The organism is Sphingomonas sp. CV7422, from assembly GCF_027945725.1.
Lineage (GTDB): Bacteria > Pseudomonadota > Alphaproteobacteria > Sphingomonadales > Sphingomonadaceae > Sphingomonas > Sphingomonas kyungheensis.
Genome location: NZ_CP115901.1, coordinates 1 through 56,869 on the forward strand (window position 1 = coordinate 1; position 56,869 = coordinate 56,869).

52 protein-coding genes (1 of these 52 cut by a window edge) are annotated in these 56,869 nt (G+C 69.3%); 19 read left to right on the forward strand and 33 right to left on the reverse strand.

The window, feature by feature from the left end:
* Positions 1-575: 575 nt before the first annotated feature.
* Positions 576-1,535 carry an NAD-dependent epimerase/dehydratase family protein gene (locus PBN85_RS17210; RefSeq protein ID WP_271300996.1) on the reverse strand — a complete coding sequence of 320 codons (960 nt, stop codon included), beginning with the start codon at positions 1,533-1,535 and terminating at the stop codon, positions 576-578.
* Between PBN85_RS17210 and PBN85_RS17215 the strand changes: the two genes are divergently transcribed.
* A complete protein-coding gene (locus tag PBN85_RS17215) occupies positions 1,486-2,529 on the forward strand; it encodes a LysR family transcriptional regulator (RefSeq protein WP_271300997.1) in 1,044 nt (347 codons plus the stop codon). The genes PBN85_RS17210 and PBN85_RS17215 overlap by 50 nt on opposite strands.
* A 314-nt stretch (positions 2,530-2,843) precedes the next feature.
* On the opposite strand, the gene PBN85_RS17220 is transcribed toward PBN85_RS17215, so the two are convergent.
* The gene (locus tag PBN85_RS17220; protein ID WP_271300998.1) at positions 2,844-3,578 is read right to left on the reverse strand and encodes a Fic family protein; all 735 of its coding nucleotides are present in this window, start codon (positions 3,576-3,578) and stop codon (positions 2,844-2,846) included.
* Here PBN85_RS17220 and PBN85_RS17225 point away from each other — a divergent pair.
* On the forward strand, positions 3,537-3,845 hold the full coding sequence (locus tag PBN85_RS17225; protein WP_271300999.1) for a hypothetical protein: 309 nt from the start codon (positions 3,537-3,539) through the stop codon (positions 3,843-3,845). The two genes, PBN85_RS17220 and PBN85_RS17225, sit on opposite strands and share 42 nt — an antisense overlap.
* Positions 3,846-3,882: 37 nt before the next feature.
* Here the strand turns inward: PBN85_RS17225 and PBN85_RS17230 are convergent, their stop codons facing one another.
* The gene (locus tag PBN85_RS17230) at positions 3,883-4,107 is read right to left on the reverse strand and encodes an antitoxin VbhA family protein (RefSeq protein ID WP_271301000.1); all 225 of its coding nucleotides are present in this window, start codon (positions 4,105-4,107) and stop codon (positions 3,883-3,885) included.
* A 147-nt stretch (positions 4,108-4,254) separates the two neighbouring features.
* Positions 4,255-4,434 (reverse strand): hypothetical protein, encoded by a 180-nt coding sequence (locus tag PBN85_RS17235; RefSeq protein WP_271301001.1) that lies wholly within the window; start codon positions 4,432-4,434, stop codon positions 4,255-4,257.
* A gap of 108 nt (positions 4,435-4,542) precedes the next feature.
* Here PBN85_RS17235 and PBN85_RS17240 point away from each other — a divergent pair, with 108 nt between their 5' ends.
* Complete coding sequence (locus PBN85_RS17240) at positions 4,543-4,761, forward strand: hypothetical protein (protein WP_271301002.1); 219 nt, start codon at positions 4,543-4,545, stop codon at positions 4,759-4,761.
* A 183-nt stretch (positions 4,762-4,944) separates the two neighbouring features.
* Here the strand turns inward: PBN85_RS17240 and PBN85_RS17245 are convergent, their stop codons facing one another.
* The 3 genes from PBN85_RS17245 to PBN85_RS17255 are packed head-to-tail and all read right to left on the reverse strand — an operon-like array spanning position 4,945 to position 8,110.
* A complete protein-coding gene (locus PBN85_RS17245; RefSeq protein WP_271301003.1) occupies positions 4,945-5,853 on the reverse strand; it encodes a hypothetical protein in 909 nt (302 codons plus the stop codon).
* Positions 5,850-7,505 (reverse strand): relaxase/mobilization nuclease domain-containing protein, encoded by a 1,656-nt coding sequence (locus PBN85_RS17250; RefSeq protein ID WP_271301004.1) that lies wholly within the window; start codon positions 7,503-7,505, stop codon positions 5,850-5,852. The genes PBN85_RS17245 and PBN85_RS17250 overlap by 4 nt, the downstream gene beginning before the upstream one ends.
* Complete coding sequence (locus PBN85_RS17255; RefSeq protein ID WP_271301005.1) at positions 7,502-8,110, reverse strand: ribbon-helix-helix protein, CopG family; 609 nt, start codon at positions 8,108-8,110, stop codon at positions 7,502-7,504. Before PBN85_RS17255 ends, PBN85_RS17250 begins: the two co-directional genes overlap by 4 nt.
* 311 nt (positions 8,111-8,421) lie before the next feature.
* Between PBN85_RS17255 and PBN85_RS17260 the strand changes: the two genes are divergently transcribed.
* From PBN85_RS17260 to PBN85_RS17270, 3 genes are all read left to right on the forward strand, one after another.
* Positions 8,422-8,673: a hypothetical protein gene (locus tag PBN85_RS17260; protein ID WP_271301006.1), complete on the forward strand. Its 252-nt coding sequence runs from the start codon at positions 8,422-8,424 to the stop codon at positions 8,671-8,673.
* A gap of 66 nt (positions 8,674-8,739) precedes the next feature.
* Entirely contained in the window at positions 8,740-8,940 is a 201-nt protein-coding gene (locus PBN85_RS17265; protein ID WP_271301007.1) for a hypothetical protein, read from the forward strand.
* Between the two features lie 321 nt (positions 8,941-9,261).
* Positions 9,262-9,510, forward strand: a complete 249-nt coding sequence (locus tag PBN85_RS17270; protein WP_271301082.1) for a TonB family protein — start codon at positions 9,262-9,264, stop codon at positions 9,508-9,510.
* Between the two features lie 106 nt (positions 9,511-9,616).
* Here the strand turns inward: PBN85_RS17270 and PBN85_RS17275 are convergent, their stop codons facing one another.
* On the reverse strand, positions 9,617-10,996 hold the full coding sequence (locus PBN85_RS17275; protein WP_271301008.1) for a carbohydrate porin: 1,380 nt from the start codon (positions 10,994-10,996) through the stop codon (positions 9,617-9,619).
* A 116-nt stretch (positions 10,997-11,112) separates the two neighbouring features.
* Positions 11,113-12,189: an L-glyceraldehyde 3-phosphate reductase gene (gene mgrA / locus PBN85_RS17280; protein ID WP_271301009.1), complete on the reverse strand. Its 1,077-nt coding sequence runs from the start codon at positions 12,187-12,189 to the stop codon at positions 11,113-11,115.
* A gap of 304 nt (positions 12,190-12,493) precedes the next feature.
* Between mgrA and PBN85_RS17285 the strand changes: the two genes are divergently transcribed.
* The 3 genes from PBN85_RS17285 to PBN85_RS17295 all read left to right on the forward strand — a co-directional run bounded on the left by PBN85_RS17285 (position 12,494) and on the right by PBN85_RS17295 (position 17,361).
* Positions 12,494-15,298, forward strand: a complete 2,805-nt coding sequence (locus tag PBN85_RS17285) for a TonB-dependent receptor (protein ID WP_271301010.1) — start codon at positions 12,494-12,496, stop codon at positions 15,296-15,298.
* Positions 15,298-16,539, forward strand: a complete 1,242-nt coding sequence (locus PBN85_RS17290) for a histidine-type phosphatase (RefSeq protein ID WP_271301011.1) — start codon at positions 15,298-15,300, stop codon at positions 16,537-16,539. The genes PBN85_RS17285 and PBN85_RS17290 overlap by 1 nt, the downstream gene beginning before the upstream one ends.
* A 255-nt stretch (positions 16,540-16,794) precedes the next feature.
* Positions 16,795-17,361, forward strand: a complete 567-nt coding sequence (locus PBN85_RS17295; RefSeq protein ID WP_271301012.1) for a TonB-dependent receptor — start codon at positions 16,795-16,797, stop codon at positions 17,359-17,361.
* A gap of 535 nt (positions 17,362-17,896) precedes the next feature.
* Here the strand turns inward: PBN85_RS17295 and PBN85_RS17300 are convergent.
* The 7 genes from PBN85_RS17300 to PBN85_RS17330 all read right to left on the reverse strand — a co-directional run bounded on the left by PBN85_RS17300 (position 17,897) and on the right by PBN85_RS17330 (position 29,308).
* Entirely contained in the window at positions 17,897-19,087 is a 1,191-nt protein-coding gene (locus tag PBN85_RS17300) for a replication initiator protein A (RefSeq protein ID WP_271301013.1), read from the reverse strand.
* Between the two features lie 1,582 nt (positions 19,088-20,669).
* Positions 20,670-21,710, reverse strand: a complete 1,041-nt coding sequence (locus tag PBN85_RS17305) for a ParB/RepB/Spo0J family partition protein (protein WP_271301014.1) — start codon at positions 21,708-21,710, stop codon at positions 20,670-20,672.
* Positions 21,711-21,763: 53 nt separating this feature from the next.
* Positions 21,764-22,957: an AAA family ATPase gene (locus tag PBN85_RS17310; protein ID WP_037533784.1), complete on the reverse strand. Its 1,194-nt coding sequence runs from the start codon at positions 22,955-22,957 to the stop codon at positions 21,764-21,766.
* A gap of 583 nt (positions 22,958-23,540) precedes the next feature.
* Positions 23,541-25,589, reverse strand: a complete 2,049-nt coding sequence (locus PBN85_RS17315; RefSeq protein ID WP_271301015.1) for a putative bifunctional diguanylate cyclase/phosphodiesterase — start codon at positions 25,587-25,589, stop codon at positions 23,541-23,543.
* The gene (locus PBN85_RS17320) at positions 25,586-26,098 is read right to left on the reverse strand and encodes a GAF domain-containing protein (protein ID WP_271301016.1); all 513 of its coding nucleotides are present in this window, start codon (positions 26,096-26,098) and stop codon (positions 25,586-25,588) included. Before PBN85_RS17320 ends, PBN85_RS17315 begins: the two co-directional genes overlap by 4 nt.
* An 84-nt stretch (positions 26,099-26,182) precedes the next feature.
* Positions 26,183-28,033, reverse strand: a complete 1,851-nt coding sequence (locus PBN85_RS17325) for a cation:proton antiporter (protein WP_271301017.1) — start codon at positions 28,031-28,033, stop codon at positions 26,183-26,185.
* A gap of 66 nt (positions 28,034-28,099) precedes the next feature.
* Positions 28,100-29,308, reverse strand: coding sequence for a hypothetical protein (locus tag PBN85_RS17330; RefSeq protein WP_271301018.1), 1,209 nt, complete (start codon positions 29,306-29,308; stop codon positions 28,100-28,102).
* A gap of 181 nt (positions 29,309-29,489) precedes the next feature.
* Between PBN85_RS17330 and PBN85_RS17335 the strand changes: the two genes are divergently transcribed.
* Complete coding sequence (locus tag PBN85_RS17335) at positions 29,490-29,771, forward strand: hypothetical protein (protein WP_271301019.1); 282 nt, start codon at positions 29,490-29,492, stop codon at positions 29,769-29,771.
* 98 nt (positions 29,772-29,869) lie between these two features.
* Positions 29,870-30,403: a hypothetical protein gene (locus PBN85_RS17340; RefSeq protein ID WP_271301020.1), complete on the forward strand. Its 534-nt coding sequence runs from the start codon at positions 29,870-29,872 to the stop codon at positions 30,401-30,403.
* Between the two features lie 10 nt (positions 30,404-30,413).
* On the opposite strand, the gene PBN85_RS17345 is transcribed toward PBN85_RS17340, so the two are convergent.
* The gene (locus PBN85_RS17345; protein ID WP_271301021.1) at positions 30,414-30,548 is read right to left on the reverse strand and encodes a hypothetical protein; all 135 of its coding nucleotides are present in this window, start codon (positions 30,546-30,548) and stop codon (positions 30,414-30,416) included.
* Between the two features lie 275 nt (positions 30,549-30,823).
* Between PBN85_RS17345 and PBN85_RS17350 the strand changes: the two genes are divergently transcribed.
* A complete protein-coding gene (locus PBN85_RS17350; RefSeq protein WP_271301022.1) occupies positions 30,824-31,648 on the forward strand; it encodes a 23S rRNA (adenine(2030)-N(6))-methyltransferase RlmJ in 825 nt (274 codons plus the stop codon).
* On the opposite strand, the gene PBN85_RS17355 is transcribed toward PBN85_RS17350, so the two are convergent.
* The 3 genes from PBN85_RS17355 to PBN85_RS17365 form a co-directional block, all read right to left on the reverse strand.
* Entirely contained in the window at positions 31,546-33,468 is a 1,923-nt protein-coding gene (locus PBN85_RS17355) for a TonB-dependent receptor domain-containing protein (protein WP_271301023.1), read from the reverse strand. The genes PBN85_RS17350 and PBN85_RS17355 overlap by 103 nt on opposite strands.
* 465 nt (positions 33,469-33,933) lie before the next feature.
* Positions 33,934-34,533, reverse strand: coding sequence for a TonB-dependent receptor plug domain-containing protein (locus tag PBN85_RS17360; protein ID WP_271301024.1), 600 nt, complete (start codon positions 34,531-34,533; stop codon positions 33,934-33,936).
* A 49-nt stretch (positions 34,534-34,582) separates the two neighbouring features.
* Positions 34,583-35,128, reverse strand: a complete 546-nt coding sequence (locus PBN85_RS17365) for a hypothetical protein (protein ID WP_271301025.1) — start codon at positions 35,126-35,128, stop codon at positions 34,583-34,585.
* Between the two features lie 473 nt (positions 35,129-35,601).
* On the opposite strand from PBN85_RS17365, the gene PBN85_RS17370 reads away from it, so the two are divergent.
* The 3 genes from PBN85_RS17370 to PBN85_RS17380 all read left to right on the forward strand — a co-directional run bounded on the left by PBN85_RS17370 (position 35,602) and on the right by PBN85_RS17380 (position 38,607).
* The gene (locus PBN85_RS17370) at positions 35,602-37,467 is read left to right on the forward strand and encodes a methyl-accepting chemotaxis protein (RefSeq protein ID WP_271301026.1); all 1,866 of its coding nucleotides are present in this window, start codon (positions 35,602-35,604) and stop codon (positions 37,465-37,467) included.
* Positions 37,468-37,855: 388 nt separating this feature from the next.
* Complete coding sequence (locus tag PBN85_RS17375) at positions 37,856-38,095, forward strand: helix-turn-helix transcriptional regulator (RefSeq protein WP_037533809.1); 240 nt, start codon at positions 37,856-37,858, stop codon at positions 38,093-38,095.
* The gene (locus PBN85_RS17380) at positions 38,092-38,607 is read left to right on the forward strand and encodes a hypothetical protein (RefSeq protein ID WP_271301027.1); all 516 of its coding nucleotides are present in this window, start codon (positions 38,092-38,094) and stop codon (positions 38,605-38,607) included. Before PBN85_RS17375 ends, PBN85_RS17380 begins: the two co-directional genes overlap by 4 nt.
* Before the next feature lie 54 nt (positions 38,608-38,661).
* Here the strand turns inward: PBN85_RS17380 and PBN85_RS17385 are convergent, their stop codons facing one another.
* On the reverse strand, positions 38,662-39,156 hold the full coding sequence (locus PBN85_RS17385) for a nucleoside deaminase (RefSeq protein WP_271301028.1): 495 nt from the start codon (positions 39,154-39,156) through the stop codon (positions 38,662-38,664).
* 270 nt (positions 39,157-39,426) lie between these two features.
* On the opposite strand from PBN85_RS17385, the gene PBN85_RS17390 reads away from it, so the two are divergent.
* Complete coding sequence (locus tag PBN85_RS17390; protein WP_271301029.1) at positions 39,427-40,893, forward strand: aminotransferase class I/II-fold pyridoxal phosphate-dependent enzyme; 1,467 nt, start codon at positions 39,427-39,429, stop codon at positions 40,891-40,893.
* A 9-nt stretch (positions 40,894-40,902) separates the two neighbouring features.
* Here the strand turns inward: PBN85_RS17390 and PBN85_RS17395 are convergent, their stop codons facing one another.
* The 10 genes from PBN85_RS17395 to PBN85_RS17440 form a co-directional block, all read right to left on the reverse strand.
* Positions 40,903-42,387 carry a tryptophan halogenase family protein gene (locus PBN85_RS17395; RefSeq protein ID WP_271301030.1) on the reverse strand — a complete coding sequence of 495 codons (1,485 nt, stop codon included), beginning with the start codon at positions 42,385-42,387 and terminating at the stop codon, positions 40,903-40,905.
* A gap of 38 nt (positions 42,388-42,425) precedes the next feature.
* On the reverse strand, positions 42,426-44,480 hold the full coding sequence (locus PBN85_RS17400; RefSeq protein WP_443026792.1) for a hypothetical protein: 2,055 nt from the start codon (positions 44,478-44,480) through the stop codon (positions 42,426-42,428).
* Entirely contained in the window at positions 44,477-47,335 is a 2,859-nt protein-coding gene (locus tag PBN85_RS17405; protein WP_271301031.1) for a TonB-dependent receptor domain-containing protein, read from the reverse strand. Before PBN85_RS17405 ends, PBN85_RS17400 begins: the two co-directional genes overlap by 4 nt.
* Before the next feature lie 116 nt (positions 47,336-47,451).
* A complete protein-coding gene (locus tag PBN85_RS17410; protein ID WP_037533817.1) occupies positions 47,452-48,387 on the reverse strand; it encodes a FecR family protein in 936 nt (311 codons plus the stop codon).
* A complete protein-coding gene (locus PBN85_RS17415; protein ID WP_271301032.1) occupies positions 48,384-48,971 on the reverse strand; it encodes an RNA polymerase sigma factor in 588 nt (195 codons plus the stop codon). Before PBN85_RS17415 ends, PBN85_RS17410 begins: the two co-directional genes overlap by 4 nt.
* 158 nt (positions 48,972-49,129) lie before the next feature.
* On the reverse strand, positions 49,130-49,510 hold the full coding sequence (locus PBN85_RS17420; RefSeq protein WP_271301033.1) for a response regulator: 381 nt from the start codon (positions 49,508-49,510) through the stop codon (positions 49,130-49,132).
* A gap of 2 nt (positions 49,511-49,512) precedes the next feature.
* Positions 49,513-51,285, reverse strand: a complete 1,773-nt coding sequence (locus tag PBN85_RS17425) for a PAS domain-containing protein (RefSeq protein ID WP_271301034.1) — start codon at positions 51,283-51,285, stop codon at positions 49,513-49,515.
* 179 nt (positions 51,286-51,464) lie between these two features.
* On the reverse strand, positions 51,465-51,689 hold the full coding sequence (locus PBN85_RS17430; protein WP_037535791.1) for a hypothetical protein: 225 nt from the start codon (positions 51,687-51,689) through the stop codon (positions 51,465-51,467).
* A gap of 65 nt (positions 51,690-51,754) precedes the next feature.
* Complete coding sequence (locus tag PBN85_RS17435) at positions 51,755-52,087, reverse strand: hypothetical protein (RefSeq protein ID WP_271301035.1); 333 nt, start codon at positions 52,085-52,087, stop codon at positions 51,755-51,757.
* 154 nt (positions 52,088-52,241) lie between these two features.
* Positions 52,242-52,463, reverse strand: a complete 222-nt coding sequence (locus tag PBN85_RS17440) for a hypothetical protein (RefSeq protein WP_037535793.1) — start codon at positions 52,461-52,463, stop codon at positions 52,242-52,244.
* A gap of 133 nt (positions 52,464-52,596) precedes the next feature.
* On the opposite strand from PBN85_RS17440, the gene PBN85_RS17445 reads away from it, so the two are divergent.
* The gene (locus PBN85_RS17445; RefSeq protein WP_152542386.1) at positions 52,597-52,815 is read left to right on the forward strand and encodes a hypothetical protein; all 219 of its coding nucleotides are present in this window, start codon (positions 52,597-52,599) and stop codon (positions 52,813-52,815) included.
* A 22-nt stretch (positions 52,816-52,837) separates the two neighbouring features.
* Here PBN85_RS17445 and PBN85_RS17450 read toward each other — a convergent pair whose 3' ends face one another.
* Positions 52,838-53,272 (reverse strand): HIRAN domain-containing protein, encoded by a 435-nt coding sequence (locus tag PBN85_RS17450; RefSeq protein WP_271301036.1) that lies wholly within the window; start codon positions 53,270-53,272, stop codon positions 52,838-52,840.
* Positions 53,273-53,457: 185 nt separating this feature from the next.
* Between PBN85_RS17450 and PBN85_RS17455 the strand changes: the two genes are divergently transcribed.
* Positions 53,458-54,378, forward strand: coding sequence for a VOC family protein (locus PBN85_RS17455; protein WP_271301037.1), 921 nt, complete (start codon positions 53,458-53,460; stop codon positions 54,376-54,378).
* Positions 54,379-54,409: 31 nt separating this feature from the next.
* Here the strand turns inward: PBN85_RS17455 and PBN85_RS17460 are convergent, their stop codons facing one another.
* Positions 54,410-55,825 carry a GH1 family beta-glucosidase gene (locus PBN85_RS17460; RefSeq protein WP_271301038.1) on the reverse strand — a complete coding sequence of 472 codons (1,416 nt, stop codon included), beginning with the start codon at positions 55,823-55,825 and terminating at the stop codon, positions 54,410-54,412.
* Between the two features lie 136 nt (positions 55,826-55,961).
* Between PBN85_RS17460 and PBN85_RS17465 the strand changes: the two genes are divergently transcribed.
* A protein-coding gene (locus tag PBN85_RS17465; protein ID WP_271301039.1) for a LacI family DNA-binding transcriptional regulator crosses the window boundary here: on the forward strand, positions 55,962-56,869 show its 5' portion. Its footprint extends 115 nt past the window's final position; the window shows 908 of its 1,023 coding nt (coding positions 1-908); its start codon is at positions 55,962-55,964; its stop codon lies beyond the right edge, outside the window.

The window sequence follows — 56,869 nt, forward strand, 5'->3', positions numbered from 1 at the left end:
AGGCACACAGATTTCTGGCACGCACCGATGTTGCTGCGGCTCATTCCCGAGCTGTTAGATCAGCGTCGATCGTCGCCTTGGGGGGCCACCTCCGCCGCGTCGCAAGGCTAGTCTATCTCTGCCAGAGAGCCTATCCGGCCCGTGGCAGCCCAACCCGGGCGGTCAAGGGAGGTGATACATATAGACACCGCAACAATCGTAGCACTGGTACTCGGCGTCGCGACGCTCGTCGTCGCGCTCCTCAGCTTGATAGTGAAGATTATCGAGCTGTCGCGCCACTAGGCCGAGTTGGGGACGTCCCGGCGCTGGAACGCCGGGGCGTCCTTAAAAAATTTGAGCCCCGAACGCTGGAACGCTCGGGGCTCAGGGGATGACCTATAGACATAGAACATCGTAGCTCGACCGATATACGCTTCAACCTGTAGCGCCGCAAGGCTACTCCGCCGCAATCCCCGTGTCGTAGATGCGCGTGCAACGCCGCAAGCATGTAGACCCGGTTCCGGACATTCTCCTCGGCGCGCCCGACGCCCGAGAACTGCCGCTCGTTCATCAGCGGATGCAAAGCCGCTGAATCGTCACAGCCGTTCCAAACCCTGCAGCGTCGTCCGCAGCGCCTCGACGAGCGGCGTTGCCGGCACGTCGCCGAGGAAGCTGTGCAGCTTGCCGTCGATCAGCCGGAGCGGCCGGCGCCAGAGATAGATCATCTCGCGCATCTCGCGCGCGGTCTCGTTAAACGGCGCCATCGCGTGCACCACCGGCCACGGGAACGGATAGATCGGCGCGTTCGGCTTGCCCGCCGCCTGGCGGATCGAGTCGGCAAACGCTCGGTTGTCGTCCACCCAAGTGCCGCCAAACTGGAAGCTGTCGAAAGCCGCCAGCGCGTCGCGCCGTTCCAAGAGGCGTACCATCGTCTCGGCGAGGTCGGGCAGATAGGCCCAAGCGTGGCCAATACCCGCGCGCGCGGGATCGAAAACGCGCTTCACCGGTCCGGGCGTCGGCACCATGCCCTGCGCCAACCAGCTATTGCCGCTGCGCGGACCGAAGAAGTCGCCCGCGCGGACAACCAGTGCCTTGGCGCCGTTCCGGCTCGCCTCGCGCAGGCGGCGCTCCATCTCGACGCGGATCGCGCCCTTGCGGGTCACCGGGTTTTCAGGGCTAGTCTCGTCGACAGCCTCGCTCGCGTCCGGCCCGTAATTGTAGACCGTGCCTGGCAGCAGCACGCGCGCGCCGGTCGCGGTTGCCGCTGCGATCGTGCTGTCGAGCATCGGCAGTACCAGCCCTGCCCAATTGCGATAGCCCGGCGCGTTCGCACCATGCACGATCACCGACATGCGGTCGGCAGCGGCGGTGACGGACGCCTTGTCCATGGCATCGCCCCGCACCCATTCCAGCGCCGGATTGCTCGCCCGGGCCCGCGCCGGATCGCGATGGAGCGCGCGGACCGCCCAGCCGCGGGCGAGCAACGCCCGTGCCACCTCGCCCCCGATGCCGCCGGTCGCGCCGATCACCAGCGCCGTATTTGTGTCCTTGTTCATCGTCACCTCCTCGTTGCGGAGGCAGAGATGGCCTCTATCCGGGCCAAACGAAATTGCGACAATAGGCAGAGCAGATATACAGGATCGTATGGACAGTGGACCCGGATGGGAGTTGTGGCGCACCTTTGGCGCCGTCATGCGTGCGGGCAGCCTGTCGGGTGCGGCGCGCGCGCTCGGTCTCACCCAGCCGACCGCCGGGCGACATATCGCGGAACTGGAGGCGGCGCTCGGCGCCGGCGCGCTGTTCACGCGCTCGGCGCGCGGGCTGCAGCCGACCGAGACCGCGCTGGCGCTCGCGTCGGAAGCCGAGGCGATGGCTGCCGCCGCGGCAGCGCTGGTGCGAACCGCCTCCGCTCCCGGCGACGCGATCTGCGGCATCGTCCGGATCAGTGTGAGTGAAGTGATCGGCGCGGAGGTGCTGCCGCCGATCCTCGCCGCCCTGCGCACGCAGCATCCCGGCCTGATGATCGAGCTGCTGCTCACCAACGCCTCGTCCGACCTGCTGCGGCGCGACGCCGATCTCGCGATCCGGATGACCGAGCCGAGGCAGCAGGCGCTGCTCGTCAAGTCGGTGGGCCGCATCCGCCTCGGCTTCTACGCGCACCACGAGTATCTTGCCCGCGCCGTGTCGATCGACAGCGCCGCTGACCTGGCGCGGCATGCGATCATCGGCTTCGACCGGGACGCGGCGTCGATCCGGTCGCTCGAGGCGGCCTGGCCCGACCTGCCCGCCTTTGCGCTGCGCACCGACAACCAATTGGCCCAGATCGCGCTGATCCGCGCCGGCTGCGGGATCGGTGTGATGCAGGGCCCGATAGCTCGCCGTGACCCGGCGCTGATCCCGATCCTGCCGGCAATCTTCCACGCGCATCTGCCGGTCTGGATCGCCATGCATGAGGACCTGCGCTCGACAAGGCGCATGCGGCTGGTCTTCGACGCACTGGTCGACGGCATGACGGCTTACATCAGAACGGGTTCGGAGCGTCAGCGGTGAGCCAGAAACGGCCGCTCATGCAGTGTAGACGCAGTCCGAAAGCAGACGTTGATTAAGGCCTACCTGCCTGTCTTCATAACATTTATACGTGACTTTTGACCGCGGCAGCATCCTAGAGCGGCCGGATCGTTCTCCAACAAGATTTGAGATCGGCTTCTACGCCTTTGACAAACCTCTCCGTGAGATCGGGTGCGCTATTATGCGCCGATATAGGCTCCACCCTTCGATCCGACCAGCTGCATCTTGCATCCCGTCAGCTCGATGGTGGGCAACGCGTGAGCGAAGATACCTTCTGAAGTCATTCGACGTTTGCTTCAGCGCTCCAACTTGCCGTCGTGTTCGATCGCCCGCAGCCGCTGGATCTGCTGCGTCGCGATCGTGCGCTGCTGCGCGAGCTCGCGCGTGATGCCGTCGGCAATGGCGATAAGCCGCCGGATCGCAGGCGCGCAGGGCTCATGCCGGATGGTGATCTGGCCGCTCTCGACCCGGCTCAGGCGTTCGGCCAAGACCTCCATGCTGCCATCGCGCGCGATGCGGTCGCGGATCACGACGGCAGCCTCGTGCTCGGCGGGCGAACCCTGTCCGCGCGGCACGGCGAGGCGGGCGTTTTCCTCGGCAAAGTCGGCCTGATTGGCGGCGATCGGTGCGACGACCCCGATTTCGCGCGCCGCCTCCATCACCGACATGCGGCGGTCATAGGGGGCTTGGTCGCGGCCATGCTCGAGCGAGCGCCGGATGATCTCCTGAAGCGGATCGTGCCGGCGATACACGTGGAGCTGGAACGCCAACTGATATTCTTCGCGAGTGTCGACCGTCATCATCTTGTCGGCGGTGAGGCCGGGATAGTGATGCTGGATAACGGCCATGTCGCGCGCGATATACAGCGCGTCACGGGACTGCGGCGTCACGTTGGTCGTGTTCCAGTCGAGCTTATGCCCGGCCTCGCTGGCGAGCTGCGCGGTGAAGGTGCGCAGCGTGCGGCTGTTTCCCTCGCTGAACGGGTGCAGGTGATCGAGCCTCGCATAGGTCTGCGCGAGGGCGTCGGCCATATCCAGCGTGTTCAGCCCGGCGAGCGCCTTGCCGCCCTGCAACGCCTCGAGCGTCGCCCCGAGCAGCCGGTCGACCTCCGGCCGCAGCGCATAGGGGACCTAAAGACGATCGCGCGAGGCCTCAAGCCGGCGCTGCTTGAAATGCCCTGCCGCGTCCGGCCGAAATTCGCCCGGACGATGGTGCGGCAGATCCTGGAAGATACGCCGGTGAACCTCGCGCAGGTGGGCGACATCGAATTGGCCTCGGACAGTGTCCAAGGCCAATAGGGTTATGTTGACATAGGCAAGGGCTGCTTCGCCGCGATCAACCAAGGCGCACGGTGTCGGATTCTTTCACCGCAGTGACGAACTGCTCGTTGGTCAATTCGCCATCGATGAACCGCGCGGCGATTGCCTCGATTTCACTGATGAGGATGCCGCCTTCGTAACGGACGCTGCCGCGTGCAAAGTTAACCGCGTCAATACGACGCTTGCGCTCAGCCGCGGTGATCGCGAGTGGGGAAACAGGGAGAGGCGCGACGGCGTCCATCCTCAATCCTTTCAGCTGATCGAGCCATATCAACATAGGAAGACGCGCCCGGATTTGCCAGCAGAACTGGCGGATTTCAGCCGATATCGGACTGGCGAGAGGCATGGCCTGCGATCGGGTGGCGACACGCACCACCGGTCGGCAGCGTCAGTCTTCGGGACGATCGTCGTCTTGATCCTCATGCCCCTTGGGCCAGTCATGCGCAGGGATGACCCGGACGCGTTCGGCGATCAGGTCAACGGTATGGACGCGCTCGCCGCTCTTCTCGTAGCTGTTCTGACGGATGCGGCCGGCGAGGTGGAGGAGATCGCTCTTGCCATAACGCACATTCCGAGCGGGACATGGGAGAGCTGATCACTTGATCCGGTGACGATCCCGGGGCGCTTCATTGCCGCCCGCGAACGCGTGGCCTATGTCTGACGGGAAGGAGGCGCCGTGACCACGCAGGGTCCCATGTGGACGCAGGATCAGGCAATTGCTTACGAAGCGGCGCTGGACGCTATCAACGACGTGATCGCCAGGTACAGCGAACAGATCGCCTATGAGCAGGGTCATGGCACCGGTGCACGGGTCGAGTGGTTACGCATGCGCGTGTGGCAAGCACGCGACGTAGCCAAGTCGCTCGACATTCGCGACGACGTGACGGTCAGTTAGGCGCTGCGCGAATTCAACGCAATAGTGCGCGCGCTCGACGCTGTGGACATGTCGTCGGTTGCTCACCGGAATCCAGTCACGTGTGATCCCGAGCGCCACAGCTTGCCACCTGCTTGGTTACGTTGATTTCGATTCGATTGAGTAGGCCGACTTCGTGAGGAGCGTGTCCGACACGGATCGGACCTACCGCTCCATGTCGCTTGATCGGTGCAAAGCGGCGGGAGGCATCGTGCTGACCTCGAACGAGCGCTCCCCCGCCTCGATGCGGGCGGCGATGTCACGGTGCAGGGTCACCAGCTCGGCAGGGATCTGATCGCCGTGGAGGATGGCGGCCTGGCGATCGGCCACCGCGAACCCGTCGATCGCGGCGGCCAGCTCCGGCTCCCCATAGAGCGCCAGGCTTTCGCCGGCCCGCCACAGGTCAGCCAGCTCCTTCGATCGTGCGGCCCTCGCCTCCGGCGAACGGTCGCGCGTGACCGTCGTCTGGGGCGCGGCGGGCGGCGTTACACCGCGTCCGGCCAGCTCCGCGCGCGTGATCGCTGCCAGTTGGTAGCGCAGCACGCGCGTCTCGGGCGTGTCCGTCGGTGAGGGCTCGTATTGCCGCGCGAGGAGCTGCGCCAGCTCACGCGACGCAGCCTTCGGCACCTGCTGGCGCCACTCGGCAAGGGCACGCGTCGCCGTGACGTAATCCGCTGGCTGCGTGATCAGATATCGTTCGAGAAGAGGACTGTCGGCCACATTGGCAGGGAGCGGCGCTTTGATCCCACAGGCAGCCGTATGCGCGCGAGCGGCAAGTTCCGCGATCAGAACAAGACTGGCGCGATTGGTGAGACGATCTGTCTTCAGATCTTGCGCGATCGCCGCTTGCCCGACGTCCAGCGTGCCGAGCCGAGTGACGGTCTCGGCTTGATCCCGTGCCAGGTCTGACAGCCTTTGCTCGAGCGTAGTGAGGCCCTCGGTCGCTTGCGAGACGGCGCTCAGGGCCTGCTCGATCCCAACCTGCCTTCGGGCAATCGCATCCACCTCCTTCGTCAGGACGGCCAGCGTCTCGAGGATCGTTGCTAACGCGCGACTGTTCTCACCATCCGTCATCGGCGCGGCCCACCTCTGTCCTGCGACCGATCGCGCTGCCGCATCTGTTCGCGTTCCTGCTGCTGCGCGCGGACACGTTCGAGCGTTTGGCGCAGGATGGCGTCGGCCTGATCGGCCGATAGCGTCGGCATAGGCCGGCTCTCCGGCTCGAGGGGTGGCCGCATCTGCTGCGATTGATCGTCGGCATCGCGTTCCGCCGGCCGATCGCGACCCGGCTTTGCAGCAGCGCGATCCGCTGACTGATCGCTACCCGGCATTTCAACCTCGCCCGTTTCCTGTACTGGCGCCGTCCGCACCTTGGCTGCTTCATTGATCCTGGCCAGCGTCGCTGCCAGCGGGTCAGCCGCACCGGCTTCCTGCTGATGCCTCTTTTCGATCTCGGCCTTTGCCGCTTCCATTCGTGCCAGCGCCAGCGTGACCGGGTTGGCAGCCATCGCCTCCCGTGCACGCCGCGCCGTGATCTCCGCCGTCGCAGCTTCCAGTCTGGCGAGTGCGGCAGCGACCGGATCGGCCGCCGCAATACCCTTTTCCGGTGCCGACGCTGCGGCACTCTGCGCATCGGCTCCGCGATCGATCTGCGTCGCGCGCATCGAGTTCGGCACCGGCTCGGGCATTGCCGCAACGAACGTCTTGAGGCTTTGCGCCTTGACCTGATCGACCAGCGACGGCGACGTCAGCAGCTCGTCGATCGAGCGCTGGAACGTGTCGCGCACGACCGCCTGTCGTTTCGCCAGCGCGGTTACGGCAGGATCGGCGCGGCCGTTTTCGTGCAGCCGACGCGCACGATCGGCCCGGTTACGGTCGATCTGCGGCACCGCGCCCTGCTCGCGAATCTTGCGCGCCGCGATCGGTTCGTGCTTCGCATCGACGCCGCGCGCCTGCACTGGCGTCGCGTTCGCCTCGATGCCGCGGTCGCGCAGCTTCTGCGCGAAACGCTGGCGGTAACGCAGCAGATCGTCGGAATCAGGATTGAACCGGCGGCCGTCGTAATCGCGCCGCGCGACCGTCAGATGGACGTGCGGATGATCGCGATCGACGTGCAGCGCCGCGACCCAGGAGCGGTTCGCGAACTCCTCGCGCGCGAATGCCAGCGCCGCCTCTTTCACGCCTTGCGGATCGGTGTGCGCCGGCATCGACAGGATCATCGACAGCGACGTTGCGCCCTTGCGGCGCGCCTCGTCGGCGGTCTCCCATTCCTGCCAATCCTGCGCCAGCTCCTGCATGTCGCGGCCGTCGCGCAGCACCTCGCCCTCGCTGGTATGGAGGTCGATCTGCTTGTCCTCGCCATGGCCGAGGCGGCTGATATACGACATGTTGGCGAGCACGTGACCGCCGCCATGCTGGCGCCCGGTGACGCGCACCATCACCCCCGGAACGCGGCGCGCGGTGCGCTCCATCGTCCGCAGCGCGCGCGCGCTGATCGCCGCATGCGACCCGCCTCCGAACGCCTGTTTCACCTGCGCGCTGGGCCGATAACTGCTGCTCGTCGGCGCGGTCTTGCGCAGCAGCGACGCGGCGGCAAATGCCAGCATGGCGCCGTCGTCACGGGCACCGCCCTTCCCTCGTCCGCCGCCACGCGACCGCCGTTTCCGGGGCGGCGCGAACACGCCCGCCAGCGAGTCCAGCGTTCCCGGCGAGAGGCGGAAACTCACGTCTCCTGCTCCTCCGCGGCGCGGGTCCAATAGGCGACCTCGCCGCTGACATAGCGGCTGAGCGCCCGGCGCAGTACGAACAGCTGCGACTTCAGCTCCGCGCAGGTGTCGATGAACGGCTCGGCGATCCGTGCGATGTCAAGCGAACTGCCCGGCATGTTCGCGGCGTTCATCGCATGCACCGCCTGATTGATGTTGCGCCCGATCGCGAGCACCTGTTTGCGCAGCTTGCCGATCTCCGCGGCCGTCGCGGGCGCGAGCCGCAGCACCCCTGCCCTGTCCCACAGCTGCCATCGGATGGCGCGCTTGATCCACTCGTTGCGCCCCAGGCGGAGCGGCGCGCCGACCGCATCGATCGCCTCGAGTTCGTGCCGGTGCAGGCGCAGCGTCACGCGCACATACTCGTCGGGACGGCCGCGCCGGCTCACCGGCACCAGCGGCGCGTCCTTGCCGCCTTCGGCGAGCACGAGCTGCGTCAGCGTGCGCGACATCCACGCGGAACGGCTCTGGCCGTTCGCGGCAGCGAGGCGGTCGATCTCGGCCGCCACGTCATCGGAAACACGAGCAGTAACGATCAATGGATCAGCCCCGTGCAGCGGCCCCATCTGTCATCGTTGTATACAACGGTGACAGATGGGATATCCTGCCATCCCTTCCTTTACCCCATTATAGACGCACTCCCCCTCACCCCAAACAACGGTCTCGCACTCAGAAGCACGCTGACCGGGGAGTTGCTTGAGAGCGACTGGTTCGCACCTTTTCGCGCGCTGCGTTTGCGACAACGCGATGGTGTCAAGTCCTTTTTCCGGGAACCGTTCTACAATGATTGCACGTCGCGGCGGGGGCCGATCGACAGGTTTCCACGGCCGGTCATCAACTCCTGCCTCGGCCCATGTCTCGCCACTATGACGAAGTGATGCAAATGGCCCGCCCATCGAAAGCCAACCAGCTGGCCGCAATTCAGGCGCGTCGCGAGGTGCTCCAGGCGAAGCTGGTTGCGCTCGATGAACGTGCGAAAGCCGCCGAACTTGCCGCCCGCGATGCCGGTCGCCCAACCCTGCTCGCCGCGCTCGGCCGCGTGAAGAGTGCGACGATCTGCAAGCCAACCGCACCGCTCCTGACCTCCCCGGGCCAGCCGTCACGTCCTGACGCGGGTGCTTTACCATAGGTCCGCAATCAAGCACTTTGCAGAGCTGGAGGCCGTCGGCACATTCCGGGCGGACGGAGCGTAGGGGTGACGATGCTCGCACTGGCCGCGATGCCGATGGAAGCTGCTATGCCTGCCGACGTAAACGGCCACGCTTCGGCATGGGCGGTCGCGTATGATCAACACAATTGTACGCTCAGCCGGTCATCCGGCGCCGGACCCATGCCGGCCGGCCTCGTCATCGATGCCGATCCGGTGTCAGGCGAGGGCGATTTCATGCTGCGCTAAACTAGAGTTCACGGACACAGCGCCTTCGGCTCCGCCGCCATCGTGGACACAGCGACGGGCCTCGACCTCCACACGCAATGGGTCTGGCTATTCAATCCGGTGTGCACCCGCCTGTTCAAAGCCACGGTCGATTGGAACGCCTAGCGTCGGATCCTGCTGGTAGACACCCTGACCATCACTGGGATCGACGCTGATCCCGTCACGATCCTGGTCCACGGCATCGCCAAGGCGGTCGAGGCCGTCAAAGCCTGCGGTCGCGACCTGCTCAGGTCATGCGGCGCCGATCCGCGCGCGATCATCGATGTTCCGATCGAACGGCGCATCAGCTGGTTCCCGCCCGACGATGATCCGCTCGACGCCTTCCGCAGGGGACAGCAGGGCATCGTCAAGGTCGTGGCGACCATCGGTCCCGATTGCAAACCAGTCGCGTGCCGCACCGTCGTCAGCTCGGGCGTGGCGTCGCTCGACGAGGCGACGTGCAACGCCCTGCTGCGGCGAGCGCGCTTCGAACCATCGCCGGTCCCCGCACGCTCTGTCTATCACCGCGCCGTCTGGATCAATCCGAACTGACCGGTCGGGTCGCACAGGAGCGGCCGCTTGGCGCTACCGCGGACGCCGACCCGGCCTGTCCATGACGCGCGCGCAGCCCCGCCCTCAGCCGCGACCGGTCGCCACCTCAGAACGCCTCGTGCAGGCGCACGGCAAAGATTTCGGCAGGGCCGCGGTCGCGGTTGTAGCCGGGGTGGGCGACGTGCTGGTAATCGAGCGACAGGTCGAACCCGCGCGTCGCGGCGAGGCGATAATAGGTTTCGCCGATATATTCCGCGCCCGGATGCGGCAGCCGGCCGTCGCCGACCAGCACGCCGAGCCCGCCCGCGTCGAGATAGCGCTGGTGCGCGCGGCTGATGCCGTTGACGATCACCACCGCGCCCAGCGTATCGTCGCCGCGCCGCCAGCCCGCGCCGCGCAGCGCCAGGCCGGCCTGCGCGGTGCGATCGATGTCGGTGAAGTCATAGGGCTCGATCTGCCCGTCGGCGAGGCCGGCGCGCGCGAACATGCCCAGCGTGTCGGTCAGCGTCTGTTCGGCGTTGACGCTGATCCCGGCGCGCGTCCGCCGCGCGCGCACCGCGGCGGTATCGACCGGTTCGCCGCTCCGCGCCGCCAGCGCCAGCGCGTCGTCGAAACGGCCGAAACGCCCGCGGTTGCGGAACAGCGTCACGCGCAGCGCGCCGGGCCGCCCGCCGATCCGGTGGCGATGCTCCAGCTCGGCATCGAGCTGATATTGCCCGAAACCGGGCTCCAGCGTCTCGCCATTGGGCACTTTCGACAGGTTGAACGCGCCGAGCCGCAGCGTCCACGCGCCGCGATAGGCCTCCGCGGCGACGCCGGTGCTATAGCCCCAGGCGTCGGCGGCATAATCGAAGCTGCCCGCGTCGACCGCCGACCAGTTGAGGAAGTCGGCGCGCGGATCGTGCGCATAGCTGTTGGTGTCGAACACGTCGCCGACGCCGAACTTGCCGATGGTGAGCACCAGCCGGTCCGCGGTGCGCCAGCCGGCGACCTGGTTGGCGACGCCGGCGACCCGCTCGCGCGCACCGCCGAGATCGATCGTCTGGCGCAGGAAGGTGCGCTGGAGGCGGACATAGGGCGCGCGCCGGCCGACCTTATAGGCCTCGGCGCTTGGAAAACCGGCGACGCCGAGCGTGTTCGACAGGCCGAAACCCTGGTCGATTTCGGGATTGGTCCAGAGCTCCGCGCCGCGCCACAGCCGCACCCCGGCATAGAGCGTCACGTCGGCGGTCTCCTTCGCCTGCCGCGGGGTCAGGCTGTTGGCGCCCGTGTACGGCGAGGCGAAGCCGGGCGTCGCCTGGACGACGAGCGTCGCCTGGCCATGGACCGCGAAGCGCGCGTCGGACCCGGCGTCGGCGGGCGCGGCGGCGGGGTCTGCCGCGACCGCGCGGGTCGCGTCGGCGGGCGCGCGCGTCGGTATGGTCTGCGCCGCGGCCGGCGCGGCAAGGAGGAGGACGAGCGTGGCGCGGGGGAGGAGCCGAATCATGGCCGGCCCCCTAGCCGCTCTCTATGACAGGGAAAAGCTCGGCCCGAAATGGACATGACGTTCCGACGCGGTGCCGACGCCGTACCGGGCGGCGGCGGCGCCGCGCCGGCCGATCCTCAGCCCGGCACCCCCTGCGCCGCGGGCAGGTCGGCGATGTCCGACGATTCCGCCCAGATGTTGATGCCGCCATCCGCCGCCGCGCGATCGATCGCGGCGAGCTCGTCGTCGGAAAAGTCGAGCCGCTGCACCGCGTCGAGCGAATCGTCGAGCTGCGCCACCGTCCGCGCGCCGATCAGCGCCGAGGTGACGCGCGGATCGCGCAGCACCCAGGCGATCGCCATCTGCGCGAGCGTCTGGCCCCGCGCCGCGGCGATGGCGTTGAGCGCGCGAATCGCCCCCAGATTCTGCTCGCTGAGCAGGGTCTGCGCCAGCGATCCGCCGCGGCTGGCGCGCGCATCCTGCGGCACGCCGCTGAGATATTTGTCGGTCAGCATCCCCTGCGCGAGCGGCGAGAAGGCGATGCAGCCGGTGCCCAGCGTCTCGAGCGTGGCGAGCAATTCGCGCTCGATCCAGCGGTTGAGGATCGAATAGCTCGGCTGGTGGATGAACAGCGGCACCTTCTCCTCTGCGAGGATCGCCGCGGCGCGGGCGGTCAGGCCGGGCTCGTAGGAAGAGATGCCGACGTAGAGCGCCTTGCCCTGGCGGTGGAGCTGGACGAGCGCGCCCATCGTCTCCTCAAGCGGCGTCGCCGGATCGACGCGGTGCGAATAGAAGATGTCGACATAGTCGACGCCCATCCGCCTGAGGCTCTGGTCGCAGCTCGCGATCAGATATTTCTTCGACGATCCGACGTCGCCATAGGGGCCGGGCCACATGTCCCAGCCCGCCTTGGTCGACAGGATCATCTCGTCGCGATGCGCGCGGAAGTCCGCGGCGAGCACGCGGCAGAAATTCTCCTCCGCCGAGCCGTAGGGCGGGCCGTAATTGTTGGCGAGGTCGAAATGCGTCACGCCGCGATCGAAGGCGCGGCGCAGGATCGCGCGCCCGGTCTCGAACACGTCGGCGCCCCCGAAATTCTGCCACAGGCCGAGGCTGATCGCGGGCAGGCGCAGCCCGCTGCGGCCGGTGCGGCGATAGGGCATGCCGCTCTCGTAACGGTCGGGCGCGGCGGTATAGGGTGGATCGAACGGCATGATGGCTCCTTGTCGCAGCGCTCAACGCGCGACGCGCCGCGCGTTTCAGCCTCTGTCAGCTTTCTTGCGGAATTCGCTGGAGAAACGTGCGGGCAGCAGGGCAAGCGGCCGGCGGTGATGGCGTCGGATCAATCACATTCTCCAGACGCAACCGCGATGCGATGGCCGGCAACCGCCCGATCTCAATCATGAACTTTCTGTCATCAAATCGAAACCCTCACGTCATGTACCTTTCATGACCCGCCCCTAACCGCCGGGTCCGGCGCTCGCGTCAGCGACGCTGCCCTAACCCGAAGGACATTCCATGATCGCCACGTCGGTTGGCGGCGCGCTGCGCCTGGCCCTGCTCTGCTCCTGCGCCTGTGGGGCGCCCGCGCTCGCGCAGAGCCTGACCGGCCATGTCACCGACAGCACCGATACGCGCACGCTGGCGGGTGCCGAGGTGCGGATCGTCGAGCTCGGCCGCGTCGCCGAGGCGGGGCGCGACGGCAGCTTCCGCTTCACCGACGTGCCGCCCGGCACCTATACCGTCACCGTCCGCTACGTCGGCGCCGCGGCCGAGACGCGGACGGTCACCGTCCCGGCGAGCGGCACGGTCGACGCGAGCTTCGCGCTCGCCGCCTCCGACGGCACGACGCGCGGCGACGACATCCTCGTCGTCGGGCTTGCCGCCAACCAGGCGAGCGCGCTGTCGCAGAAACGCTCCGCCGACGGCGTCGAGAGCGTGCTGTCGCGCGACGCGATCGGTCAGAATCCCGACCAGAATGTCGCCGAGGCGCTGCGCCGCGTCCCCGGCGTGTCGATCCAGGACGATCAGGGCGAGGGCCGCTTCGTCGTGCTGCGCGGCCTTGCCCCCGCGCTCAACGCGGTGTCGATCAACGGCGCGCGCATCCCCTCGCCCGAGGCGGACAATCGCGCGCTCGCGCTCGACACCGTGCCGTCCGAGCTCGTCCAGTCGATCGAGGTCAAAAAGACGCTGACCCCCGATATGGACGGCGACACGATCGGCGGCTCGATCGAGATCAGGACGACCAGCGCCTTCGATCGCAAGAAGGACCTGTTCAGCCTGTCGCTGGAAGGATCGCGCAACGACCTGCGCGACCGCTGGAGCCCCAAGGGCTCGGTCGACTTTTCCAAGCTCGTCACCCCCGATTTCGGCATCTCGGGCGGCTTTTCCTATTACCGCCGGCGCTTCGGCACCGACGGCGTCGAGGCGAGCGACTGGACGCGCAGCGCCGCGGGCATCGCCTATCCCGAGGAGGTCGATTACCGCGCCTATGACGTGGTGCGCACCCGCATCGCCGGCGCGCTGTCGCTCGACTGGCGGCCGAGCGACACGACGACGCTCTACGTCCGCGGCATCGCCAACAGCTTCCGCGACGACGAATTGCGCAGCCGGCTGCGCTTCACCCTGTCGCCCGCGCCGGTGAGCGGCGATGCGGGCAGCGCCACCTTCGCCTCGGGCGCGGGCAGCGCCAACCGCATCCGCGTCCGCCGCGAGATGAAGGACCGCACCGAGATCCAGAACGTCTACAGCGTCACCGCAGGCGGCGAGACGCAGGCCGATCGGTGGACGCTGACCTATTCGGGCAGCTGGTCGAAATCGGAGGAGCGCGAGCCAAACCGGCAGGATACGATCTTCGACCGGCGCTTCCAGACCGGCGCGAGCCAGCTCGGGCTGACGCTGAGCGGCCTCGACACGCAGACCCCCGAATACAGCACGAGCAACGACGCCGCCTTCACCAACGGCAGCGATCCGCTGAGCAAGATCGAGACCACCGACGGCCTCAGCACCGACCGCGAATATGCCGGCCGGATCGACATCGCGCGCGACATCCCGCTCGCCGCGGGCAGCCTCGAGATCAAGGTCGGCGGCAAGGGCCGGTTCCGCGACAAACGCTATACGCTCGACTTCACCAGCTATGACGCGCTGACCGGCGGCAGCTTCCCGACGCTCGCCGGCCTGTCGCGGTCGATCGGCGAGACGGGGCTGGTCGACATGAACCCGGCGGTCGATCCGCTGCTGGTGCGCGCCTGGTTCAACGCCAACCGCGACACTCTGGTACGCAACGCCGCGGACAGCGATCTCGACAGCCTGTCGGCGACCTATCGCGTCGCCGAGGACATTTACGCAGGCTATGGCCAGCTCCGCTTCGACAACGGCGTTCTGCGCGCGGTGACCGGGGTGCGCGTCGAACACACCCGCAACCGGATGCGCGGCAACGCGCTCGATACCGACAGCCTCGTCGCGACGCCGGTCCGCGTCGCGCGCGCCTATACCAACTGGCTGCCGAGCCTCAATCTGCGCTACAGCCCCTGGCGCAAGCTGGTGGTGCGCGGCGCGGTGACGCGCAGCCTGTCGCGGCCCAATATCTCCGATCTCGCGCCGCGCTTCTCCTACAATGCCAATGACGGCGAGGGCACGTTCGGCAATCCGCAGCTCCGCCCCTACCGATCGTGGAATTTCGATGCCGCGGCGGAATATTATTTCGCCTCGAACGCGCTCGCCGAGGTGACGGTGTTCCACAAGGCGATTTCCGACTTCATCTTCTCGTCGCGGATCGACGATTACAATTACAACGGCGTGGTGATCGACGAGGCGACGCTGCCGCTCAACGGCGACACCGCCAGGGTGACCGGGGTCGAGCTCAACCTGCAGGCGTCGCTGAGCTTCCTGCCCGCGCCGTTCGACGGGCTGCTGGTCGGCGGCAATTACACCTATGTCGATACCCGTGCCTCGCTCGCCACCCAGCCGGGGACGGTGCGCGACCTGACCCTGCCCGGCTCGTCCAAGCATATCTGGAATGCGAGCATCGGCTATGAGAAGGGGCCGTTGCAGCTGCGCGCCAGCGGCACCTATCGCGGCCGCTATCTCGACGAGATCGCCGCGGACGGCGACGGCGACGTCTATGTCGATCACCGGCTATTGTTCGACATCGGGGCCAAGCTGCGCGTCCGGCGCGGCGTCCAGCTCACCGCCGACTTCATCAACATTGGCAACGAACCGTTCGACCGCGTGTACACCGGCACCGCGGCGGGGGGCGACCGGCTCGCGCAGCACGAACAATATGGCTGGACCGGCAAGTTCGGCGTCAAGGTGACGCTGTGATGCGGCGGTGGCTCGCGCTGGCGCTGCTCGCCGCGGCATCCCCCTCCCCTGCCGCCCCGCCCGCCCCCGCCGCGGCGCGCGGCGAGACGGTCGAGCGTGTCGTGCTGCTGATGCGCCACGGGGTGCGGCCGTCGACCAAATTCCCCGCCACCCCGGCGGGCACCACCGCGCAAGCCTGGCCCGCCTGGTCGACACCGGCGGGCGACCTCACCCCGCACGGCGCCGCGGCGATCGGCCGGCTCGGCGCCTATGACCGCGCCTTGTGGGTGCGGCAGGGGCTGCTCCCCGCCAGCGGCTGCGCCCCCGCCGCGATCAGCGCCGGGGCGAGCGGCGCGTCGCGCGCGATCGAGACCGGCCGCGCCTTTCTCGCCGCGCTGACGCCGGGCTGCGCGGTGCCGCTCGATCATCCCGCCAGCGAAGACGAGGATGCGACCTTCCACCCCGCCGACGCCGGCCTCGCGATCGACGGCGACACCGCGCGTAGCGCGGCGCTGCGGCAGGCGCCGGCGGGCGGGATCGCGGCCGAGGCGGTCGCCAATGCCGACGCCTTCCGCGTGCTCGAACACGTCACCGGCTGCTGCCCCGGCAAGGCCTGCGGGCGCGGCGCTTCGGCATGCACCGCGGCCGACCGCGCCTCGCACCTCGTCGCCGTGCCGGGCGACAAGCCCGACCTCAAGGGCGCGCTCAGCTTCGCCTCGACCGCGGGCCAGACGATCCTGCTGCAATATCTCGAAGCCATGCCGATGGCGCAGGTCGGCTGGGGTCGCGCCTCGGCCGCCGACATCCGCACCATGCTGCGCTTCCACCCGATCAAGTTCCGCTACGAGACGCGCCCGCCCTATGTCGCGCAGCGGCTCGCCGCGCCGCTCGCCCGGCGGATCGTCGATGCGCTGGCGGGGCGCAGCGGGCGCATCACCTTGCTGTTCGGGCATGACACCAATCTCGCCGCGCTCGGCGGCTTCTACGACCTGCACTGGACGATGGCGGACTATCCGCGCGACGATATAGCGCCGGGCGGCGCGCTCGGCTTCGAGCTGGTGCGCGGCGCCGACGGCGCGCGCTACGTCCGCGCGTTCAGCCAGGCGCAGACGATGGCGCAGGTCCGCGCGCTCACCCCGCTGACCCGCGGCGTGGCGCCGCATCGTGCCGCGGTGGCGATCCCCGGCTGCCCGGCGCGCTGCCCGCTCGCCACCTTCGTCGCGCTGACCGAGGCGCGGCTGCGGCAGCCGGTGGCACGCTAGGGGCCCCACCGCCTCACAGCCGCATCGTGCCGATCGCGGGATCGGTGCGCCCCTGCCGCCCGGTCTCGATCTTGCCGGCATAGCGCCACAGCGCCTGTGCGCCCGCTGTGCAGGTGACGGTGAGGTCGTACCAGCCGTCGCTCGCCGCCAGCCGCCACAGGTCGCGGACCGGCCAAATGTTGGCGCAATCCGGCTTCTCGACGATCGCGATATTCGTTGCGCCGGGATATTCACATCCTTTCCATCGTGCGGATGATGCTACGTCGCTGTCTGACAGTCAGTTGGGCGCGACGATTCAGGCTGCCGACTCCTACGATCGAGATCACCCAGCCGCAGAACGGCAAGAGCGCGCAGGTCTATGGCATGGAGCTCGGCGTCATCAAGCAACTGGCCGGGCTCGCCGCGCCGTTCGATGGTTTCGGCGTCGAAGGCAATGTCACGCTCCAGCACAGTGCCGCGGACAGTGGCCAAGCCTATCGTCACGGCGTGACGATGCGCTTCGTCAATACACCGCATCTGTTGTACAATGCCGCGCTCACCTATCAGAAACACGGCGTCGAACTGAAACTCTCCTATGCCTATCGCGGCAAATATATAGAGGATCTGCGCGACAATGCGGTCGACAAATGGGTGCAGCCCAATCGCAGCATCGACTTCCATAGCCGGTACACGCTCGCCCGCGGCGTCACGCTCGATCTCGACATCGCCAATCTCGGCGACGACTGGCGCTATTACACCACCAAGGGCGACCATGTGAGCTACCAGAAGGATTATATGGCGTCGGGGCGGACCGTCCTCCTGCGCGCCAGCGCGGCGCTGTAGCGCCATCTGTGGGGGTCGCCGGCCGCGACCCCCGTATCGGCCGGCGGTCAGGCCCCCTGCCCTGCCGGCGATCCGGCATGCCGTCCTGTCTGTGTCGCGCTGCGGTGGCGGCGCGGGCTTCTATCCCCCTCTCAATCGAACCATCTCCGCTTGGTTAGAGGGTTAGAGATAAGGTTAGAAGGTTAAGCGCCGTGGGAACGGCAGGAATCGCAGCAATTCCGGCGATTCGCGGCCACCCTGCCGTTCCCGAAGGATCGGTGGTTCGTTCCCGAAGGATCGACGGGACCGTTCCCGAAGGATCGTTGCATCGTTCCCGAAGGGTCGAGGGACGTTCCCGAAGGGTCGACACGACGTTCCCGATAGGACGACGGCTGGCGAAAGCGAGAAATTCCATGCCCTCTATTGAATCACTTTTTCGGGCCACTCCATCCGGGAGGTTCATTTCGGCGACCAGCGCCGCCAATGCGGTTTCGCGCAGACGGACCGGCATCCGCCGCGCCGACACTTCGGGAACGCGACGCGCTTGCATGGCGGCTCAGCGGCCGAGTTCGTGCCGGTGCTTGGCGTCCCAGCGGCGGACATAGCCGACGAACGCCGCCTGGTAATTGACCGGGGTGCGTGCCGGATCGGCGTCGATCCAGGTGCGGAACTCGGCATGCAGCGTCTGATAGTCCCAGCCCGGACATTCGGCGCGCAACGTCGCCAGCGTCGCCGCGGTGATCTCGCCATCGTGCGCGCGGCTGGCGAGACGGCTGACGCTGCGCCGGATCGCCGCGGCGGCATCGACCAGCTGCTCGGTCCGCTCGGGCGAAGGGGGCGCGGGCGCGGCAGGCGCGACGGCGGGTGGCGCGGCCCTCTCGCCTGCGCTCACCGAGGTGACGCGCTGCGCCTCCGGCCGGCGCCGCATCCGCAGCAGCGGTTCGCGCTTGTCGCCGGCCTGTTCCAGCGTCAGCGCGAAACCGGGCAGCTCGTCGCGCTCGGCGATCTTGGCGATCTCGAACTTGAAGCGGCGATATTGCCCCTCCGCGCCCGATTTCTCGAACAAGGTCGGCATGGCGATCGCAAAGCCCCCCTCGCCTGCCCCGCCGGCATGTTTGCGCGCGACGCGGTACAGCCAGCGTTCGCGCCCGCCGGTGAGGTCGAAGTAGGCGCGGTCGATCGACAGCACGCCCCCGGTCATCATCACGCCTTCCCAGAACCAGTTCGACAATTCGATCGTCATGCCGCGCGACCGTTCGGTCTTGGCGTCGACCAATTGCGTCCAGCCGTCGAGCCACGAGAAGGTCGCCTCGCGGCGGTTCTCGGCGCGGATGTTGGTCTTGATCGTCGTCGCCACCAGCCGGTCGAGCGCCTGGCCGAGCAGCTCATAGGCGCGCCCCGTCGTCGGCCGGCCGATCGCGCGCAGCAGGTCATAGGGCATCAGATGCAGCTTGCGCGGCACGTCGTTGACGCCGCGCCGCGCCATGTCGGCGAGTACGCTCGCGCAATAGATCAGGATATCGGCGTCCCAGATCGTCGCCATGCCGTAATCGGCATTGGCCGAGACATGGACCCAGGATTTGCCGTCGGGGCTGCGATAGTCGATCGGCTTGACCCGTTTCGACTTGGCGAGGCTGAAGAACGGCCGCTCCATCATCTCGCGCTGATCGCGCAGCGGCAGATCGGCGAGATAGGGGAGGAACAGGTCGAACTGGTCGGAGCTGCCCTCGGGCTTGCCGCCGGTCATCGCCGGACCCCGTGTTTCCCCGGGGAAACACGGCGGGATGGTTTCCCCGGCGAAACGTGTCGGGCCGCGTGACGGTACGGTGTGGCGCGCGCGCCCGGCGTCGTGCGGGCGGGATGCAGCTGGAGGGCGCTGGGTCGGGTCATCGTTCGTCCGCTTCCGCGAGAGGGTGGCATAGGTGTGTCATCTGGTCGCGATCTGCCGGTGCGGATCGCCGCCGCAGGCTGGGGGTGGCGGGCTCTGTGTGGTCTCGTCTTGAGGCGAACGATGTGGCGCAGCGGGCTTGGCGACGGCGATGTTTCCCCGGGGAAACACATTCGACGCGGGAAGGGGGGTGGGCGCGTCTTTTGGGTGCGCTCGTCGATGTCTTCCGTGACGGAAGCGGCACAGCATCGATCGAACAGACGACAGGGCGAGATGCTGCGGCCTCGATCGGTGACGCGGCGATGGTGTGGGCGGCGCTTCGCTGGACCCATGAGGGTGAGGGCAGGGGGATGCCTTGCTCGCAGGCAAATAAGCGCGGCTAGCGCGATGCATCGGCTTTGCCTGACCGGCGGATGGACAGAGGCCACGGCCTTTTTCCGGCGACGTCGTCGCACCCGTACAGATGCGAGCCCTCGCGACGTCGGCGGTGTGGTCCTGCCTGAACTTTCGAGCGGAATCGTCGACCATGACGATGGCATCCTTCGCCGGCCGAGCCGTCGGACGTGCAGAACGTGTTTCCCCGGGGAAACCATCATCCATTCGAAGAGGTCCGCCGCTGTCGCCGGATGTTTCCCCGGGGAAACTTCGGCATCGCGCGTGTTCGTGGTGAGACACGGCAAGGGTTGCGCAACGCAAGCAGCCCGTGGCGTGTGTTGGTGGATACCCGCGGCACTACTTGGCTGCTGGCATCTCGCCAATGCAGGGCGTTTGCGATGTTCCGCCCGGCGCCAACCGCGTAGCGTCACCCCGGACTGTTTCCCGGACCTACCGCGCCACAATGACGACGCCTGATGCTCTTGCGGAGCCGTTGATGCGGATACGAGTCCGGCATGACGGAGGGGGATTTGGAGTTGCTTCGCCCGAGCGACCGTCCGAAAATCCGCGGGGAGCGGAGGGTCGTCGCCGTGAGCCGTCACGGTCGGACAGGGCGAGATGGTGATCGCCTCCGTTGGACAGGCAAACCGCGGTTCAGCCAGCGCCAACGAAGCTTGGGACGGAGGACCGGCAACACCAAGCAGTAGCGACAGGGCTTGTTCCTGAATCTCACCGCCCGTGCGGACCGAGAACGATGCCCGTGTCGGTCCAACGCCCGCCCGGTCCAGCAGCCGCCAATGTCCGTACGAGGGCAGGGGGGCAGACCGGGCGCTCCTCCGATTGGGAGCAGCTGGCCCGCCAACCGGCGACGCGAACAGATCGCCCCCGGCCACCCACGCGTCCCGGCACCGCCCCGCCACGTCCGGCGCGGCGAAACAGCCCGATCCGCCCATTCCGACCTCATCCGCCAATCGAAGTTTCCCCGGGGAAACTTCGTGCCCACACCAGCCCGGGCACCGCGCCGCTCGAGCGTGTTTCCCCGGGGAAACCTCGGGCAGCGCGCCGCTCACAGCGGCAGTCCGCGTCCTTCCGCCTCGAGCGCGGTGAGCGCCGCGCGCAGCGCGTCGGCGAGCATTGCGGCATCGGCGCCGGCGCCGGCGTGGAGGCGGATCGTCATACCCTGGCGGTTGATCGTCTGCACGGTGAGCGCCGCGCGCCCCTGCGGACCGGTCCACACATAGGGCGGGGCGTCGTCGCCATCCTGCGGCGCGGCGAGCAGCCGGCGCGCGACATCGGCGGCGGGGAGGGGGACGAGACCCTGGGCGCGACGCTGCTGCTGGTCGCGTGCCAGCGTCTTGGCGGTCGCCATGATCCGCGCCGCGGTGCTGCGGTCGCCGAGCGCCTGGGCGATCGCATAGCCGCTCTTGAGCTGCACCTCGGCGGGCGAGGCGAAGGCATCGACGATCTCTTCGGGCAGGCTGGCGACGCGCAGCATCTTCGACAGCCAGCCCTTGGAGACCTTGAGCCGCTCCGCCATCCGGCTGGCATGATTGCCGTAATGCAGCGTCAGCGCGGCGGCGTAATTGCGTGCGCGCTCGAGATCCGAGACGTCGGCGCGCGCGCGATTCTCGAGATCGGCAAGGCGAAAGGCCGCCTCGTCGTCGAGCGCGACGACCTGCGCGACGAACATCATGTCGGGATAGGAATGGCCGCGCAGCCAGCTGATCGACCAATGCCGCCGCGTCCCCGCGATCACCTCATAATCGTGATCGGCATCGCCCTCGATCCGGCGCACCACCGCGGGCACCTTCTGCCCGCCCTCGGCGATGATCGAATCGATCAGCTCGCGGCAGCGCGCCTCGTCGAGATGCGCATAGGAGCGCGCATTGCCCGGCCAGACGCGCACCCGCGCCGGATCGAGCAGCAATTGCGTCACCTGCCGCACCTCGCCCGACGCGACCCGCGCCAGCGCGGACTCGCGACCGAGCAGGGTGGTGCCGCGCAGCCGCTCGGGCGGGCGTTCGCTCGCCGCGGCGGGGGCGGGGGTATCGGGGGCCGGCTCTTCGGACAGTAAGGCTGCCAGATAATCGGATTGCTTACGCGCCATGACTCACCTCCGCGCGGGACATAACGGGAACGATGGCGAATAGGACAGCGAAATCATCCGGCATAGAGCACCGCCTCATCCGCGGGTGCGACGCGGCCCCAGCCCTGGCGGACGAGCTGCTCGATCTGCCCCATCGCCTCGTCGAGATTGGCGCGGCTGCGCTTGTGGGTCTTGGCGGTGCCGATCGGCTTGTCGAGTTCGTAGACGGTCATCATCCGCATCGCCGCGTGGCTGATCTCCGCCGATTCGAGGATCGGCACCGGCAGCAGCGCCGGGCCGAAGCTCTGCTCCATGATCGCGCGAACCATCGCATGGCTCGGGTCATTGCCGTCGAACTTCGAACAGATCAGCCGCACGAAGCTGTAATCGACCGCGATCCCCGCGCCGGCGAGCTGCTGGAGCACCTGATCCATCATCGACAGGAACTGCACCGTCGAGCAGAAATCGGGCGTCGTCGCGGCGAGCGGGACGAGCAGGGCATTGGCCGCCTGCATCACCGCGAGGCTGATCGTGCCGAGCGCGGGCGGCGGATCGAGCAGCACCACGTCATAATGGCCGGCAAGCTCGATCAGCCCCTTCTTGAGCTTGCGGAACCGCGCCGCCAGCACCGAGCCGCCGTCGCTTCCCGCCGCGGCGAGTTCATATTCGACGTCGAACAGTTCGAGGTTGGACGGAATCAGATCGACATTGGGCCAGGGCGTCGGCTTGACCGCATAATCGAGGTCGCTCTGCGTCGGGTCGATCGACAGATAGGGGTAGAGCGTCTCTTCGCGGGTGATGTTGAAATGCGGGTTGAAGCCGAACAGCGTCGTCGTCGTCGCCTGGCTGTCGCAATCGACGACGAGCACGCGATAGCCCTGGACCGCGAAATAATGCGCGAGATGCGTGGTGACGGTCGACTTGCCGACGCCGCCCTTGAAATTCTGCACCGCGATCACCGCCGGCACGTCGCTGTCCCCCCGCGCCGGCGAGGCGCCGAGGACTTGCCGCATATGGAGCAGCTCGCCGACGGTATAGCCGAGCCGCCGGCCATTGTCCGCGGCGGGGGCGGGGGGCAGGCGGCCGTCCTCCTCCGCCATGCGGATGCGGTTGGTCGAACAGCCGAGCAATTGCGCCGCCTCGGCGATGCCGAAGCGGACGTTGAGCCCCTTGCGGCTTTCGGGAAGGAAGGCCTTGCGGCGCAGGCGTTCGATCATCCGTTCGCCGGCATCGGCGAGATCGCCAATCTGCGTGACGATTGCATTCATGGCGCGGTCCGATCAGCGGTTTGAAGCTTGACGGCCGCTGTATGTCACGACGAGATTCAATCGGGCAAGCGGTTTTGCGGAAGCCTCCGATGTTGAAGCGTATCCGGCACGATGCCGGGTGGTTCGGGGGCCGCACGGGGATACCGGATCTGCTTTGTCGAGCGGATGCCGCACGAGCCGGCATGATGCAGGCTCGATCCACCCCCATTCAGCGGGCGACCAGCGTCGTGTCAGCCGGCACCGATATTCCCGCGCAGGCGAGACCTCTGCGAAAGTAGCAACCTGACCTGCTTACGTACCACCCCGGCGCCGGCCGGGGTCCAGTTGGTGAAGCCCTGCAGTTGGTTACAACGGCCTCCCAACTGGGCCCCGGCCTGCGCCGGGGCGGTTTCGAAACTGTCGCAAAGGTCTCGCGCAGGCGGGAATCCCCTGGCCAAGCAGAGCATCGACGCCGGCAAGAGCATCGGGCTCCCGCCTGCGCTGGAACAGTTCGATAGGTCGGACGGATGTTGATCTCATCCGGCCGACACGCGGCCGGACCAAACCGAATGGCTTCCCGCGCCCTTCCCGCGCCGCTCCCGCGTCAGGCGACGTCGGCGTCGGAAACGATCTGCGGCTTGAGCGCCATGATCCGGCGGACCTGCTCGGCATCGGCGAGCGTCCGCGACGGCTTGCCGATCAGATAGCCCTGGATCGCGCCGCAGCCCTCGCGCGCGACGATCGACAGTTGCGCGGGCTGCTCCACCCCTTCGGCGAGCACCGGCATGTTGAGCGTCGTGCCGAGCGCCGCGACCGAGCGCAGGATCGACACCGCCTGTTCGCTCGTCTCGATCTCGGCGACGAACGAGGCGTCGAGCTTGATCCGGTCGAACGGAAAGGCGCGCAGCACGTCGAGCGACGAATAGCCGACGCCGAAATCGTCGAGCGCGATGGCGATGCCCATCGCCTTCAGCCGGGCGAGCTGTTCGAGCGCGAAGCGGCGATCGTGGATGATCGCGCTTTCGGTGAGTTCGAGCGACAGCCGCTCGGGCGGCAGGCCGCTGTCCGCCAGCGCCGACGACACCGTCTCGATCAGCCGCGGGTCGGCGAGGTGGATCGGCGACAGATTGACCGCGACCTTGTGCCGGTTGGGCCACAGCGCCGCCTCGAAACACGCCTGGCGCAGGATCCAGATGCTGAGCGGGACGATATCGCCGCTCTTCTCCGCGAGCGGTATGAACTCGCTCGGCGGCACCATGCCACGGACCGGGTGATGCCAGCGGACCAGCGCCTCATAGCCGGCGATCTCCCCCGACGGGATCGTCGCCTGGACCTGATAATGGAGTTCGAACGCCGAGGCGTCGATCGCGGTGCGCAGGTCGGCGATCAGCTCGCGCCGCTCGCGCACCGCATCGTCCATCTGGCTGTCGTAGAAACACGGTTCGTTCGAATGCGCCGACTTGGCGCGATACATGGCGAGGTCCGCCTTGGCGAGCATCGCATCGGCGTCGAACCCGTCGTGCACCGCCAGCGCGACGCCGATATTGGCGCCGATCGCGGCGCTGAACCGGTCGAAGTCGAAGGTCGCGGTACAGCCCTGCAGCCGGGCGAGGAAGTCGTGCAGCGCATCGGGCGTATGATAGGAGACGACCGCGGCGAATTCGTCGCCGCCCAGTCGCGCGATACATTCGCCGGGCTGGAGCATCGCCGCCATCCGCGCCGCCAGCGCGACGAGCAACTGGTCGCCGGCCTGATGGCCATAGGTGTCGTTGACGACCTTGAAGCGCGACAGGTCCATCATGATCACCGCCATGCACGGATAGCCGTCCCGGATCCGGAAGCGGCGTTCGAGCTCTTCGATGAAGCTGGTGCGATTGGGCAGATCGGTGAGGCCGTCGTGCATCGCCATCCGGCGCAGCCGGCGATAGGCCTCGGTCTGGGTATGGCCGTCGAGCAGCGCGCTGATCGCGGCGCAGCCGACGATGATGCCGGTGGCGACGGTGGTGGTGACCGCGAGCGCGACCATCGTCAGGTCGGACAGGCCGGCGCCGAGCCGCAGCACCGCGATGTGCATCGCCGCCATGCCGGTGAAATGCAGCGCGGCGACCGCCAGCGCGAGCAGGCCGACCGCGGTGGCGTTGCGCCCGGACCGACGCCCGTTGAGCACCTGGAACGCCGCGGCGGCGATGCCGCTCGACAGCACGACCGAGGCGGCGACATAGCGCCAGTCCCAGGTGACGATGCCGTCGACGCGATAGGCGGCCATGCCGACATAATGCATCGTCGACACGCCGGCGCCGATCATCGCGCCGCCCGCGGCGCCCGCCCAGCGCCGGCGCCGCGCCGCGATCGCCAGCCCGGGGATCGCGAGCGCGATCACGGCGAGCAGCGAGGCGAGCGTCAGCAGCGGATCGAGCACCACCGGGGCGGAGGCGCGGAACGCCATCATCGCGACGAAATGCGTCGCCCAGACCATCGTCCCGGTGCCGACCGCCGCCAGCACGATCCAGCCGAAGCGGCTGTAGCCGACGCTGGCGGTGATCCGGTGGAACAGCTGCACCGTCGCGGCCGAGCCGATCACGCAGATCAGCAGCGCGAGCAGGACGAGGCGCAGGTCATGCTCCTGCCCGATGCACAGAGCGACGCGGATCATGCCGCCGCTCCGCGGCGCAGCAGGTCGAGCCGGTTTTCCATCGCGGTCGACGCCTGGCGGGCGAGACCGACCAGATAGGCCTTCTGGTCGGCCGAGGCGGGCGCGCGGCGCTTGGTGTCGAGCACGCAGAGCGCGCCGACGTCGATGCCGCTCACCCGGCGCAGCGGCGCGCCGATATAGTAACGGACATGCGGTTCGCCGGTGACCACCGGCAGGTGGGCGAAGCGCGGATCTTGTTCGGGATCGTGCGTCTCGAACACGTCGGGGCGGTCGAGCGTGAAGCTGCAGAAGCCGCTGTCGCGCGGGATACAGTCGATGACGAGGCCGTGGCCGGCCTTGAACCATTGCTGGTCGTCATGGATCAGCGACATCAGCGCGATCGGCGCGTCGAACGCGCGCGCGGCGGCGGCGACGAACCGGTCGAACGCCGGTTCGCGCTCCGAGCCGAGGATGTCGAGTTCGCGGACCGCCTGTGCGCGTTTGCGTTCCCGCCAGAGATTGAGCAGCATGCGACCCTGTCACCGTATACGTTTCCGCCCTTCATCCCTCAGAAGGATTAAGGAAGAATGTCAGGGCTGTAGCGATCGTCTTCGTCAGGCGGGCGTGGGCCGGCGCATCAGCAGCCGGCGCCAGCGTCCGCGTTTCGCCGCGACGGCGGGGGCGAGCAGCGCCGGGTAGAGCCGCACGACGAGGTCGCCGTCGCCCGGCGTCGTCGCATGTTCGGCGCCGAGAAACGCCAGCTCGCCGCCCTGCCGGACGAGCGCGACCGGCCAGCCCTCGTCGGCCGCGGCGGCCGGGGAGGGGGCATCGCGATAGGGTTCGACGACCAGCGACGCGCCCGCCTCCATCAGGTCGGCGAGCCGCTGGAAGGTCATGTCCTCGCCGATGACGATCTTGCCGCGCCAGTCGCGCGCCGCCTCGTGCCGCGTGCCGGCGCCCTCGGTGGCGAGCTGATGGACGCGCTCGCGCCCGAGTTCGGGGGCGAAGCGCGTGCAGACCAGCGCGTTATAGGCATCGTCCGGGGTCGCGGCGAGCATCTGTTCGACGTCGCGCAGGTCGACCACCTCCTCGCCGATCACCGACAGGATCTCGACGCGCAGGGTGCTGAGCCCGGCGAGCCGCGCCGCCTTGAGCGCCAGCGCCGACCGGTCGACGAGGATGACCGGCACGCCGGCGCCGTGCAGCGCCTCGCCGAGCCGCACCGTCCAGCGCGACGCGCCGACGATCAGCAGCCCGCCGCGCCCGCCGCTGGCGAGCTGCAACCGCCGGGCGAGCGGCGCCAGCGACAGGCCGTGGAGCAGTACCGTCGAGGCGATCACCGCGAAGACCAGGGGCAGGACGAGCCGCGCGTCGGGATAGCCCGCCTCGGCGAGCCGTTCGCCCGCGACGCCGGCGATCGCCGCGGCGACGACGCCGCGCGGCCCGATCCAGCCGACCAGCAGCCGCTCGCGCCAGCTCGCCTTCGCGCCGATCGTCGCCAGCCAGATCGCCAGCGGCCGCACGACGAACAGGATGACCAGCGTCGTCATCGCGATCGGCCAGCTCAGCATCGCGATCGTCGCCGGATCGATATTGGCGGTGAGCAGGATGAACAGGCCGGAGACGAGGAAGACGGTGAGCGATTCCTTGAACCGGCGCAGCTCCTGGAGGCCGGTGACGTCGATGTTGGCGAGGACGACGCCGAACAGCGTCGCGCCGACGAGGCCGGTCTCCGGCTGGATTGCCTCGCCCGCCGCATAGACGCCGAGCGCGCCGGCGAGCAGGATCGGCGTCTTGAGATATTCGGGTGCGAGGTCGCGCGCGAACAGCGTACGGATGCCGAACGGCACGACCAGCCCGAGCGCCGCGGCGAGTCCCGCGCCGAGCGCGGTATGCCAGGCGAGATGGAGGATCGCCGCGCTGCCGCTCATCGTCGTCGACAGAGTGAGATAGCTCAGCACGAGCAGCGTCAGCGTCGCGCCGATCGGATCGTTGACGATCGCCTCCCAGCGCAGGAAGGCCGCGGCGCGCGGTTCGAGCCGCGCCTGGCGGAGCAGCGGCATGATCACCGTCGGTCCGGTGACGACGAGGATCGCGCCGACGAGGATCGCCACCGGCCATGACAGGCCGGCGACCCAGTGACCGGCGAGCGTCCCCATCAGCCAGTTGAGCGGCAGCGCCACCGCGACGAGGCGGACGATCCCCGATCCCGCCGAGCGCAGCTCGCGCAGGTTGAGGTTGAGCCCGCCTTCGAAGACGATGATCGCCACCGCCATGCCGATCGCCGGCCGCATCACCTCGCCGAGCGCGGCGGACGGCCGGATGATGCCGCCGACCGGCCCGAGCAGCGCGCCGATCACCAGCAGCGGGATGATCGCCGGCACGCTCAGCTTCCAGCCGAGCCACTGGCCGAACACGCCGGCGACGGCGATGCCGACGACGAGCAGCAAAATGGTCTGTTCCACAACCGTCCCCCGGGGCGGAAGGTCGCCGCCCGACATGCACAAGCTGCGACGGCGAGGAACGTTGCGCTATAGCGTGCCGATCAGCGACGATGGCGTCAGCTCCGGCGCGACGACGACGAGGTCATAGCGGTGGACCGCGTCACGCCACGCCGGGCTTGGCAGCGGGGAGGCGGTCGTGCGCAGGCGCCGCAGGTCGATCAGCGTCCAGTCGCCTGTCCGGGTGTCGGCAGCGGAGGGCAGCGCCGGCGCCAGCCATGCGTAATCGGCATCGTCGGTCAGCACGAAAGGCTGGTGGCGGACCTGCCGGCCGACGCCCCCGTAGAGCGCGCGGACGCCGCGCGCGCCATAGACGGCGATATGGAGCGCACCGACGCCCTCTTCCCTGGCGTGTTCGGCGACGAAATCGCCGAGGTCGCGTTGCCCGAGCGCATTGATGCCCTTGCCCATATGGACGGCGCCGAATTTGAACAGCAGCCGGGGCGGCCGCGGCCGGGCGGCGAGATAGCGGAGCAGCGTCCGCTGCATCAGCCGCGCACGCCGGAAATTGGAGGCGCGGCCGTCCTCTTCCTGCCTCAGGTAGATGGCACGCGTCTCGCACAGCGCGTCGAACAGCGCCGCGACGTGCGCGCCCCCGTCGTGGAGGATCGCCGCATCGGTCTCGGCGAGTTGCCGGTCGTCGACATGATAGAGGAACAGGTCACCGGCCGCGCCGCTCGCGACCGCCCGGCGCGTCGCGGCACGGTCGGCAGCGGCGAGCCGCGCGATCGCCGCGCGCGCGATCGGCCCCGGCCGTGCGGCGCGCATCTGCTCGAACAGATAGCCCGGCGCGCCGAGAAACTCCTGGTCGAGGCCCCAGAGCTGAAAGTCCGGCCCGGCGAGCGCGGCGCAGGCGGCGGCCATATCGCTTTCGTCGCGGCCATTCTGGAAGGCGAAGGCATCGGGATGCGCGGTGAGGACGGCAGCGAGACGCGCGAGGCGATCGCCGCGCCGCAAATGGGCGTCGACCAGCCGCGCCGCTTCCGGCCCGATCTCGACCGCAAGCGCGTCGAGGCCGTCCGGCACCATCAGCCGACAGATGCCGAGGGTGAAGGCGGGGATCTCACGCGACAGATGATCCTCGCCGATCAGCACGTAGCGCGCGCTGCTAATCGCCTCGGCCAGGATCGCCGCCCCCGCGCCGTGCAGCCCCGCCGCATCGACCCGCAGCGTGGCGCGCGCCGCGTCCAGACCGACTGGTACCGCGTCCTCCTGCGCCGGGCCGGACGGGATCGTCACCGGCTGCATCCTCCCACTGATGGCCTGCATGTGTTATATTCGCGTAACACACCGGTCAAGTCAGGGGGGCGGATTTGCGCCACCCCGCCGGCGCGACGGCGGATTGCGGCAAATGGTTGCTGGCGCTTTAACGATGCGGGCGAGGGGGCTACAGGCAAGGAGCGGCAGACGGAGAGGCCCCTTGAACGACGAATTCGCCGAAGCCGTGGCCGGGACGCTGGCAGCCCAGGGGTTCGTGCTCGAAAACCTCTATGCGCTGCTGCTCGCCGGTGACCCCGATCCGGTCGCCGCCTGCCACGCCACCGCGCAGCATATGTTGCGGGACTTCGGCAGTCTCCGGCCGACCGGCGTCCAGACGATGAGCCACGCCGAGATCGAGCGGATCCGCCAGCATGCGCTCGACCGGCTGACCCGATTCTGGAACGGCGTCGAACGCCGGCTGACCGACCTGCCGCAGGACTGACCACGCGCGCCTCTCCGGCGCGTGCGACCGGCGGCGCTCCGGACCAAAGCCGATACGGATGATGGACAAAAGGGGTACGGGACGGGTAGCGCGCGCCGATGGCAGCGTTGATGTTCCTCCTGATCGCGATCCTTCTGGCCTTCGTCGGCGGCAACGGGCCGGGCTGGCTGGTCGCGATCGTCGTCACCGCGACCGCGGCGGGGATCACCCTGCCGGATCTCGACAGCCGCCTGCGGCTCGGGCACCGCAGCGCGCTGCTGCACGGCATCCTGCCCCCGGCGCTGGCGCTGCTCGATCAGCGGACCTGGGGGATCGCCGCGGGGCTCGGCTTCGGGATCGGCTGCCATCTCGTCGCCGATCTGTTTCCCGGCCGGATGCGCGGCTTCGCGACGATCAAGCTGCCGCTCTGGGGCGCGATCGGCGCGGGCTGGTCGTATCTGTGGATCATCGCCAACGCCGCGGGGACGTTGCTGGGCGGCCTGGTCGTGCTGCGCCGCATCGCCGACGGACGCGCGATGGCCGGCGCGCTGGCCGGTGCCGGCATCGTCGGCGTCGCCTATCTGCTGCGCGCGGAGGGCGGCTGGCGGGCGCTGCTGATGCTCGCGCTGCTCGGCTGGCTGGCGACCCGCTAGCCGCCGCGGCTCACTCGCCGGCGCGCGACTGGTCGCGCCAGTCCTTGCCGTAGTTGAAGACATGTTCGCGCGCCGCGCGCGTGTTCGACTTGGACGCCAGCCCCAGCGCACCGATGACGCCGCTCGTGATCAGAACCAAAGCCATGTCGTCGTCTTTCCACTCGCCCGCCGGGACCAGCGCCGCTGCGGCGCCCGTCTTCCCGTCGGCATCCCCGGGTCCTACCCGCATCGGGCCGGTCCGGTCCAACGCAGAGTCGCGATGGCTGTCATCGAATTCCTGCGTGACGCCGGCGCCCGGCGCCGCGCGCCCGCTGGCGGCGCAAGGGCGTTGAAGCCGGCCGCGCGACTTTCTACGGGCAACGATCCTTTCGGCCGCTGCGCCCCCGGCGGCACGACAGAGGTGGAGGATATCGGGTCGCCGTGAATTATCGTCATTCCTTCCACGCCGGCAACAGCGCCGATGTCGTCAAGCACAGCCTGCTGATCGCGCTGGTCCGCGCGCTGCAGCTCAAGCCGGGGGCGCTGACGCTGATCGACACCCATGCCGGCTGCGGCCTGTACGATCTCGCCGGCGACGCGGCGCAGCGCACCGGCGAGGCAACGCAGGGCGTGCTGCGCGCGCTCGCCGCGGCGGACCCGTTGCTCGACGCGTATCGCGCCGTCGTCCAGGCGGTGAACGACACGGCCGAGCCGCGCTTCTATCCCGGTTCGCCAAGGCTGCTCGCGCAGCTGCTGCGACCGCAGGACGTGCTGATCCTCAACGAGAAACATCCCGAGGACGCCGAGACGCTGCGCCGCGTGATGCGCGACATCGCGGCGGTGCACCGGCGCGACGCCTACGAATTCTGGCTGGCGATGCTGCCGACGCGCACGCCGCGCGGCCTGGTGGTGGTCGATCCGCCCTATGAGCAGACCGACGAGCGCGAGCGGATCACCGCGACGCTCGCCGCGGCGCAGCGCAAATGGGCGCATGGCGTGACGATGATCTGGTTTCCGCTCAAGGACCGCGCGACGCATGCGCGCTGGACGGCGCAGCTGCGCCGGCTCGGCCTTCCCAAGCTGCTGCACGTCGCGCACTGGCTGTACGACGCGGAACAGCCCGGCCTCTACAACGGCGCGGGGCTGTTCATCGTCAACCCGCCCTATGCCTTCACCCAGCCGCTGCCGCCGCTGCTCGCGGCACTGCGCGCGGCGCTCGCGCCGGACGGGCACGACGGCACGCTCACCGCGGAATGGCTGGGGTGAGCGCATTCCCCGCGCCCAGCGCCCCGCCGCGGCGCACCCGCGGCGGGGCGTGTCGTCAGAAGCGCAGCCGCGCGCCGGCGTTGACGCGGCGATAGGTCAGGTTGCGGTTGATGAAGCGCGATTCCACGCCGCCATAGATCAGGCTGTCGGCGTCGGTCAGGTTGGTGATGTCGGCGAACAGCTGCAACGTCGGGTTGGAATTGTAGCGCAGCGCGACGTCGACCTGGCCGTAGGCGGCGTGGATCTGGTCGACGCCGGGGCCGCCCCAGTCGCACGCCATCGTCCAGCGCGAACGCCAATTGTACGACACGCGCGCCTCGAGCCGGCCATTGTCGTAGAAGCCGCTGGCATTGTACGCATCGGGCGAGATGCGGGTGAAGCCGCAGGCGCCCGGCTGATCGAGCAGACGCGGCCGGACATGCGTGTAATTGGCACTCGCCGAAGCCGGACAGCCAGCCGAACCGCGCGTCGAGCGTATATTGCGCCGTCACCTCCACGCCGTCGACGCGCCCGCGCGACTGGTTCACCGTCTGGGTGATGAAGACGCGCTCGGGCGCGATCGGCAGGCTCGCCGCGATGGTATGCGACTGGAAGAGGTTGGTGAGCTCTTTGCGGAAGCCGGCGACCGAGAGGTAGCTGACCTTCGACAGATACCATTCGAGCGACAGGTCGTAATGGGTCGCGAACTGGGGTTTCAGCGCCGGATTGCCAAGGCCAAGCGTCAGCCGCCCCGGCTCCCTGCCCCAATATTGGCCATAGCGCAGATCGTTGAGATCCGCGCGGGTCAGCGCGCGGCCGATCGCGCCGCGCAGCATCAGGTCGTCGGTGAGGTCCAGCGCGGCATTGGCCGAGGGCAGCACGGCGGTGTAATGCGCATCCTGCGCCTGCGGACCGGCGGGCGTATAGCTGAACACGTATTGTGTGCCGCCCGGCGGCAGCGTGATCGCGCTCACCGTCGATCCATAGCCGTGCGACACCGTGTCGACATGAACGATCCGCACGCCGACATCGCCCGACAAGGCCCCGTGCGCCAGCGTCGGGTCGACGAAGCCCGCTGCGACGCGTTCGCGCGTCGAGAAGCTCGCGCCGGGATCGAAGACGAGCGCGAGCGGGCCACCGGGGATCTGCAGATCGGACTGGATCAGCGTGCAATTGCCGGTACAGCGCGTGGTGCTATCGGCACCCGTCGTCGGCAGATAGCTGGCGCTATACTGGCCGCGGCGGTTGAGCTGGTCGGGGCGCGACATCCAGGCGATCAGCGTGCGCGGATCGTAACCGAAGAACTGGCGGCTCGGCGGCTGCACCGCGCCGCGCAGGAAGTCGCGCCCCAGCGTCATCGGCCGCAGCAGCGCCGGATCGACCGGGAAGGTCAGCGTGTCATAGGGATCGGACCGCGAACTGACGTTATCCTGCCCCTTGCTGCGGTCCTGGTAATCGGCGCCGAGGCTGATCCCGGTCAGCCCGCTCGTACCATGGTGCCAGCGGCCGACGAGCTGCGCCTCGGTCAGCCTGTCGTCGACCGTCTGGCCCCAATTGCCCGCATAGCCGAAGCGGATCCGGGCGGGGTCGGTGAACATCGTGTCGCTGGTCGCGATCTGCGGACTGGCGTGGGCGAGCGCATAGCTGACGTCGTTGGCGGCGTAATTGCCGATCAGCACATAGGGATCGAAGCGCTTGTCGCCCTTGGCGCGGCCGCGCGACAGATCGGCGGTGACGGTGATCGTCGCGGCGGGCCGCCACAGCGCATTGACGCCGACGTCATAGCTTTCGGCGAGCCGGTCGCGCGCGCGGATCACCGACAGGTTCTGCGGCTGCGCCACCGTTCGCCCGGCAAGCACCGCGGCGACCGCAGGAACGCCTGACCCGGATAGGTGCCGGCAGTGACGATGCCCTGCCGGTCGACGACCGGGTCGATGATCGTATTGCCGAAGACGAGGTTGACGATCGAATCGTCGATCCGCTGGTCGAGCCGCGTGTAGAAGCCGTCGACGCTGAGCGTCAGCGACGCCGCGGGCTTGTACTGGATCGCGATGCTGCCGAACGTCCGCTTGGTGCCGCCGCCATAGGTGCCGTAGCTCGCCTGGCGCGGTCCCGCGAGCCGCTCGGTCGTCGCCACCGGCGCGGTGGCGGAGCCGCGGATGACGTTGAAGTCGGCATCGTCCCACTGGCTGATGCGCGCGTAATCGCCCGAGGCGCGCATGTCGACGTAGGAGCCGGCGACGAGCATGCCGAACGTCTGCGCCGGATTGACCCAGGCATAGAGGCCGCTGACATTGGGGCGGACGTTATGGACGCGCTCGGCGAGCATGCCGCTGACCGACAGCGCGCCATAGGTCTTGCCGATGGTCAGCGGGCGCGGCGTCAGGATGTCGACGGTGGCGCCGATGCCGCCTTCTGTCAGGCCGGGCAGCATCGTCTTGTTGACGTCGATCCGCGCGATCATGTCGGCGGGCAGCACGTCGAAGTTGAAGCTGCGTCCGCGGCCGCCGCCATCCGCCGGTGTCCGAGGGCAGGGTGCGGCCGTTGAGCAGCACGTTGGTGAAGTCCGGGCCGGGTCCGCGCGCCGCGATCTGCTGGCCGAGGCCGAGGCCGGAGTCGCGCACCACCTGTACCCCGGGTACGCGTTGCAGCGATTCGGCGATGTTGGTCTCCGGGAATTTGCCGGCATCCTCGGCGGAGATGCTGTCGATGACGTTGGCGGCCCGCCGCTTGGCCGACAGTGCCGAGGCGAGGCTGGCGCGGATGCCGGTGACGACGATGTCGTGCGTCTCGCCGTCGTCCGGCGCCGGCGTCGCCGCGCCCGCCGCTGGCTGCTGCGCCACCGCCGTCGCCGGCGCGAGCGTCGATGCGCCCGCCAGCACCGTCCACCATGGCGTCGTCTTCATGTCCGTCCCCCTCTGTGTTGATTGTGTGCTCGGACTGCCGTGCGGCGGGTCAGACCTGGATGCGCACCGGCGCGCCGCGCTGGCCGAAGCCGATCGGCTGCACCGCGATGGTCGCCGCGCCGGTCCCCGCCGGCAGCGCGGTCGGGCTGTAGAAGGCGCTGCCGTCGATCCGCCCGATCCAGTCGCGGCGGCCGTCGTCGGTGTGGCGGACGATGTCGTACCGCCACGAGGCGATCCGTGGGGCAAGCGGCACGGTCGAGCGGACATAGACCGCATCGCCGTCGCGGTCCGGCGCATAGGCCATCAACCGTTGGAAAGCGTCGCCCGGCTGGGGCAGCAGCGGCAGCACGGGGGCGACCGCAGCGGTCGCCGCGCTGATCGCCGGCTCGGCTGCGGCGGCATGGGCCGTCGCGGTGGCATCGCTGCTGTCCGGCGCATTGCGCTCACCACATCCCGCCAGCATCGCACCGATCGACGCTGCGGACAGCAAGCTGAGGCCGTCGACGACCAATTGCCGGCGCGAGGGCGCCGCGGAGTCGCCCGGTGCGGCGACCGGATCCGCCTCGTTCGGCACCGGTGATTGCAGTTGATCCATCCGTCCCCTCCCGCCGGTCGTTGCCGGGCTGTGCGATGACGCGTCGTCGGATCGGCTCCGCCACCTGTATGGGGAGATCATAGAGAAAGTTCGGACCACATCGCGCAATGGCCATAAAATGGTTACATGGGTCGCGCTTCTTCAAATGGATCAGACACTTGTCGTCGTCTTCGGAGAGGCGGCGTCCGTCTTGCCAAGGACTTGCATGCAGCACGGGCTGTCGATCGTGGGATCGCTGCGGACCGGTTGGCGGTGCCATGCCGACCAATCCCGCTTCCGCCGCATATCGCCGGCAGCGCCCGGATGCGGCGTGACGCCGCTACAATGAGCGCAGGTGATTGGCGGAAGGCAGACGGCATGCGGACGACGAGCGGTATCGGGGGCATGGCGAGGGCCGGGGTCGGTCGTCAGGATACCGCTACCATGCGCCCCGGCGCACCGCGCAGGCACGCCCCGGTGACGGGGGCAGGCGCGTGACCGCGTTCACCAATCTGTCGATCGCCAGGAAGCTGATCGTCTGTTTCGCGATCCTGCTCGCGGTCGTGATCGGCACCGAGGTCGTGATCTATGGCCGGTCCAACGTGGTCAAGGCGTCGATCGCGCATAACGTCCACAGCGACGCGGTGCTGGTCACGCTCGGTCGGGTGAGCGGGGAGATCGTCAGCCAGCAATCCGCCTTCCGCGGCTATCTGCTGGCGGGCGACGCGTCGTTCCTCGACACCTACCGGCAGCGCGGGCGCGACTTTGCCGCCGCGCTGGACGAGGCGCGCCGGCTGCTGGCGGACAATCCGCGGCAGGAGGCGCGGCTCGACCAGGTCCGGCGGCTCGCCGACGACTGGCACGATCATGTCGTCGAGCCCGCGATCGGCCGGATGGCCGACGGGCAGACGATCGATGCGGTGCGGCGGATCACGCTGCAAAGCCCGGGCCGTGCGCTGATGGACCGGCTTAACGCCGAATTCGACGCCATCCAGGCCGAGGAGAACCGGCTGCAGGTGATGCGCCGGGCCGAGCAGACGGCGGCGATGACCACCATCGTGCGGGTGCGGATGATCTGCTTGATCCTCGTCATCCTGATCGCGATCGCCGCGGCGGTCGGCATGAGCCGGACGATCGCCGATCCGGTGCGCGCGGTCGCCGACCAGCTCGGCACGCTCGTCACCCCCGTCGCGGTCGCGCGCCGCGACGAGGTCGGCCGGATGCAGGGCAGCGCGCAGGCGGTCGAGGCGGCGTTCCGCGACGTGTCGCGGGTGATCGCCGCGATCGCCGCGGGCGATCTGTCGGCGACGCTCGAACGCGATTACGGCGGCCTCGGCAGCGAACTCGGCCAGTCGCTCGCGCTGATGGTGCAGCGGCTCAACACCGTCGTCGGCGGCACGCACGGCACCGCGCAACAGGTCGCCGCGGTCGGCCAGCATCTGGCGTCCTCCGCCGATCAGATGAGCCAGGGCGTCACCGAACAGGCCGCGGCCGCCGAACAGGCCTCCGCCGCGATGGAGGAGATGGCCGCCAACATCAAACAGAATGCCGACAATGCGCGCACCACCGAGACGATCGCGCGCCAGTCGGTCGAGGCGGCGGAGCGCAGCGGCGCGGCGGTGAGCCATGCCGTCACCGCGATGCGCACGATCACCGACAAGATCGGCTTCGTCCAGGAACTGGCGCGGCAGACCGATCTGCTCGCGCTCAACGCCGCGGTCGAGGCGGCGCGCGCGGGCGATCACGGCCGGGGCTTCGCCGTCGTCGCCGCGGAGGTGCGCAAGCTCGCCGAACGCAGCCAGGCCGCCGCGGCGGACATCTCGGCGGTGTCGGGCGATACGGTCGGCGCGGCGGCCGAGGCGGGGACGATGCTGACGCGACTGGTGCCCGAGATCCGCCGCACCGCCGAACTGATCGCCGAGATCAGCGCCGCCTGTCGCGAACAGGATGTCGGCGCCGGTCAGGTCAGCGAGGCGATCCAGCAGCTCGACGCGGTGACGCAGCAGAATGCCGCCGCGTCGGAGGCGATCGGCACGACCGCCGCGACGCTCGCCGATCAGGCGCTCGCCCTGCAGCGCGGCATCGCCTTCTTCCGCACCACCGCCGCGGCGTCCAATGCGGCGTCCGGCGCCGGCGCGGATGCCGCCCGGCCGCGGCCCGCGGTGGCGACGCCGCGCGCCGCACCGCGGCCGACGCCGCCCGCCGCACCGCAGCCGCCGGCGCTGCGCGGCGTCCGCACCGCCCGGCTGCTGACGCCGCAGCCGGGCCAGAAGGCGAACACGCCGCAGGTCCGCGGCTTCGCGCTCGACCTCACCGTCGGCGACGCCGATCCCGAGGATGCGGAATTCGAACGGATGTGAGGTGCGGCGGGTCGGCAGGGCGGGTCGCTCGGGGTGGTCGCTGATAGCGGCGGAACGGCGGCGGGCGCGTGACGACGGACGCTGCGGGCGGCCGCGCTCCGGCTCGGGGCGCGCGCGCTGAGGAGCGAAGCCGAAGCGGTGGTGCCAGACGGGCGAGCGCATCCGAGCGCATCAGACGCCGCCACGTCGGGAGTGGGCGTCAAGCCACCATCCGGACCGAACGCTCCACTTCCGCCCGGACCCGCCCCCTTCCCCCATCGTGCGCTAACCCGCAGCGGCGTTCGCCAGCGCTTTCTCTTCGATGACACAGACTGATAAGCGATTGACTCTGCCGCCAACCCGTTGTGTAAACACAACGATCCGGGTGGTCAGGGGTACGAGCGTACCGATGTACAACAGGATCGCCGTCTTCCGTGCCGAACATGGGCTGTCGCGCCGGCAGCTTGCCCAGGCCGTGGACGTCAATCCCCAGACGATCGGCTATCTCGAGCGCGGCGACTATAAGCCGAGCCTCGAATTGGCGCTCAAGGTCGCCGCGGTGTTCCACGTTCCCGTGGAGCTGATCTTTTCGCTCACCCCGTTCGAAGCAATAGGCACCAGCCTCCGGCGAATGGGAGTCGAACAATGAGCGACCGGCAGCACCGTTTCCTGGCCTGGCTCGATCGGTCGGTGATGTGGACCGGCGTGCCGGCCATGGCGGCGGGCACGCAGCGCAAGCGGCATCTGCGCTGGCCGCCCGTGGTGGCGCTGGTCCTGGCGAGTGGAGGATTGATCTGGTGCGTCACAAATCCGGCGCACAGCTACTGGATCGGCTCGGTGCTCATCATCGTCGGCTTCTCCATTGCCAATCTCATGCCGATCTGGGGCCCACTGCGCCGTTTCAGCGAACGGGCGGACGAATTCGAGCGCCAGCAGCGGCGCGACTCCCTTCTGGTCGGATTGACGACCGTGGCTCTGGCGGGGTTCGTCGGCATATGGCTCACCGTCAGCCTCATGGCGATGCAGATCTGGTCGGCTGCAGTCGCCCAGCAGGAACTGATCTCATTCGCTTTCTACATGATGGCGCTCTTCGGTGCCGTACCGACGCTTCACGCAAGCTGGCACACGCGACCGCTCGCCGACGAGGATGAGCGCTGCTAGTGACGGCACGACGGGGGGACGCCGATCGGCCCCCCGCCGCCAATCGGCCACGCCTTACAGATTCGCCTGTTCCGCCTCCGGCAGGTCGGCGTCGGGGCCGTAATAGAGCGTCGCGCAGTCCGCGGCGAGGCAGCCGCCCTCAATCGTAATGTCGTCGCGATAGGCGTCGGCGATGAAGGACAGGGTGTCGACGTGCCGCGCCTCGAAATACATCGGATGGACGTCGTCGCGGCCGGCGCCGTAGACGACGCGGCTGACCTTCGACCAGATCGACGCCATCGTGCACATGCCGCACGGCTGCAACGTCGAGTAGAGCGTCGCGCCGCGCAGCTCGAGATCGCCGATGCCTTCGCAGGCGCGGCGGATCGCCATCATCTCGGCATGCGCGGTGGCGTCGGGCAGTTCGTGCGTCTGGTTGCGCTCCGCCGCGATCACCACGCCGTCGCGCACGATCACGCAGCCGAGCGGCGAGGTCGACGGGTGCGAGCCCTTGGAGCGGGCGACCGCGATCGCCTCGCGCATCCAGGCTTCGTCCTCTTGGCTGATCATGGCGCTCCCCGGATGGCATGGCCGCCGCGCCGCGCCGCGGCGACGCGAGCGGGCCGCGACCGGCACGGCGGGAGAACGAGGCGTCGCGGCCGGCGTTCCGCCAACGGCGATGCGTCTTGATCCGGCTCAACCAGAAAAAGCTGCAATAGATCAATATCCTATGTGGCTGATCGGCGGAATCGCGCGTTGCACCCGCATCGAAACCTCCCCGGGCGCTGACCTCCACACCCACCGCCAGCGATGCGCCGCGGCTCTAGCGGATATGCGACGATGGATCAGCAGCAGGCCCCCTTGCTCGAGGCGCTGAAGCAGCTCGAGCGACATCCCATCCACGGCTTCGGCGCGCCCGGCCATCATCAGGGCGTCGCCGTGCCGAAGGAGGCGAAGGCGCTGCTCGGTGCCCGGCTGTTCGCGGCGGATGTCATCACGCCGAAGGGGCTCGACGACCGGACCGAGGGCGCACACGTCCTGCAACGCGCGCACGAGCTCGCCGCGGAGGCGTGGCAGGCGGATTTCTGCCGCTTCGTCACCGGCGGCTCGACGCAGAGCCTGCATACCGCGCTCGCCGCGATCGCGCGGCCCGGCGACACCGTGCTGTTCGCCGCCAACGTCCACAAGGCCGAGCGGGCGCATGCGCTCGCGGCCGGGCTCGATGCGGAGATCGTCCCCGTCCTGATCGATCCGCGATGGGATATCGAACATGGCGTCACGGCCGCCGATCTGCGCCGGGCGCTCGACGATCATCCGGCGGCCAAGGCGGTCGTCGTCGTCTCGCCGACCTATTATGGCGTGACCAGCGATATCGCGGCGCTCGCCGATCTGTGCCACGGGCGTGGCATCCCGCTGATCTGCGATGCCGCCTGGGGCGGCGCCTTCGCCTTTTGCGAGGCGCTGCCGGACGATCCGCTGACCAAGGGCGCGGATATCGCCGTCTATAGCCTGCACAAGACGATGGGCGCGCTGACGCAGGGGTCGGCGCTGCTCGCCAAGGGCGGGATCGTCGATCTCCAGCGGCTGTGGCTCGCCTATGAGCTGTTCGAGACGACCAGCCCGTCGGTGCCGATCCTCGCCAGCCTCGATGCGGTGCGCCGCGAGCATGCCACCAACGGCGAGGCGCTGTGGACGCCGGTCCTCGCGCTCGCCGACCGGCTGCGCGCGCAGCTCGCCGCGATCGACGGGCTGCGCGTCTTCACCGATGCCGACGTGCCGATCGACAGCGCGCTGGATGCGACCAAGGTGCTGATCGACGTCTCCGCCTGGGGCGTCACCGGCTATGCGCTCGACGACTGGCTGGTGGCGCGGCATCGGGTCAGCGTCGGCCTGTCCGATGCGCGGCATCTGCTCGCGGTGCTGTCGCTCGGCACGACGGCGCGCGACGTCCGCGCGCTGGTCAAGGGCCTGCGCGACGCCGCCAGGCAGATCGCGGCCGGGACCAGCGGCCTGCCGCCGGCGCCGGCGCAGCTGCCCGCGATCGGCACGCTGTCGGTGACGATGCAGGACGATCCCGCCGCGGCCTTCTTCGGCGCGACCGAGCTGGTGCCGATCGAGGCGGCGGCCGGGCGGGTGGCGGCGGAGATGATCGCGCCCGCGCCGCCCGGCGTGCCGCGGCTGGTGCCGGGTCAGCGGATCGAGCCGGCGCATGTCGCCTGGCTCGTCGCGCAGCGCGACGCGGGCGCCTTCTTCCTCGACCCGATCGATCCGAACCAGCGCCGGCTGCGCGTCGTCGCAACCGGCTGAGCGCGGGCGCTAGCGGCCGGCGCCGATCGGCGGCAGCGTCGCGGCGGTCCGCGCGATCTCGGCGCGCACGGCGGCGAGGCCGGCGAGAGTGTCGTCGCGGCTCTGCGCGCCGATCAGCGGATTATAGTCGCCGGCGCGCTCGCCCTGGCCGTCGAGCACGGCGAACCAGCTCGCCTCGCGGAACAGTTCGTCGCTCGTCAGCACGATCCGGCCCGAGCTGCGGAAATGGTCGAGCCGCTCGGCGAGCGTGTCGGGGATCGCCATCGTCTGGCGTTCGCGCCACATCGGCTCGGTGCGGCCCTGCGTCGCGCGATAATGGAGGATGAGGAAGTCGCGGATATCGTGCATGTCCTGCGCGAAGACGCGGTTGAACTGCCGCGCCAGCAGCGGCGAACAATCGGCGGCGGGGAAGAGCGACAGCAATTTGGCGATGCCGCTCTGGATGAGATGGATGCTGGTCGATTCGAGCGGTTCGAGAAAGCCCGAGGCGAGGCCGATCGCGACGACATTGCCGCGCCACGCCTGCCGGCGAAGCCCCGGCGTGAAGCGGATCAGCCGCGGCTCGGCGGTCGCCGGCCCGTCCATCCCGGCGAGCAGCGAGGCGCGCGCCGCCTCCTCGTCCTGGAAGCGGCTGGCGAAGACATAGCCGTTGCCGACGCGATGCTGGAGCGGGATGCGCCAGCGCCAGCCCGCCTCCGCCGCGGAGGCGCGGGTGAAGGGGGTGGGCCGCGGCTCGGGCGCGCTCGGTGCCGCCCAGGCGCGGTCGCAGGGCAGCCAGTGCGACCAGTCGTCATAGCCGACGCCGAGCGTCTCGCCGATCAGCAGCGCGCGCAGCCCCGAACAGTCGATGAACAGGTCGCCGGCGACGACCCGCCCGTCGTCGAGCGTCAGCGCCTCGACGAAGCCGCTGTCGCCATGGCGGGTGACCTGCGCGACCGTCCCGGCGATCCGCTGCGTGCCGCCGCGCTCGGCGAGGCCGCGCAGGTGACGCGCATAGAGGCCGGCGTCGAAATGATAGGCATAGCCCAGGGTCGACAACAGCGAGCGGCGGTCGGCGACGGGCCGCGCGAAGCGGCCGGCGCGGGCGATCTGCGCGGTGAGCGAATAGGCTTCGGTCGCGGCGGTATCGCCCTCGGCGCGGCCGCGGATCAGGCGGTGGAGGAACATCGCGCCGTCGCCCGCCGGGCCGAACGTGCCGAAGGGATGGAAATAGCGGCTGCCCGCGCCGGTCCAGCCGACGAACTCGATGCCGAGCTTCACCGTCGCCTTGGTCTCGGCCATGAACCGCGCCTCGTCGAGGCCGATGATCTGGTTGAACCAGTGGATGGTCGGGATCGTCGCCTCGCCGACGCCGATCGTGCCGATCGCCTCGGATTCGACCAGGGTGATCGTCACGTCCTGCCGGGCGAGCGCGCGCGACAGCGCCGCGGCGGTCATCCAGCCGGCGGTGCCGCCGCCCAGGATCACGATGCGGCGGATGCGCGGTGCGGTCATGACCTCAGCCTAATCCACCTCTCGAAGCAGCGCGAGCCTCACCCGGAGGTGCAGCGCGCGCCATCCGCCGGCCGGCGCAAAGCGAGATAGACGGTGCTCCACAATTGCGCGGCGTTGGATTCGTCGACGTCCGCGCCCGCCGCGCCGAACGGCACGACCTGATAGCGCCCCCCGGCATAGCGCCACGACCAGAGCTCCGAACTCTGCACCGCGCGCGTCGCCTCGATCCCGTCCCACAGGCACGCCTGCGCCTGCGCCAGCGCCGCGCGCGTCGGCGCCGACAGGTCGCGCCGGTCGAGCTGGCGGGCGAGGCCGGCGGCGACCAGCGCCTGCTGCCAGCTCCACACGACGGTGCCGTGATAGGCGTTGGCCGAGAAGCGCCGCTGGATCGCCGCGCCGGCGAAGGCGGGGTTGGCGACGAGCATCCCCGCGCCGGTGCGCAGCCCGGCGGGGAAGGGGCGGGCGAAGGTCGCCGCCATCACCTGCAACGCCGCTTCGGCCGGCCGGTCGAACAGCAAGGCGAAGCCGGGGTCGCTGTTCTGCACCGGGATCGGCCGGCCGGCGGCATCGAGCGCGATCGCCGGGAAGCGCAGCCCGGTGGCGGGGATCGCCTGCACCGCCGGCGCATCGGGCACGCCGATCGCGCGGGCATAATCCGTCACCTGCCGACGGGCGGTGTCCGCGGGCAGCGTCACGTCGAACAGCGACGGCGCCTGCGCGCGCCACGCCGCGGCGATCCGCGCGGCCTGGGCGAAGGGTGCGGCGTCGCCCGCGGCGAGATAGGGTCGCAGCAGCCCGCTCGCCTGCAACGCCACCGCCGCGTCGAGCGCCGCGGGGACGAGCACCGCATTGACGTCATAGGGAATGCGCCCGCCGGCGAGCCCGTCGTTGCTGTCGCGCCATTCGCCGGCGTCCATCCCCGGCTTGAGCGCGATCAGCCGCGCAGGCGCCGGATCGCGCGCGAAGGGTGCCGCCTTGGCGAGGACGAAGCGCAGGTTGCGGACCAGCCGCGCCCCCGCCGTCTCGCCGTCGACGCGCTGCGCCAGATAGGCCGCCGCCCGCGTGCGCCCGCGCGGATCGTCGAGCAGCCAGGCACGGGCGACCGGCGCCAGCATATAGTCGCTGTCGACCATGTTGTAATTGTGCACCGGCGCAGCGGAGGAACTGCCGTCGCTCTTGCGGTGATCGAGGATCGCGAATTCGCCGATATCCTCCTCATGCGCCACCTCGCCCTCGCGCGAGAGGCGGGCGAGCACCGAGGTCAGCCCGGTCTCGACCGCCTGCGGTTGCAGCGCCGGCATCAGCAGCCGCACCGACATCAGGGTGTCGCGCCCGAAATAGGTGTCGAAGCGCCACGAGCCGGCGAGGAACTTCTCGCGATAGCTGAGGAAGGTCAGCGCGTTGCGTGCGCCCGCGTCGGGCTGCGCATGCGCATTGAGCAGATCGTCGCCGCCCCGCGGGGTGAGCGGCGTCTCGCCGGTCAGCGCGGTGACGGCGAGGCGGATGACGCCGTCCGCGCCCGCGAGGATCGCGCCATCGGCGATGCGCCCGCCGACGACGGTCATCGCAAGATCATAGCCCGCCGCGCCGTCGAGCCGGTCGCGCGACCAGCGGATGGCGTTGCCGGTGGTGGTGGCGGTGGTCAGCACCTCGGCCGGCGCCTTGCCGAGCGCCTGATAGTCGCGGATCACGCGGATGCTCGACAGCACCGCCTGCTGCGGCACCAGCCTGGCGGCGGGGATCGCGACGGTGAAGCGCACGCCGTGCAGCGGGCGGCCGCGCGCGTCCGCCTGCGTCACCGGCTGCGGCTGCCCGGCGAGCGTCCATTGCGGCGCGCCGGCGAGCGGCGCGAACCAGAGCGCGACGCCGCTATTGCCCGCCGGGAAGGCGACGAGCAGCCGCGGCACCTTCCCCGATCGCAGCACGACATGCGCCGCGACCGGCCCCGATCGCACGAAACTGTTGAGGTTGAGCCCCTCGCGCACGCCATACTGATGCACCGGCGTCGCGCCGGTCAGCGCCACCGCCGCGGCGGCGACGAGCGGCGCGCGCCGCACCGTCGCCAGCCACCGCGCACCTGTCCGCGCGCTCACAGCTTGAGCGTCGCGCTCATCAGCGCATTGCGACCGACGATCGCGCGGCCGTAGAAATAGCCGTCGGTGATCGTCTGCGTCTGCCCCTGGCGCGGATTGCCCTCGGTGAAGCCCTTGGCGTTGGTCAGGTTGTCGACGCTGACCGTCAGGTTGAGGCGCGGACTGACGTCGACGCTCGCGCCGACGGTGAAGACGCTGTACGCCGGCAGCGCGATGCCGTTGCCGCTGTCGGCGAAGATCTTGCCGACATATTTCCAGCGGCCGTAGATCTCGCCGAGCCCGCCCGGCAGGATGAACGACGGCGTCACCGTCAGCAGCTTCTTGGGCGTGCGTTCGGGGGTATTGCCCTCATATTGCGTCTGCGCGACCCCGTCGAAGCGCAGGTTGCTGAGCTTGGGGTCCTGATAGACGCCCTGCGCATCGATGCTGAAGAAGCTGACCGGGCGCAGCGTCGCATCGACCTGCACGCCGTTGGTGAAATTGTCGGCGAGCGCGTTGCTCGCCACCGCCGGATTGTCGGGGTTGATGAACTGATAGGATTGATCGCGGAATTCGGTGCGGAAGCCGATCACCGAGGCGTTGAACATCCGCGACTTGAACCGCACGCCGCCTTCGTAGAGCGTCAGGCCGGTCGGTTTGTGCGTGCCGCCGGTATCGCCCCCGTTGGTCTGAAAGCCGTGCGCGCCGCGGACGTAGAGCGCGATATGATCGGTCAGCTCGTAATTGATGCCGCCGGTATAGGCCCAGTCGGAATAATTGGCGCTCTGCCGCGTATAGGTGCCGTCGAAGGTGCTGCCGACATTGTCGTAGAGACCGGGCGTGCCGGCGGGGACGAGCGCGTTGGTCGTGGCGGTGTTGCCGATCGCGACGCGGACGTGCTGATGCTCGTAGCGCGCGCCGAAGTCGATGTGCAGCCGGTCGCCGATGGTCAGTTCGTCGTTGAAATAGCCCGACAGCGATGTCACCTCGTCGTTGAACAGGCCCTGGCCCCAATTGCCGTAATTGACCAGGCCGTTGTTGGTCAGCGCGCCGAGCACGCCGCCCGAGGCATCGAGCGCGACCATGTCATAGACGTTGGAATCGTTGCGCACGTCGTTGAGCACGGTGGCGACCGCCGACTGGTCGTTGCGCCGGCGAACGTTGTAGACCATGCCGCCGACGGTCAGCGAGTTCTGGAAGCCGCCGCTGCCCGCATCCCATTTCGCGCCGAAGTCGCTGCCGAAGTCCTTGGTGGTCAGCGTCTGGTGGTTGAGCACCGTCTGCTGGAGCAGGCCGTTGCCGTTGAGCGCGTTGAGCGTCGCGGTGTCGGACGCGGCGATCACCTGCCCGGTGCGGATGTTGCGCAGGCCATATTGCGCGACCGTCGGGAAGCGGATCTGCGCGACCTGGAAATAGGTGAGCGTCGTGCCGTTGAGCGGGGTCAGCCCGGCGAGCGGCGAATTGGCCGGCGTCAGGTAATTGAGCGCGGAGGTCAGCCCCGCGGTGCCCGATCCGCTGCCCGGGAAGATGCCGTTGAAATCGTACGATCCGTCGAGATAGCGCGCGCGCCCGAACAGCCGCACGCTCGAGCTGACCGGCAGCTCGACGTCAACCCGATAGGTGGTCGACTTGACGTGGACGCCGTCCGCCGAGCTGAACCGGCGCAGCGACTGGCCGGTCGCCGGCGCGTCGGGGACGAGGAACTGGGTGAAGCCGCGCCCGCCGACATCGTCGCGCTTGAGGTCGAGGCCGGGGACGCTGCTGATCGTGCCGTCGCTGGCGACGCGGAACGGCATGTCGGCATAATAAGGGAAATGCTTGTCGCCGTGCTTGACCGTCAGGCGGAACAGGCCGCCGCTGTCGAACTTCTTCTCCAGCATCGCCTTGACGTCATAGGCGTTGAAGGTGAACGGCGTGCGCCGGACGCCCTTCTGCGAGGTGATATAGCCGCCGACGTTGAACGCCCAGCCGTCGGCGATCGGCGCGGAGAAATAGCCGTCGGCGCGCAGGTCGCCATAGCTCGCGCCGGTATAGCGGACCATCGCGGTCGCCTTGTCGTGGTCGGGCTTCATGGAGATGAAGTTGATCGTCGCGCCCGCGCCGTTCGGCGCCAGCACGCCCGAGGTGCCGCCCTCGACCGCTTCCAGCCGGTTGATCGTGATGTCGTTCTGGAAATAGAAATCGGCGCCGCTGCCGCCGTAGAGGATCGGCATGCCGTCCTCCTCCAGCGTGATGAACTGCTGGCTGCCGCCGCGCAGGCCGCGGACCGAATAATTGTTCGAGATCGGCCCGGCGGTGCCCTCGACGAACACGCCCGGCACCAGCTCGAGCGTCTCGGCGGTCGAGCGCGGCGCCTTGCGCAGCAGGTCCGCGGCGCTCGCCAGCGTGACGTTGGACGAGGAATTGAACAAGGTGCGCCGGTCCGAGGTGTTGCCGGTGACGATGATGTCGTTCTGCGGGCTGTCGGCCGCCGCATTGGTGTCGGCGGGGTCCGTCTGCGGCGTGGCGTCGGTCGCGGTCGCCGGCGCCGTGTCCTGCTGCGGCGCATAGGCGATGGTGTGCGCCACGCCCGGCCTGCTCGCGGCGATCACCGCGGTGCGCCCGTCGAACGACACCAGCCGCAGCCGCGTCGTGCCGATCAGCCGGCGCAGCCCGTCCTCGATCGGGAGCTGTCCCTTGACCGCGGCGACGGTCTCGCCGCGGGTGACGTCGCTCGGCGCGAGGATCTGGATGCCCGCCTGTTGCGCGAAGCGGACGAGGCCGGTCGCGGCCGGCTGGCGCGGCACGTTGAAGCTCCGCACGCCGGTCTGCGCCGCGGCGGCGGGCGTCGCAAACCCGGCGGCGATCGCGACGACCGATACGAGCGGCAGACTCAAAAACTGGCTGTTGCGCATCACACACCCCTCCTGAACGTTTTTTCGATGCGCTTCATCCGGCGCTGATCGTAGGATGGGCCGGCGCGCGATTTCCGTCAGGTCCGATGCGGTTTTTTTCAGGGAACGATGCGCGTCACTTCCGTCCCGTCGGGCGCGTGGTGCCGCTCGACCCGGCCGCCGACCATCGCCGCGCTCGCCGTCGCGAAGCCGTCGACGTCATAGGTGCGGAACCAGCCGACGACGCGCCGCCCGGCGAGCGGCGGCGCGACCTCCAGCCGGTCGCTGTTGTAGCGGTTGAACTCGGCCGCGGCGGCGCCGAGCGTCATGTCGTCGAGCACGATGCGCCCCTCGCGCCATGCCAGTTGCTGGTCCGACGCCTGCGGCGACAGCGGCCGCACCTGCGGCGCCTCGCCGGCGTTGAGCACCGCATAGCGGCCGGCGGGGACGGTGATCGCCGCATCGGGGCTGGCGACCGACCAGATCCGGACGACGCCCTTGGTGACGACGACGCGCGCCGCATCGCCCTGGCGGCGGACGTCGAAGGCGGTGCCGACCGCCTGGACGCGCACCGGCCCGCTCGCCACCACGAACGGCCGCGCCGGATTGTGCGCGACCTGGAACCACGCCTCGCCGCGGCGCACCTCGACATCGCGGCGACCGGGGGTGAAGGCGACGCGCAGGCTCGTGCCGCTGTTGACCAGCGCGACCGAACCATCGGCGAGCGGCATCCGTCGCACCTCGCCGACGCCGGTGTCGATCCGCGCGACCGGCGCCGGCCACAGCGCGACGGCGAGGCCGGCGACCAGCGCCGTTCCGGCCGCCGCCCCGGCGAACCGCCACCGGCGCGCGGGGGGGGCGGTCGCCGCCTCCGCCGGGTTCGCGCCGGACAGAGCACGGCCGCGGTCGAGCAGGCTCAGCGTCGCCTGTGCGCGCAGCAGCGCGCCGCGATGGCGGCGATCCTCGGCGAGCCACAGCGGCAGCGCGGCGGCCTCCGCCGCATCGAGCCCGCGGTCGATCGCGGCCGCCCAGCGACAGGCGATATCGTCGATCATCGCCAGCCCCCCGCATCGCGCCGCGCCCGCCGCGCCACGCCGCGCGGCCGGCGGATCGGCAGTTCGGCCTTCTCCTCGTCGGTCAATTGGTCGAGAATGCGGCGCAACCCGCGCGCGATGTCATTCTCGACGACCGTCTCGGACACGCGCAGCTGCGTCGCGATGTCGCGCTGCGCGATGCCGTCGATCTTGCGCAGCCGGAAGATCTGGCGCGCGCGTTCGGGCAGGGCATCGATCAGCCGCTCGATCCGCGCCAGCATATGGCGGTCGGCGACAATCTCCTCGGGCGAGCATGCCGTCTCGGGCGCGGATTCGAGGTCGGCGAGGCCGCTCGCCGCCTCGATCCGCACCACCCGGTCGCGGCGGATCTGTTCGAGCACGACGTTGCGCGCGGTGCGGAAGAAATAGCTGCGCGGATCGCTGATATGGTCGAAGGCGTCGAGCCCGGCGAGCCGGCAATAGGTCTCCTGCACGACATCGTCGATATCGGCGGCGGGAAAGGCCGCGCGCAGCCACACCCGCACCTGCCGCTCGTGCGGCAGGACGTGACGGCCGACCCAGGCAATCAGCTGATCCGAATGCACGCTTTGTCCCCTCGCATCCCAGGATGCAGCAGCGCAAGATTTCCGTCGCCGCGGCACCCTTTTGTCGGGCCACGTCGGCGCCGGTGCGGGTCGGACGGCAAGTGGCGCGGCCGGGCGAGGGCGCGGGAAGGGGCGCGGGGGAGGGCGGGGGGAGGGGCCTAGGCCCGCGCCATGCCCTCGATCTGGCGCAGCAGCCGGTGCGGATCGAAGGGCTTGGGCAGGAAGGTGGTGCGCGCCGGCAGTTCGCTCTGCGGGATCGGCGCATTGCCCGACACGACGAACAGGACGGTCGGCGGGAAGCGTTCACGCACGTAATGGGCGAGCTTCACGCCATCCATCGATCCGGGCATCTGCACGTCGGTCAGCACGACGCGGATCTCCTTGTGGGAATCGAGGATGGCGATCGCCGCCTCGGCATGGTCCGCCTCGAACACCCGCCATCCGGCGAGCGTGAAGAAATCGACGAGGTCGAAGCGGACCAACGCCTCATCCTCGACGATCAGGATCGTCCTGCTGCCGATCGGTCTGCTCTGACCCACGTTCAATTCCCGGTCACGATGGCGGCATCGCCGAGCCGCGCTGCCAGTTCGAACACCAAACCGTCCGGCCGATAGTCGGTTGCGGCCTTGCCGCTGAAATAGCTGCGCAGCGAGCGTTCGATCAGCACCGAGCCGAAGCCCTTGCGCAGCGGCGGCGTCACCGGCGGTCCCCCCGCCTCGCGCCAGCAGACCGACAGGGTGGCATCGTCGCCCTCTCCGTCGATCGACCAGGTGAGCGCGACATGGCCGGTGTCGTTCGACAGCGCGCCATATTTGGCGGCATTGGTCGCCAGCTCGTGCAGCGCGAGCGCGAAGGCGACGGTCAGTTCGGGCTTGAGCGTCACCGCCGGGCCGGACAGCCGGATGCGCTCGCCGATCCGGCCGTGGGGGGAGAGGGCGCGGGTCGCCAGTTCGCACAGATCGGCCGAGCGCCACGAGCGGCCGGTCAGCACGTCGGTGGCGGCGCCGAGCGCGACGAGCCGCGCCGACAGGCTGCGGCTCGCCGCCTCCGCCTCGGGAATGCCGCGCAACGTCTGCGCGGCGACCGACTGGACGACCGCCAGCACGTTCTTGAGCCGGTGCGCCAGCTCGTCGTTCATCAGCCGCATGTCGTCTTCGGCGCGGCGCCGGTCGCGGAAGTCGCGCGTCACCGTGGCATAGCCGATCAGCGCGCCGCTCGCGTCGGTGATCGGGAAGACCGAATAGAGGACAGGGATCAGTTCGCCGGTGCCGAAATGCCGGAAATCGAGCGCGCCGGCCCAATGACCGTCGCGCGCCACCGCCGGCAGCACCGTGCGCGTCACCGTCCCGACCTGGTCGGGCGGGAAGAAGTCGGCGATCGTCAGCGGCGCGAGGTCGGCGCCGTCGAGACCGACGAGCCGCCGCGCCGCATCGTTGAGATAGAAGACGCTGCCGTCGGTCCGCGCCATGCCGATGAAGTCGGTGCTGTTCTCCGCCAGCCGGACGAAGCGGTCGCGGTCCTCCTCGCTGGCGCGCAAATTGGTGATGTCGCGCGAGACGGCGAGGATGCGATCGGGACGGCCGTCGGGCCCGGCGATCGGGCTGACCGCGACATGCCACCATCGCGGCGTGCCGCGATAGGTGTTGGCCTTGCCGACGAAGCTGCGTGCCGCGCCGCGCCGCGCCGCCTCGATCGCCGCCTCGGCCTCGGCCCGGCCGTCGCCTTGCCAGAAATCCGGCCAGGGACAGCCGGCGACCGCGTTGAAGTCGCCGACCTCCATCACGCGCTGCCCGCCGTCGCTCATGAAGGTCAGCCGGCCGTCGAGGTCGAGCACCGTGATACAGTCGGTCGAGCTCGCCAGCACGCCGGACAGGAAGGCCTGCCGCTCGACCGCCCGCCGCTCGCTTTCGACCAGCTCGGCATTGAGCCGCCGTGCGCGCCGCAGCGACCCGCGCAGCTCGGCGGTGAGGATGACGAGGCCGATCATCACGAGGAGGAACAGGCCGGCCGCGATCCATTGCTGGCGCGGCACCCAGGTGGGATGCGCGAACGTGCCGAGCGAGGCGATGCCGGTGGCGGTCGACAGGCCGGCGGCGAACAGCCCCGGCCCCTTGCCCGTGATCAGCGCGATGGCGATCGTCGCCGGGATGAACAGCAGCCACGGCAGCGTGTCCGGCACGAACAGCACGCGCCCCCCGCCCACCGCGAGGATGACCAGCGTCGCGAGCAGATATTGCGTCGTTCGCGACAGTTGCAGGCCGAGCGACCAGGCGACGATGCGGTCGAACACGCTGACAGGCTGGGAACGGATCATCCGGGCGTCCAAGAGCGGACAGGCCCCCTGGCACATCCTCCTGTGCCGCTTAGCAAATCCCGGCGCGATCGGGAATAAGGCCGGTGCGGGTCGGCGCACCGCCGGCGGTGATCGCGGCGCGCAGCCCGGCTGCATCGTGCAACCCGCTTCGCCCGGATGCGCGGCGATAGCCGGTCCCGTCAGGCCTCCTCGTTCGCCACCCGCTCGATCTCGACCGCGGAGAGGCGTGCGCCGGTCGACAGTTCGGCGAAGAAGCCGTCGCGTGCCTCGGCCGGCTGGTCGCGCAGGTAGCGGGCGCAGTCGCGGACGGTGCCGTCGAGTTCCTGCCGGTGCTGCGCCGTGCCGTCGTCTCCGTCGGGAAGGCGGCGATACAGCGTCGCTTTGTCGTTCAGCAATCCGGGCATGCGTCTCACTCCGTTCTACCGGCGCCCAACGGGCGACGGCCGCTGACGGGTCCCGGACCGGCGACTCAGCCGCGGCGCGTCTGGGCGATGCGGCGCATCTTCCACACTTCGGCGGCGATCACCGTCAGATTGGCGGCGATGAAACCCGACATGGCGATATAGATCGGCATCGTAACTCTCCGTTCACCCGAATGGCCGGTGGCGATGGACAGATCCGTGCAGCCGCAAAGGTTTACGCCGGGTGAGCGGCAGGCGATCGGGCCTCGTCCTGCGGCGAGCGGTGCTTTGCGCGCGATGATCGGCCACAGTCGCGGGCGCGGCTGTGCCACGGTGACGCAGGTCGAGGATCGGCCCGGCTTGCCAGCCGGCGGCGCGCCGACCACACAGGCGTCGGTCACTACGGACCGGCGCTCCGCCCCCGCTCCCGCGGGCCGGGGGCGGGGCGCCAAGGCGTTATCCTTCCCTTAACCATATGCGGCTAGGGTCGTCGGCGAGGCAATTCGGCCCCGGCGCCCCGCCTGCTTCTGTGTCACTACGGACGGCGGGGCGTCTTCATTCCGGCACCACCCAGTTCAACTCGTCCGCCGCGGCCTCGGCGGTCTTGCCGAGATGCCGGACGAAATTCTGGAAGATCGGCACGGTGAAGGTGACCAGCACCGGGTCCGCCTCGGGTTCGTTGAAGGTCAGCACGACGAAGCGCGTGCCCGTCTCGTCGACCATCAGGCCCGCTTCGATCGCGCCCGGGCCGCTGGGGGTGATGACGATCTCAGCCATGGTGTCTCTCCGCTCTCTGCTCGACGTGCCGGCCGTTCGCCATGATGATGTCCTTGTCCTGTGGTCGTCCGAGCCCCTTTCGCGGGCCGGCGCGTTGGCCTGTAGCGTCTGTGCGGGGATAAGGAGAACGGCAATGCGATTTGTGCAGATGGAGATGCTGCCGGCGGGCAAGGCTCTGGTCGATATCGACAAGCTGACCCATGCGGTGCCCGAGGGCGCGGGTTCGCGCCTGTTCCTCGGCGCGCAGCATCTCGACGTGCCGCATACGCTCGATGAGCTGGAGAATGTGCTCGCCGGCCGCGATCGCCACGACGCGGGCGAGAGCAGCACCGCCGGCTTCGGCCGCCGCTGAGACCGCCGGCGCGCGGCGGTCGTCACGCACCCCATTCGGGGCCGTCCTCGTCCGGATAGAAAGCGTGCGGGTCATAGGGTTCGGATCGACGCGGCGGGCGCGCCGGCCGGGGCGGCGTCGCCGGCCGCTGCGATGGCGGCGGCAGCGTCGGCGCGCCACCGCCGAAGCGCAGCCGGATGAACGCCGCCCCGCCGTCCAGCCCCTGGAAGATCGCCTCCGCCGCCTCGCCGCGCGCGAGTCGCGCGCCGATATAGGGCGCGCGTTCGGCGTTGAGATAGCCGAGCTGAACGCCGCGCGGGCTGACCACCGCGATGGCATTGGCGTCATGGGGGTTCTTCGGCTCGGGCCGCAGCGCGACCGGCTCGCCGGGGAGCGTCATCATCGCCTCGGAGCGGCGGTTGCCGCCGTCCGCATTGGGAAAGTCGATGCCGACGACGGCAAGCGTGAGTTCCTGCATGGCTATGGCGTAGCGCGGCGGCCCGGACCGGCCAACCTTCCCGGAGGCGGGCGGCGCGCGATTCGATGCTGGCGAGACCAACCCTGCGCAATGACAGGCGATATGACGCGGCCTATAGCGGTGTCGGGAGCGGTAACAGCCGCAGCCCGGCCGCGACGGCACGGGTGACGAGCAGGGAGAGGGTGATGATCCGGACACTGGCGCTGATCGGACTGCTGACCGCGACATCGGCCGCCGCGCCGCCCGCGGCGGAGGAGCGGCCGGCGATCACCGGCGTGTCGCACCTCGCCGTCTATGCGACCGATGCGGCGAAGACCCGCGACTTCTACACGCGGGTGCTCGGCGCGCGCGAGGGCCGCGACCTCGAGGATCCGGCGGGGACGCGCTATTATTTCGGTGCGCGCCAGTTCGTCGAGGTGCTGCCGCTGCCGCCCGGCCACGGGCCGAGCAGGCTCGCGCACGTCGCTTATGCGACCGCGGATGCGGCGGGATTGCGGGCCTGGCTCGCCCGCCACGGCAAGACCGACTTGTCGCCGGTCCAGCGCGGCGCGAACGGCGACCGCTGGTTCGCGACCCACGATCCCGAGGGCAATGAGATCCAGTTCGTCCAGGCGGCGGCCACCGACAATGCCGCCGTCCCGGGCGCGATCAGCGGCCGGATCATCCATGTCGGCTATGCCGTGCACGACCGGGCACGGCAGGACGACCTCTACCGCCGGCTGCTCGGTTTCCGCCCCTATTGGTTCGGCGCCTTCGATGCGAGCAAGGTCGACTGGATCTCGCAGCAGACGCCGGACGGGCGCGACTGGCTCGAATATATGATGGTCGGGCCCGGCTCCGACGTGCCGCTCGCCAAGGTCGATGCCAATCAGCTCGGCGTGCTCAACCATCTGTCGCTCGGCGTGCGCAACATGCAGGCGGCGGTGACGACGCTCTATCGCGAGAACCGGCTCAGCCCCCGCCACGACGGCCCGCAGATGGGGCTGGACGGCAAGTGGCAGGCGAATTTCTACGATCCCGACGGGACGCGGATCGAGCTGATGGAATTCGGCCCGGTGATGACACCGTGCTGCTCCGCCTTCACCGCCGACAGCCCGACCGGCTGACACGCGACGGGCCGCGCCGGCCCGGCGCGGCTCACACGATCGTGTTGCGGCGGATCACTTCCTTGTACCAGGCCGCGCTCAGCTTGGGCGTCCGCCGCTGCGTCTTGAAGTCGACGTAATGGATGCCGAAGCGTTTGCCATAGCCGTCCGCCCATTCGAAATTGTCCATCAGGCTCCACAGGAAATAGCCCTTGAGCGGATAGCCTTCGGCGACGGCGCGGCGGAACTGGCCGAGATAGTTGCGCAGATACATGATCCGGTCGACGTCATCGACCCGCCCGCCGGTGACCGGATCGTCGGCCGACGCGCCATTCTCCGACACGTACAGCGTCTTCGGCCGCCACAAGTCGCTGACCAGCCGCACGCCCCAATAGGCGACCTCCGGCGCGACGACGAGCCAGGGCGAGGCCATGCGCGGTGACGAGGCGATGTGCGGGATGACCGCATAGCCTTTCGCGCTGTCGTCGGCGCGCACCCATTCGGGCGTATAGATGTTGAGCGCGACGAAATCGAGCGGGCTGCCGATCGCCGCCATGTCGCCCGCCTGCACCTTGGGCGCCGCGGCGCCCTGTTCGGCGAGATAGCTGTCGAGATAGCGGCCTTCCATGATCGCGGTCAGGAACATCGCATTGCGTTCGCGGGTCGCGCGCTTGGCGGCGGCGATATGCTCGGCCGTCTCGATCGCCGGGATGTGCAGCGCGATATTGTCGGCGATGCCGACGCGGGTGCCGGCGCGCGCCTGCGCGCGGATCGCCTGCACGCCGAGGCCGTGCGCCAGCACGCCGTGATGGCGCACCTGGTTCACCCCCGCCGGCGGCAGCTGCAGCCCCGGCGCGTGGATGCCGCGCAAATGGCCGAGATCGGTGAAGCAGGCGAGTTCGTTGACCGTCATGACGTCCTGCACGCGGTCGGACAGCGTCTTGGCCATGAAGCCGGCATAATCGGCGAAGGCGTATGCGGTGTCGCGATTCTGCCAGCCGCCGGGCAGGGCCGCCGGCAGATCCCAGTGGAACATCGTCACATAGGGCCGGATGCCGGCGGCGAGCAGGCCGTCGATCATGCGGTTGTAATAATCCACGCCCTTGGCGTTCGGCGTGCCGCGCCCGTCGGGGAAGATCCGCGACCAGGCGATCGACAGCCGGTAGCTGTTGACGCCCAGCCCCTTGAGCAGCGCGATATCGTCCCGGTAGCGGTGATAGCTGTCGCAGGCGACGTCGCCGGTATCGTTGTTGGCGACCTTGCCCGGCGTATGCGAGAAGACGTCCCAATTGGTCTGGCCGCGGCCGTCCTCGCGCACCGCGCCCTCGATCTGATAGGCGGCGGTCGCACAGCCCCAGCGGAAATCGCGCGGGAAGGAGAGATCGACCGGATCGGCCGCGGCGCGCTGCGTCAGTGCCAGCCCGGCGCCCGCGGTCAGTCCGCTTCGTAGCATGTCGCGGCGGTTCATCGGCTCTCTCTCCCTCGTCCCGCTCGTCGGCGGCACGCTCAGTTCGATACCCTTTGTCCGACGTTGTCAACCGTGTCGCGGCGGTTGCGGCGGCCTGCGCAGTGGACCGCCGCGATGACGCCCCGTACACCGGCGCATGGTCCAGGCTCCGCACCGCACCACGATCGTCGACGTCGCCCGCCACGCCGGCGTGTCGACCAAGACGGTGTCGCGCGTGCTCAACGGCCAGCCGCACGTCACGGAGGATATCATCCGCCGGGTCAGGGAGGCCGCCGCGGCGGTCGATTACCATCCCAACATGCTCGCGCGCGCGCTGGTCCAGCGCCGCTCGCACCTGATCGGGCTGGTCTATGAAAACCCCTCGCCCAGCTATGTCGTCGACCTGCAGAAGGGCGTGCTCGAACGGCTGCGCGACGACCATTACCGGCTCGTCGTCATCCCGATCGCGTCGATTTCGGAGCATGAGGCGGACGTCATCGGCCTGTTGCGCTCGGCAGCGCTCGACGGCGTGGTGCTCGCGCCGCCCGCGTCGGACAGCGCGCGGATCATGGCCGATCTGACCGCGGCGAGCATCCGCTTCGCGCGCATCGCCCCGACCCGCCTGATCGAGGCTGGACCGAGCAACCTCATCGACGACGTCAGCGCCGCGCGCGAGATCGCCGCGCATGTCATCGGCCTCGGCCATCGCGACATCGCGATCATCACCGGCGATCCCACCCACGCCTCGGCCGAGGCGCGGATGCAGGGGTTCGCCAAGGCCTTCGCCGCGGCGGGGATCACGGTGGCGCCGGATCGCGTCGCGACCGGCCTCTACACCTACGACAGCGGCCATGCCGCGGCGCGCACCCTGCTCGCCCGCGCCGAGCGGCCGACCGCGATCCTCGCGCAGAACGACGACATGGCGGTCGGCGCGCTGATCGCCGCGCTGGAGATGGGGCTGAGCGTGCCGGGCGACCTGTCGATCACCGGCTTCGACGATTCGGAGGTCGCGCGGATCGCCTGGCCGGCGATCACCACCGTCCGCCAGCCGGTGTTCGATATGGC

Excerpts from the sequence above, each read along its gene's own strand:
- PBN85_RS17215 (WP_271300997.1), top strand. The coding sequence starts at position 1,486 with ATGCCGCCGGTCGCGCCGATCACCAGCGCCGTATTTGTGTCCTTGTTC.
- PBN85_RS17210 (WP_271300996.1), bottom strand. The coding sequence starts at position 1,535 with ATGAACAAGGACACAAATACGGCGCTGGTGATCGGCGCGACCGGCGGC.
- PBN85_RS17220 (WP_271300998.1), bottom strand. The coding sequence starts at position 3,578 with ATGGCCGACGCCCTCGCGCAGACCTATGCGAGGCTCGATCACCTGCAC.
- PBN85_RS17230 (WP_271301000.1), bottom strand. The coding sequence starts at position 4,107 with ATGGACGCCGTCGCGCCTCTCCCTGTTTCCCCACTCGCGATCACCGCG.
- PBN85_RS17245 (WP_271301003.1), bottom strand. The coding sequence starts at position 5,853 with ATGACGGATGGTGAGAACAGTCGCGCGTTAGCAACGATCCTCGAGACG.
- PBN85_RS17255 (WP_271301005.1), bottom strand. The coding sequence starts at position 8,110 with ATGGGGCCGCTGCACGGGGCTGATCCATTGATCGTTACTGCTCGTGTT.
- PBN85_RS17260 (WP_271301006.1), top strand. The coding sequence starts at position 8,422 with ATGCAAATGGCCCGCCCATCGAAAGCCAACCAGCTGGCCGCAATTCAG.
- PBN85_RS17275 (WP_271301008.1), bottom strand. The coding sequence starts at position 10,996 with ATGATTCGGCTCCTCCCCCGCGCCACGCTCGTCCTCCTCCTTGCCGCG.
- mgrA (WP_271301009.1), bottom strand. The coding sequence starts at position 12,189 with ATGCCGTTCGATCCACCCTATACCGCCGCGCCCGACCGTTACGAGAGC.
- PBN85_RS17285 (WP_271301010.1), top strand. The coding sequence starts at position 12,494 with ATGATCGCCACGTCGGTTGGCGGCGCGCTGCGCCTGGCCCTGCTCTGC.
- PBN85_RS17290 (WP_271301011.1), top strand. The coding sequence starts at position 15,298 with ATGCGGCGGTGGCTCGCGCTGGCGCTGCTCGCCGCGGCATCCCCCTCC.
- PBN85_RS17295 (WP_271301012.1), top strand. The coding sequence starts at position 16,795 with ATGCTACGTCGCTGTCTGACAGTCAGTTGGGCGCGACGATTCAGGCTG.
- PBN85_RS17300 (WP_271301013.1), bottom strand. The coding sequence starts at position 19,087 with ATGACCGGCGGCAAGCCCGAGGGCAGCTCCGACCAGTTCGACCTGTTC.
- PBN85_RS17305 (WP_271301014.1), bottom strand. The coding sequence starts at position 21,710 with ATGGCGCGTAAGCAATCCGATTATCTGGCAGCCTTACTGTCCGAAGAG.
- PBN85_RS17310 (WP_037533784.1), bottom strand. The coding sequence starts at position 22,957 with ATGAATGCAATCGTCACGCAGATTGGCGATCTCGCCGATGCCGGCGAA.
- PBN85_RS17315 (WP_271301015.1), bottom strand. The coding sequence starts at position 25,589 with ATGATCCGCGTCGCTCTGTGCATCGGGCAGGAGCATGACCTGCGCCTC.
- PBN85_RS17320 (WP_271301016.1), bottom strand. The coding sequence starts at position 26,098 with ATGCTGCTCAATCTCTGGCGGGAACGCAAACGCGCACAGGCGGTCCGC.
- PBN85_RS17340 (WP_271301020.1), top strand. The coding sequence starts at position 29,870 with ATGGCAGCGTTGATGTTCCTCCTGATCGCGATCCTTCTGGCCTTCGTC.
- PBN85_RS17345 (WP_271301021.1), bottom strand. The coding sequence starts at position 30,548 with ATGGCTTTGGTTCTGATCACGAGCGGCGTCATCGGTGCGCTGGGGCTG.
- PBN85_RS17360 (WP_271301024.1), bottom strand. The coding sequence starts at position 34,533 with ATGAAGACGACGCCATGGTGGACGGTGCTGGCGGGCGCATCGACGCTC.
- PBN85_RS17365 (WP_271301025.1), bottom strand. The coding sequence starts at position 35,128 with ATGGATCAACTGCAATCACCGGTGCCGAACGAGGCGGATCCGGTCGCC.
- PBN85_RS17375 (WP_037533809.1), top strand. The coding sequence starts at position 37,856 with ATGTACAACAGGATCGCCGTCTTCCGTGCCGAACATGGGCTGTCGCGC.
- PBN85_RS17380 (WP_271301027.1), top strand. The coding sequence starts at position 38,092 with ATGAGCGACCGGCAGCACCGTTTCCTGGCCTGGCTCGATCGGTCGGTG.
- PBN85_RS17385 (WP_271301028.1), bottom strand. The coding sequence starts at position 39,156 with ATGATCAGCCAAGAGGACGAAGCCTGGATGCGCGAGGCGATCGCGGTC.
- PBN85_RS17390 (WP_271301029.1), top strand. The coding sequence starts at position 39,427 with ATGGATCAGCAGCAGGCCCCCTTGCTCGAGGCGCTGAAGCAGCTCGAG.
- PBN85_RS17395 (WP_271301030.1), bottom strand. The coding sequence starts at position 42,387 with ATGACCGCACCGCGCATCCGCCGCATCGTGATCCTGGGCGGCGGCACC.
- PBN85_RS17410 (WP_037533817.1), bottom strand. The coding sequence starts at position 48,387 with ATGATCGACGATATCGCCTGTCGCTGGGCGGCCGCGATCGACCGCGGG.
- PBN85_RS17425 (WP_271301034.1), bottom strand. The coding sequence starts at position 51,285 with ATGATCCGTTCCCAGCCTGTCAGCGTGTTCGACCGCATCGTCGCCTGG.
- PBN85_RS17430 (WP_037535791.1), bottom strand. The coding sequence starts at position 51,689 with ATGCCCGGATTGCTGAACGACAAAGCGACGCTGTATCGCCGCCTTCCC.
- PBN85_RS17440 (WP_037535793.1), bottom strand. The coding sequence starts at position 52,463 with ATGGCTGAGATCGTCATCACCCCCAGCGGCCCGGGCGCGATCGAAGCG.
- PBN85_RS17445 (WP_152542386.1), top strand. The coding sequence starts at position 52,597 with ATGCGATTTGTGCAGATGGAGATGCTGCCGGCGGGCAAGGCTCTGGTC.
- PBN85_RS17450 (WP_271301036.1), bottom strand. The coding sequence starts at position 53,272 with ATGCAGGAACTCACGCTTGCCGTCGTCGGCATCGACTTTCCCAATGCG.
- PBN85_RS17455 (WP_271301037.1), top strand. The coding sequence starts at position 53,458 with ATGATCCGGACACTGGCGCTGATCGGACTGCTGACCGCGACATCGGCC.
- PBN85_RS17460 (WP_271301038.1), bottom strand. The coding sequence starts at position 55,825 with ATGAACCGCCGCGACATGCTACGAAGCGGACTGACCGCGGGCGCCGGG.